At 71.5% G+C, this 41,546-nt stretch carries 31 protein-coding genes and 2 pseudogenes; 16 read left to right on the top strand and 17 right to left on the bottom strand.

Going from position 1 to position 41,546, the window contains the following annotated elements; genetic code table 11:
* Positions 1 to 144: 144 nt before the first annotated feature.
* The 4 genes and pseudogenes from ACFZDE_RS38310 to ACFZDE_RS38295 all read left to right on the top strand — a co-directional run.
* A pseudogene (locus tag ACFZDE_RS38310) lies at positions 145 to 753 on the top strand (alpha/beta fold hydrolase); the annotation flags it as partial.
* Positions 753 to 2,075 carry a SpoIIE family protein phosphatase gene (locus ACFZDE_RS38305; protein ID WP_391214216.1) on the top strand — a complete coding sequence of 441 codons (1,323 nt, stop codon included), beginning with the start codon at positions 753 to 755 and terminating at the stop codon, positions 2,073 to 2,075. The pseudogene ACFZDE_RS38310 and the gene ACFZDE_RS38305, both read left to right, overlap by 1 nt.
* Complete coding sequence (locus ACFZDE_RS38300; protein WP_391214209.1) at positions 2,072 to 2,404, top strand: anti-sigma factor antagonist; 333 nt, start codon at positions 2,072 to 2,074, stop codon at positions 2,402 to 2,404. Before ACFZDE_RS38305 ends, ACFZDE_RS38300 begins: the two co-directional genes overlap by 4 nt.
* A 446-nt stretch (positions 2,405 to 2,850) precedes the next feature.
* A complete protein-coding gene (locus tag ACFZDE_RS38295) occupies positions 2,851 to 4,665 on the top strand; it encodes an ATP-binding cassette domain-containing protein (protein ID WP_391214198.1) in 1,815 nt (604 codons plus the stop codon).
* Positions 4,666 to 4,683: 18 nt separating this feature from the next.
* On the opposite strand, the gene ACFZDE_RS38290 is transcribed toward ACFZDE_RS38295, so the two are convergent.
* Positions 4,684 to 5,373, bottom strand: a complete 690-nt coding sequence (locus ACFZDE_RS38290) for a TetR family transcriptional regulator (protein ID WP_390999583.1) — start codon at positions 5,371 to 5,373, stop codon at positions 4,684 to 4,686.
* Positions 5,374 to 5,567: 194 nt separating this feature from the next.
* Here ACFZDE_RS38290 and ACFZDE_RS38285 point away from each other — a divergent pair, with 194 nt between their 5' ends.
* The 3 genes from ACFZDE_RS38285 (at position 5,568) to ACFZDE_RS38275 (ending at position 9,549) form a co-directional block, all read left to right on the top strand.
* Positions 5,568 to 7,064 carry an amino acid permease gene (locus tag ACFZDE_RS38285; RefSeq protein WP_391214177.1) on the top strand — a complete coding sequence of 499 codons (1,497 nt, stop codon included), beginning with the start codon at positions 5,568 to 5,570 and terminating at the stop codon, positions 7,062 to 7,064.
* Between the two features lie 20 nt (positions 7,065 to 7,084).
* Complete coding sequence (locus tag ACFZDE_RS38280) at positions 7,085 to 8,746, top strand: amidohydrolase family protein (RefSeq protein WP_391214164.1); 1,662 nt, start codon at positions 7,085 to 7,087, stop codon at positions 8,744 to 8,746.
* A 77-nt stretch (positions 8,747 to 8,823) separates the two neighbouring features.
* Positions 8,824 to 9,549, top strand: a complete 726-nt coding sequence (locus ACFZDE_RS38275) for a hypothetical protein (protein WP_391214157.1) — start codon at positions 8,824 to 8,826, stop codon at positions 9,547 to 9,549.
* Positions 9,550 to 9,619: 70 nt separating this feature from the next.
* On the opposite strand, the gene ACFZDE_RS38270 is transcribed toward ACFZDE_RS38275, so the two are convergent.
* Complete coding sequence (locus ACFZDE_RS38270) at positions 9,620 to 11,134, bottom strand: MFS transporter (RefSeq protein ID WP_391214152.1); 1,515 nt, start codon at positions 11,132 to 11,134, stop codon at positions 9,620 to 9,622.
* 233 nt (positions 11,135 to 11,367) lie between these two features.
* On the opposite strand from ACFZDE_RS38270, the gene proP reads away from it, so the two are divergent.
* The 3 genes and pseudogenes from proP (at position 11,368) to ACFZDE_RS38255 (ending at position 13,697) form a co-directional block, all read left to right on the top strand.
* Positions 11,368 to 12,864, top strand: a complete 1,497-nt coding sequence (gene proP / locus ACFZDE_RS38265; protein ID WP_391214142.1) for a glycine betaine/L-proline transporter ProP — start codon at positions 11,368 to 11,370, stop codon at positions 12,862 to 12,864.
* 124 nt (positions 12,865 to 12,988) lie between these two features.
* The gene (locus ACFZDE_RS38260; protein ID WP_391214132.1) at positions 12,989 to 13,402 is read left to right on the top strand and encodes an SRPBCC family protein; all 414 of its coding nucleotides are present in this window, start codon (positions 12,989 to 12,991) and stop codon (positions 13,400 to 13,402) included.
* A 6-nt stretch (positions 13,403 to 13,408) separates the two neighbouring features.
* Positions 13,409 to 13,697 (top strand): annotated as a pseudogene (locus tag ACFZDE_RS38255) (hypothetical protein).
* On the opposite strand, the gene ACFZDE_RS38250 reads toward ACFZDE_RS38255, so the two are convergent.
* The 3 genes from ACFZDE_RS38250 to ACFZDE_RS38240 all read right to left on the bottom strand — a co-directional run bounded on the left by ACFZDE_RS38250 (position 13,694) and on the right by ACFZDE_RS38240 (position 17,883).
* Positions 13,694 to 14,884 (bottom strand): Rieske 2Fe-2S domain-containing protein, encoded by a 1,191-nt coding sequence (locus tag ACFZDE_RS38250; protein ID WP_390999605.1) that lies wholly within the window; start codon positions 14,882 to 14,884, stop codon positions 13,694 to 13,696. The pseudogene ACFZDE_RS38255 and the gene ACFZDE_RS38250 overlap by 4 nt on opposite strands.
* Before the next feature lie 220 nt (positions 14,885 to 15,104).
* Entirely contained in the window at positions 15,105 to 16,823 is a 1,719-nt protein-coding gene (locus ACFZDE_RS38245) for a SpoIIE family protein phosphatase (protein WP_391214114.1), read from the bottom strand.
* A 217-nt stretch (positions 16,824 to 17,040) separates the two neighbouring features.
* Positions 17,041 to 17,883 (bottom strand): endonuclease/exonuclease/phosphatase family protein, encoded by an 843-nt coding sequence (locus tag ACFZDE_RS38240; RefSeq protein ID WP_390999611.1) that lies wholly within the window; start codon positions 17,881 to 17,883, stop codon positions 17,041 to 17,043.
* A 155-nt stretch (positions 17,884 to 18,038) separates the two neighbouring features.
* Between ACFZDE_RS38240 and ACFZDE_RS38235 the strand changes: the two genes are divergently transcribed.
* On the top strand, positions 18,039 to 18,734 hold the full coding sequence (locus ACFZDE_RS38235) for an ANTAR domain-containing protein (RefSeq protein WP_391214095.1): 696 nt from the start codon (positions 18,039 to 18,041) through the stop codon (positions 18,732 to 18,734).
* Positions 18,735 to 18,918: 184 nt separating this feature from the next.
* Here the strand turns inward: ACFZDE_RS38235 and ACFZDE_RS38230 are convergent, their stop codons facing one another.
* Complete coding sequence (locus ACFZDE_RS38230; protein ID WP_391214230.1) at positions 18,919 to 20,340, bottom strand: cytochrome P450; 1,422 nt, start codon at positions 20,338 to 20,340, stop codon at positions 18,919 to 18,921.
* Positions 20,341 to 20,427: 87 nt separating this feature from the next.
* Between ACFZDE_RS38230 and ACFZDE_RS38225 the strand changes: the two genes are divergently transcribed.
* Positions 20,428 to 20,718 (top strand): hypothetical protein, encoded by a 291-nt coding sequence (locus ACFZDE_RS38225; protein WP_391214089.1) that lies wholly within the window; start codon positions 20,428 to 20,430, stop codon positions 20,716 to 20,718.
* On the opposite strand, the gene ACFZDE_RS38220 is transcribed toward ACFZDE_RS38225, so the two are convergent.
* Both ACFZDE_RS38220 and ACFZDE_RS38215 read right to left on the bottom strand, forming a co-directional pair.
* Positions 20,707 to 21,579: a MerR family transcriptional regulator gene (locus ACFZDE_RS38220; protein ID WP_391214086.1), complete on the bottom strand. Its 873-nt coding sequence runs from the start codon at positions 21,577 to 21,579 to the stop codon at positions 20,707 to 20,709. The two genes, ACFZDE_RS38225 and ACFZDE_RS38220, sit on opposite strands and share 12 nt — an antisense overlap.
* A 156-nt stretch (positions 21,580 to 21,735) precedes the next feature.
* Complete coding sequence (locus ACFZDE_RS38215) at positions 21,736 to 24,789, bottom strand: aminotransferase class III-fold pyridoxal phosphate-dependent enzyme (protein ID WP_391214076.1); 3,054 nt, start codon at positions 24,787 to 24,789, stop codon at positions 21,736 to 21,738.
* A gap of 468 nt (positions 24,790 to 25,257) precedes the next feature.
* Between ACFZDE_RS38215 and ACFZDE_RS38210 the strand changes: the two genes are divergently transcribed.
* From ACFZDE_RS38210 to ACFZDE_RS38195, 4 genes are all read left to right on the top strand, one after another.
* Positions 25,258 to 26,475 carry a helix-turn-helix domain-containing protein gene (locus ACFZDE_RS38210; RefSeq protein WP_391214063.1) on the top strand — a complete coding sequence of 406 codons (1,218 nt, stop codon included), beginning with the start codon at positions 25,258 to 25,260 and terminating at the stop codon, positions 26,473 to 26,475.
* Positions 26,476 to 26,754: 279 nt separating this feature from the next.
* The gene (locus ACFZDE_RS38205) at positions 26,755 to 27,438 is read left to right on the top strand and encodes a haloacid dehalogenase type II (protein WP_391214056.1); all 684 of its coding nucleotides are present in this window, start codon (positions 26,755 to 26,757) and stop codon (positions 27,436 to 27,438) included.
* A gap of 232 nt (positions 27,439 to 27,670) precedes the next feature.
* The gene (locus ACFZDE_RS38200) at positions 27,671 to 28,768 is read left to right on the top strand and encodes an extracellular solute-binding protein (RefSeq protein WP_391214048.1); all 1,098 of its coding nucleotides are present in this window, start codon (positions 27,671 to 27,673) and stop codon (positions 28,766 to 28,768) included.
* A 220-nt stretch (positions 28,769 to 28,988) separates the two neighbouring features.
* A complete protein-coding gene (locus ACFZDE_RS38195) occupies positions 28,989 to 31,685 on the top strand; it encodes a SpoIIE family protein phosphatase (protein WP_391214038.1) in 2,697 nt (898 codons plus the stop codon).
* A gap of 51 nt (positions 31,686 to 31,736) precedes the next feature.
* On the opposite strand, the gene ACFZDE_RS38190 is transcribed toward ACFZDE_RS38195, so the two are convergent.
* The 9 genes from ACFZDE_RS38190 to ACFZDE_RS38150 all read right to left on the bottom strand — a co-directional run.
* On the bottom strand, positions 31,737 to 32,471 hold the full coding sequence (locus ACFZDE_RS38190) for an SDR family oxidoreductase (RefSeq protein WP_391214028.1): 735 nt from the start codon (positions 32,469 to 32,471) through the stop codon (positions 31,737 to 31,739).
* Between the two features lie 11 nt (positions 32,472 to 32,482).
* Positions 32,483 to 33,892 carry an aspartate ammonia-lyase gene (aspA, locus tag ACFZDE_RS38185; protein WP_391214021.1) on the bottom strand — a complete coding sequence of 470 codons (1,410 nt, stop codon included), beginning with the start codon at positions 33,890 to 33,892 and terminating at the stop codon, positions 32,483 to 32,485.
* A gap of 91 nt (positions 33,893 to 33,983) precedes the next feature.
* Entirely contained in the window at positions 33,984 to 35,267 is a 1,284-nt protein-coding gene (locus ACFZDE_RS38180) for an FAD-dependent oxidoreductase (RefSeq protein WP_390999644.1), read from the bottom strand.
* Positions 35,268 to 35,315: 48 nt separating this feature from the next.
* Positions 35,316 to 35,981, bottom strand: a complete 666-nt coding sequence (locus ACFZDE_RS38175) for an HAD-IA family hydrolase (protein ID WP_390999646.1) — start codon at positions 35,979 to 35,981, stop codon at positions 35,316 to 35,318.
* 44 nt (positions 35,982 to 36,025) lie between these two features.
* Positions 36,026 to 36,964, bottom strand: coding sequence for an aldo/keto reductase (locus ACFZDE_RS38170; RefSeq protein WP_391214010.1), 939 nt, complete (start codon positions 36,962 to 36,964; stop codon positions 36,026 to 36,028).
* Positions 36,961 to 38,436: an aldehyde dehydrogenase family protein gene (locus ACFZDE_RS38165; RefSeq protein ID WP_391214003.1), complete on the bottom strand. Its 1,476-nt coding sequence runs from the start codon at positions 38,434 to 38,436 to the stop codon at positions 36,961 to 36,963. The genes ACFZDE_RS38170 and ACFZDE_RS38165 overlap by 4 nt, the downstream gene beginning before the upstream one ends.
* The gene (locus ACFZDE_RS38160) at positions 38,433 to 39,386 is read right to left on the bottom strand and encodes a succinylglutamate desuccinylase/aspartoacylase family protein (RefSeq protein WP_391213996.1); all 954 of its coding nucleotides are present in this window, start codon (positions 39,384 to 39,386) and stop codon (positions 38,433 to 38,435) included. Before ACFZDE_RS38160 ends, ACFZDE_RS38165 begins: the two co-directional genes overlap by 4 nt.
* Before the next feature lie 23 nt (positions 39,387 to 39,409).
* Positions 39,410 to 40,792 carry an aminotransferase class III-fold pyridoxal phosphate-dependent enzyme gene (locus ACFZDE_RS38155; RefSeq protein ID WP_391213987.1) on the bottom strand — a complete coding sequence of 461 codons (1,383 nt, stop codon included), beginning with the start codon at positions 40,790 to 40,792 and terminating at the stop codon, positions 39,410 to 39,412.
* Positions 40,789 to 41,546: ABC transporter permease subunit (locus ACFZDE_RS38150; RefSeq protein ID WP_391213976.1), on the bottom strand; the 758-nt coding region annotated here is incomplete at its 5' end. The genes ACFZDE_RS38155 and ACFZDE_RS38150, both read right to left, overlap by 4 nt.

The following is a 41,546-nucleotide window of genomic DNA, read 5'->3' as shown; positions in this document are numbered from 1 at the left end:
TACGACCGGAAGATTCTCCTTGGGGGTGGCGTTGGTGGGGGGCTGTATGGGGGTGCGTTGAGTGGGGGCGGGTTTGACGGCTTGGGGTTTGCGGTGGCATGGGGGGGGGCGGGGGGTGGGGTTGGCGGGGGGGGGCGGGGGGCGCGGTCCGCCGCGCCCCACGGCTACGCCGCCGACGTCGTGGACGTCTGCGAGGAGCTGGACCTTCGGCAGGCCGTGTTCGTGGGGCATTCTGTCAGCGCCATGGTCGGGGTGCTGGCGGCGCAGGCCGCGCCGGAGCGGATCGGGGCGCACGTGATGGTGACGCCCTCGCCCTGCTACATCGACGACGAGGGCTATCGCGGCGGCTTCAGCACGGAGGACATCGACGAGCTGCTCGCCTCCCTGGAGGCGAACTATCTGGGCTGGTCGTCCGCGATGGCCCCGGTGATCATGGGCAACCCGGAGCGGCCTGAGCTGGGCCAGGAGCTGACCAACAGCTTCTGCGCCACCGACCCCGACATCGCCCGCGTCTTCGCCCGCACGACCTTCCTCACCGACAGCCGCGAGGACCTCAAGGCCGTGTCGGTGCCGACGCTCGTGCTGGAGTGCGAGCAGGACGCCATCGCACCGCGCGAGGTCGGCGCCTATGTGCACGCGGCGATCCCCGCCTCCCGGCTGGTCACGCTCGACGCCACCGGCCACTGCCCGCAGCTCAGCGCGCCGCGCGCCACCGCGGAAGCGATCCTCGGCTTCCTGGAGTCACTGCGGTGATGTGCCGGACGGGTGGCGTGCCGGACCCCGCCGGGACGGGGGACGAGGCGAGCACGGACGCGATCTTCTCCGCGCTGCTGGAGGACAGCGCGGACGACCTGTACGAGTCCGCGCCCTGCGGCTACCTGTCCACGATGATGGACGGCACCATCGCCAAGATCAACAACACGCTGCTGAACTGGCTCGGGCTGGACCGTGAGGCGGTGGCGGGCCGCAAGCGCTTCACGGACCTGCTCACCGTCGGCGGGAAGCTGTACCACGAGACACACTTCGCCCCGCTGCTGCGCATGCAGGGCGAGCTGCGGGGCATCGCCCTGGACATGCGGCGCCGCAGCGGCGGCCCGCTGCCGGTGCTGGTCTCCGCCGTGATCAAGCACGGCACCGAGGGCCAGCCCCTGCTGATCCGCATCACGGTCTTCGACGCCTCGGACCGCCGCGCCTACGAGAAGGAACTCCTGCACCGGCGGCAGGAGGCCGAGCGGGCCCGCGCCGAGGCGGACGAGGCCCGGCGGCAGGCCGAGGCCGACCGGGCCAGGCTGGCCGACGCGCTCGCCGTCCTGCAGCGCTCCCTGGTGCCGGACTCGCTGCCCGACGTGCCGGGCCTGGAGACGGCCGTCCACTACCACACGGCCTCGCCGGACCAGCTCGGCGGCGACTTCTACGACCTGTTCCCCGTGGCCGGCGACCGGTGGGCGTTCTTCCTCGGCGACGTGTGCGGCAAGGGACCCGAGGCAGCCTCCCTCACCTCGCTGACCCGCTACACCCTGCGCGCCGCGGCCCACCACGACCCGGATCCGGCCTCGGCGCTGAGCACCCTGAACGCCGTCCTGCACGAGCGGTACACCGGCGACGGCAACCCCCGGTACTGCACCTGCATCTTCGGGATCGTCGAACCGGGCGGTGAGCACGGGCCGACCACCGTGCGCCTCGCCTCCGGCGGTCACCCTCCGGCGCTCGTCCTGCGCTCCGACGGCCGCGCCGAGTTCCTGCCCACCCCCGGCGGGCTGCTCATCGGCATCGTCCCCGGCGCACCGATCGGCACCGCCGAGACCGTCCTCGCGCCCGGGGACACGCTCGTGCTGTACACCGACGGCCTCACCGAGGCCCGCACCGGCCCCGGCCGCGACGACCTGTACGGCGAGGACGCCCTGCACGCCTTCGCCACCGGCCACGCCCCCGCAGCGCCGCACGCGGTGATCACCGCCCTGACCACACTGCTGGAGAGCTTCGGGGACGGTCTCGACGACGACACCGCCCTGCTGGCGCTCGGCGTGCCCGCCGCCTCCGCTCCCCCGCGCCCCGCGGCGGGTGACGCCCCGTGAACCACCTCACCGTCACCCAGCGCGACACCGCGACCGGCCCCGTTCTGCATGTGGCCGGCGACCTCGACTACGACCAGGCGCCCGAGCTCCGCGACCGGCTCGACCGGCTTGCGCTGGCCCCGGGGCAGCGTCTGGTCCTGGAGCTGTCCGGCCTCGCGTTCTGCGACTCCTCGGGCATCACCGCCCTGCTCGCCGCCCGCCAGCACGCCCTGGCCGCCGAGGCCGACGTGGTCCTGGCCGCCGTACCGGCGAACCTGCTCCGCGTCCTCACGCTCGTCGGCCTGGACCGGGTCTTCACACTGCGGCCGGACGTCGGCGCCGCGTCATGACCCGCCCCGGGCCCCGGCCCGGACGAAGACCCGCTTGAGGTGCTCCTCCGAGCGCGAGGGCATCAGGGGCGTGGGCACGGACGCCCCGGCCGCGGCCGCCGACGTCTTCGAGGAATGGGAGGGCCTGCTGACCGGGTCGCTGCGCGAGCACGGCGCGCAGAGCGAGCAGGCGGCCCGCACAGGACCTCTCCGGCCTCGCCCGAACGCACCGGCGGGGGTGCCCGCACGCCGCTCACCGGCGCGCGCCACCGTCCCACCCCGAATCCGCCCGCCGCACCCCAGGGCGCTCCCCGCACACCACCCCCCGGCCGGAAAACGCTTGGACGCCACGGCCGGCTTCGCGGGACACTTCCGGACTCGACCCGAAACCTCACACATCCGTTGCGGCGACGGCCCCTGCCCGCACGCGCGCGGGGCGGGTGGCCACAGGACGACACAGGGGTGGGATGGAAACGCCGGAAACACACAGGGTTTTACCGGGCAGGCGCTCGGTGCTTCTCGCACTTCGCTACTACGGACGGGAGTTGTCCCGGCTGCGCCGCTGGACGGCGCCCGCGATGCTGCTCTCCGCTCTGGGCAACATCGGCATCAACTACGTCGCGCCACTGATCGTCGCCAAGCTCGTCGGCGACATCGCGGGGAACAAGGACGTCACGGTCGGCGCGATGCTGCCGTACGTGGTCGCCTTCGCGGGTGTCCTGCTGATCGCGGAGGCACTGTGGCGCGTCGCCCTGCACTGCCTCAACCGTCTCGACGCCCTGGGCATCGAGCACCTGTACGTGATCGGCATGGACGAACTGTTCGCCAAGGACGCCGCGTTCTTCCATGACACCTTCGCCGGTTCGCTGACCAAGCGGGTCCTCAGCTTCGCCTCGCGCTTCGAGCAGTTCGTCGACACGCTGACGTTCCAGATCGTGGGGAGCTTCGTGCCGCTGACGTTCGGCGCGGTGGTGCTGTGGCGCTACGAGCCGCTGCTCGTCGTCGGTCTCCTGGTGATGATCGCGCTGACCGCGGTGCTGGTCGTGCCGCTCATCCGGCGGCGCCAGGCACTCGTCGACCAGCGTGAGGAGGCGATCGCCCGGGTGTCGGGCCATGTCGCCGACAGCCTGATGAACATGGACACGGTCCGGGCGTTCGCCGCGGAGGAGCGTGAGGCCGCCGAGCACCGGTCCCGGGTGGCGACGTCGCGCCGGCTCACCATGCGGTCGTGGGACTACGGCAACCTGCGCATCGACACGCTGGTCGCGCCGATGTCCGTCCTCACCAGCGCGATGGGGCTGCTGCTCGCGGTGACGCTGGGCGGCGGGGCGCACGGGGTGGAGGCGATCGTGGTCGCCTTCGCCTACTACAACAACGCGACCCGGATCATGTTCGAGTTCAACCAGATCTACCGCCGGCTGGAGAGCTCGATGACGGAGGCCGCGCAGTTCACCGAACTGCTCCTGGTGCCGCCGACCGTGCTCGACCCTCCCGCGCCGGAGCCGCTGCGGTCCCGGGCCGCAGACATCCGCTTCGAGAAGGTGACCTTCGCCCACCGGGGCGGCCGGCCGCTTTTCGAGGGGCTCGACCTGGCCGTGCCGAGCGGGGCGAAGATCGGTCTGGTGGGCCGGTCCGGCGGCGGCAAGACCTCCCTGACCCGGCTGCTGCTGCGGATGACCGACATCGACGGCGGCCGCATCCTGGTCGGCGGCCAGGACATCAGCCGGGTGCGCCAGTCGGAGCTGCGCGGGCGGATCGCGTACGTGCCGCAGGACCCGGCGATGTTCCACCGCACCCTGCGGGACAACATCGCCTTCGCCCGGCCGGGCGCCACCGACGCCGAGATCCGCCGGGCGGCCGAGGCGGCCCATGTCACCGAGTTCGCCACGGCGTTGCCGGACGGCTTCGACACCATGGTGGGCGAGCGCGGCGTCAAGCTGTCCGGCGGTCAGCGCCAGCGGGTCGCCCTCGCCCGGGCGATCCTGCGGGACGCGCCGATCCTGCTGCTCGACGAGGCCACCAGCGCCCTGGACTCCGAGAGCGAACTGCTGGTCCAGGAGGCGCTGTGGCGGCTCATGGACGGGCGGACGGCACTGGTGGTGGCGCACCGGCTGAGCACGGTCGCCGGCATGGACCAGCTCGTGGTCCTCGACCGCGGGCGGATCATCGAGCAGGGCACCCACCAGGAACTGCTCGCGAGCGGGGGCGCGTACGCCAAGCTCTGGCAGCACCAGTCGGGCGGCTTCCTGGACGACACCCCGGGGCGGGCCGAGGTCCTGTAGGAGGCGCCGCCGGGGGGGTCACCTCCGTGCCCGGGCGGCCAGGGCCTCCAGCAGCAGGTCCACCGCCGGTTCGAAGGAGCTGTCCGCCATCGCGGGCAGCTCCCGCCGCACCGCGGTCAGGGACGGGTACGCCGCCGGATCGAGGTCCTGGTAGACACCCCGCCATGAGCGGTGGTCGGCCTCGCGCTGCTGCGGGGGGAGCGCGTGGAACGCCGCCTCCGTGGCGGCGTGGCTGAGCACGGTGTCGATGAACGCCAGGTAGAGCCGCGCGGCGTCGGCCGGCGGGAAGCCCGCGGAGAGCAGCAGGCCGATACCCGTCTCGACGGCACGGATCTCGTTGGGGCGGCGGGTGACGCGGTGGGCCGCCAGGGCGGCCGCCCGGGGATGGGCGAGGTATCCCGCGCGGACCCTGAGGGCCATCTCGCGCAGCGAGGCCACCCAGTCGTCCCCGGGGGTGAAGCCGGCCATGGCGTCGCCGATGATCCGGTCGGCGATGGCGAGCACCAGGTCGTCGGTGCCGTGGAAGTAGCGGTACAGCGCGGTCGGATCGCACCCCAGGGCCGCGCCGAGCCGCCGCACGCTCAGCGCCTCGGGCCCGTGCTCGCCGATGAGCCGCAGCGCGGTCTGGACGATCAGCTCCTCCGACAGCAGGACTCCCGAACGGGTCGGCCTGCGGCGCCGGCGTTCCTGCGGGACACGGGTGGTCATGACCGGGGCTCCTCTCCTCGCGCACGAGGTCCGCGCACGCGCCGGCGGCCTCCCACCGGGCGGCGCCCTGTCGCGTAAGGCAGTGAACGGCCCATGAGCGCCTTACGTCAACAGGGTTGACCCAATGTGTCCAGCGGCGGTTCCATCACAGTCCCGCGCGGCTCTTCCCACCCCGTCCCCCGAGGAGCCAGTTCATGTCGTCCGCACCTCCCCCGCCCCGTCCCGCGCTGCGCCGTTCCCTCGGCGTCGTCGACGGTGTCGCCATCGCCGCGTCCAGCACCGCGGCCACCACCAGCATCGCCATCGGCATGGGCACGATCGCGACCATCGTGGGCCTCCAGGCCCCGGCGCTGTTGCTGCTGGCGTTCCTGCCGGTGCTGGGCATCGCCCTCGCCTACACCCGGCTCAACCGCTCCGAACCCAACTGCGGCAACGGCTACACCTGGGTCGGCAGATCGCTGGGCCCCTGGCCGGGCTTCCTCACCGGCTGGGTGACCCTGGTCGGCTCGGTCATCTTCTGCGCCTACACCAGCGCCATCATGGGCTCGGTCGTGCTGTCCTTCGCCAACAAGGCCGGTCTGCGCGGCCTGGCGGGTGTCGCTCTCGATCCGACGTCCACCGGCGTCTGCACCGCGGTCGGGCTGGTGATCCTGCTGGCCCTCACCGTCCTGGCCGTGACCGGTGTCCGCGGCGCGACCCGGTTCCAGTTCGCCCTGCTGGTCTTCGAGTACGCGGTGCTGCTCGGCTTCTGCGGCTGGGCCCTGCTCACCGGCGACCACGCCGTGTCGCTGTCCTGGTTCAACCCGTTCGCCATCTCCAGCGGCACCGCCTTCGCCCAGGGCATGGTCCTCGCGGTGTTCTTCTTCTGGGGCTGGGACGCGGCGTTCAGCGTCACCGAGGAGACGAAGGACCCGGGTGACTCGGCCCGCGGCGGACTCATCGCCCTGTTCGCGATGCTCGGCCTTTTCCTGTTCGCCTCGGTCGCCTTCCAGCGGGAGATGAGCCTGGCCGAACTCGTCCGCAACGGCCCGCAGGCCCTGCCCTACCTCGGGGAGAAGCTGGCCGCCGAACCCTGGGCCACCCTGCCCCTGATCGCCCTGATGTTCTCCGCCGTCGCCTCCGTGCAGGCCACCCTGATCCCCACCGCTCGCGGCCTGCTGGCCATGGGCCGCGACCGCACCATGGGGCCGCTGTGGACCCGGGTCCACCCGCGCTGGGGCACACCGGCCGCGGGAACGGCCGTCGTGATGTCCGTGGCCGCCGTGATCGCCGTGCTCGCCTTCGCGATTCCCAAGCTGAGCGACATGCTGCTGGCCGCGGTCAACGCCATCGGCCTGATCGTGGCGCTCTACTACGGCCTCACCGCGCTGGCCTGCGCCGTGCGGTTCCGAGCCGCGTGGCACGAGGGGGTGCGCGAGGCGCTGCCGGCCGTCGTGGTGCCGGCCCTGTCCGGGCTGGTGCTGATGGGCCTGGGCGGCTACCTCGGATACTCGTACCTCACCATGAGCGATCACTTCGAACTCAGCCCGGACAACGGCTGGTTCATGTTCTCGCTGCCCGCCGTGATCGTGCTCGCCGGCCTCGCCATGGCCGCCGTGGCCAAGTACGTGCGGCGCTCGCCCTACTTCACGACCGGGCGCGGCACCGATGCCGAGGCCCTGACCCTGCCGATGGACCGCACCGCGGTCTGACCCTCATGGAGTCCACCCCCATGTCACACCCCCCTGCCCCGGGACCCGCCGACCTCGTCCTCACCGGCGGCCCCGTGCACACCGTCGATCCGGCCCGCAGCCGCGCCACCTCGGTGGCCGTGCGCGGCGGGCGGATCGCCGCCGTCGGGCACGACGAGGTGCGCGAGCTGATCGGGCCGCGCACCGAGGTCGTCGACCTCACCGGGAAACTGCTGCTGCCGGGCTTCCAGGACGCCCACGTCCATCCGATGGGCGCGGGCCTCGAACTCGGCCAGTGCCACCTGGCCGACACCGTCGACGCGGACGCGTATTCGCGCAGGATCGCGGCGTACGCCGACGAGCACCCGGACGTCGAGTGGATCACCGGAGGCGGCTGGTCCCTGGAGGCGTTCCCCGGCGGCTCCCCCACGGCCGCCGCCCTCGACGCGATCGTCCCGGACCGCCCCGTCTTCCTGCCCAACCGCGACCACCACGGCGCCTGGGTCAACAGCGCCGCGCTGGAGCGTGCGGGCATCGACGCGCGGACCCCCGACCCCGCCGACGGCCGGATCGAGCGCGACGCCCAGGGCAACCCCACCGGGATGCTCCAGGAGGGCGCGGTCCACCTGGTGGGCCGGCTGGTGCCCGACCCCACGCCGGAGGAGCAGCTCGCCGGTCTGCTGCGTGCCCAGGCCGTGCTGCACGCACACGGCGTCACGGCCTGGCAGGACGCCATCGTCGGCACGTACGCCAATCTGACCGACCCGGCTCCGGCGTATCTGACGGCGCTGGACCGGGGGCTGCTCACCGCGCGGGTCGTGGGCGCGCTGTGGTGGGACCGGGAGCGCGGCGCCGAGCAGGTCGGCGAACTCCTCGCCAGGAGGGAGGAGTTGAGCCGGGGTCGGTTCCGGGCGGGGGCGGTGAAGATCATGCAGGACGGCATCGCCGAGAACCACACCGCGGCCATGCTGTCCCCCTATCTGAGCGGCTGCGGCTGCACCTCGGACAACAGCGGTATCAGCTTCGTGGAGCCGGGCGAGCTGCGGAAGTACGTCACCGAACTGGACGCCCACGGCTTCCAGGTGCACTTCCACGCGCTCGGCGACCGGGCGGTGCGTGAGGCGCTGGACGCGGTGGAGTCCGCCCGGGCCGCCAACGGCAACCGCGACACACGGCACCACCTGGCGCACCTCCAGGTGGTCCACCCCGCCGACCTGCCGCGGTTCCGGGAACTGGGCGCGAGCGCCAACCTTCAGATGCTGTGGGCCGCGCACGAACCGCAGATGGACGAGCTGACCCTGCCCTTCCTGGGCGCGGAACGCGGCGCCCGGCAGTACCCGTTCGGCGACCTGCTGCGCGCAGGGGCGACCCTCGCGGCCGGCAGCGACTGGCCCGTCAGCAGCCCCGACCCGCTCCAGGCCATCCACGTCGCCGTCAACCGCGTCTCCCCCGACGCCTCGGACGGCACCCCGGCGTTCTTCCCGCAGCAGCGCCTCGACCTGGGCACCGCGATCGCCGCGTACACGGCGGGCAGCGCCCATGTGAACCATCTCGACGGGATCACCGGCAGCATCACCGTCGGCAAGGCGGCCGACCTGGTCGTCCTCGACCGCGACCCGTTCGCGGGGCCGCCCGAGGAGATCGCCGCGACCCGGGTCGTGGAGACCTTCGTCGAGGGGCGGCGGGTCCACAGCGCCGTGTGAGCCGTGTTCCAATGCTCCGGGAGTCCGGATGACACGGAGGGGGATGAGGCACGGTGGGGTCGTCGGGGGACGGGATCATGCGGTCCGTGGTGTGGATACTGCTCGCCGTCGTGACGCTCGGCGTCGGTGCGGCGGCGGCCCGCGAGGTCGGCGGGGCGCTGGAGCGGGAGCGGGAGTACCGCGGCGCCCCGGCCTGTGACGCGGTTCCCGTGGAGGCGTCGGGGTGCGTGTGGGAGCAGGAGTTCACCGTACGGAGCGCCGCGATGAACCGGGGCAAGCGGGGCGAGTCGCCGGAGGCGGAGCTGGTGCTGCCGTCGGGCAAGCCGTGGGACGTGACGTTCCGGCGGACCGAGCCGGTGATGTCCGAGATGACGCCGGGCGAGAAGGTGACCGGCGTGATCTGGCACGGGCAGGTCGTCGAGGTGCGGGACGCTCAGGGGCGCCGGCAGCAGACGTCCGACGGGCCGGTGGGATGGCCGGAGGACCGTCTGGGCGGTGCGCTGGCCGGTATCTCGTTCGGCCTTGCGGCTCTCGTGGGCGGGGTCTGGCCGCTCTTCGCACGGGGCGACCGGCGTCGTGTGACCGCGGCGAAGATGGTGCGGTGGCACGGCGTCGGCCTGGGCGGGACGGCGATCCTGACGCTCTGGGCGCAGGCGGCCAACGACTGGCCGCTGTGGGCCGTCCCGGCGATCTGGGGATCGCTGGCGGTGCTGATCCTGGCGTCCATGACGGCCTTCGCCCTCGGCGCCCTGCGCGGCCAGTTGGACGACGACGCCCCTGCCCCTGAGCCGCGGGCGGCGTGAGCGCCCCTCGGGTGCGGGGCGTCGTCCGGGCACCCGGAGCACGGCGTCGCCCTGCCAGTCGCGCTGCCGCTCAGGGCTGCTTGGCGTGGACCGGGTTGTGGGCCACATCGTCCGGGCACTCCCGGTGTGGCTCGCGCGTGCGCCGGTCGCGGCGCCAGTCGTACGCCGCGAGGGCCAGGGACGCGGCCATGCCGAGGAGCCCGGCGGTCATGGCGAGGAAGAGCGCGCCGCGGTAGTCGTCACTCCGGTTGCCCAGCACCAGGTAGTAGAGGCCGGGCAGGGCGGCGGTGCCCACGGCGGCGCCGAGCCGCTGGCCGGTCTGCAGGGCGCCGCCCGCCGCTCCCGCCATGTGCACGGGCACGTCGCGCAGCGTCATGGTGATGTTCGGGGAGATCACGCACCCGCCGCCGACCCCGCCGAGGAACAGGACCGGGGCGGCGATCCAGGGCGCGATGTCCAGGGGCGCGAAGCGCAGCAGCAGCGCGGCGCCGCCCAGGCCGAGGATCACGCCGGTGAGCCCGCCCACGGTGAGCAGGCGGCCGAGCCGGTCCACGAGCCGCCCGGACACGGCGGCCGCGACGGCCGAGCCGAGGGCGAAGGGGGTCACGGCCAGGCCCGACTCCAGCGGCGAGAAGCCCAGGCCGTGCTGGTAGAAGAGGGCGAAGACCAGCCAGACCCCGCTGAAGCCGATGAAGTACAGCGTGCCGACGCCGGCGCCGACCGCGTAGCCGCGCACGGTGGTGAACAGGCGTGGATCGAGCAGCGGCTGGGCGCCTCGGTCCAGCAGCCTGCGCTGGCGGCGGATGAAGACGAGGAGCAGCGCGGCGCCCGCGAGGAACATCCACCACAGCCGGGTGAGGCCGCCGGTCTCCGCCTGGACCAGCGGGTACATGAGCGCGAGCACACCGAGGCCGAGGAGCAGGACACCGGGCAGGTCCACGTGTTCCCGCCCGGAGCGCGCGGTGCGGGGCAGCAGACGGCGGCCGAGGAGGACCGCGAGGATGCCGATGGGGACGTTGACGTAGAAGATCCAGCGCCAGCCCTGGGCGCCGTCGGCCAGGGCGAGGATCAGGCCACCGGTGAGGGGGCCGACCGCGGAGGAGATGCCGACGGTGGCGCCGAAGAACCCGAAGGCCCGGCCGCGTTCGCCGCCGCGGAACATCTGCTGGATGAGCGCGGAGTTCTGCGGGGCCATGAAGCCGGCCGCCAGGCCCTGGGCGATCCGGGCCACCACCAGCAGCGTGATGGTCGGGGCCGCTCCGCAGGCCGCGCTGAAGAGCACGAAGCCGCTGAGGGCGAGCAGGAAGATGCGGCGCCGGTCCAAGGCGTCGCCGAGGCGTCCGGCGGTGACGAGGGCGAGGCCGAAGGAGAGGGCGTAGCCGGACACCACCCACTGCACCTCGGCCGCGGAGGCGTCCAGCTGCCGCTGGACGGTGGGCAGGGCGACGGCCACGATCGACACGTCCAGCAGGCTCATGAAACCGGCGACCAGCGTGACCCACAGGGCCCGCCACCGCTTCGGGTCCGGCTCGTACCCGTCCCGCGGCTCGCCCTGGTTCCGGCCGCCCGCCGCCGACGCTGTCACTTGGGCTCCTCTCACCGGGCACCCGCCCGGCGAGTCAGGTTCCCCCGCCGGGGCACGGGCACACCCCCGTCCCGGAGATCCTCCCGGACGGTACGCCGGTCCGCCTCTCGCACCGAGCACCTCCGCATCACGCTCCGTGGTCGTCCGGATGCCGCGCGAAGGAGTTCGTTTGAGCGCGCGAGATCTGTGCAGGCGTTCTGCTTGGGAATGCGACCGGCGAAAGGAAACACGTGATGGCGGCGCCCGACAACGACGAGTCGGTGGATCCCGCGGCTGTGAGACGACACCGCGTGCTGTTCCGGGCGATCGAGAAACGGCGTCACCCGAAGCTGCGCCGCAGCGACATCACCGTGACCGACGAGGCGTCGGTCAAGCGGGCCACCAAGGCCGCCGCCCTCGGCAACGCCATGGAGTGGTACGACTTCGGCATCTACAGCTACCTGGCGTCGACGATCGGGAAGGTGTTCTTCCCCTCGGGCAGCGACACCGCCCAGTTGCTCGGCTCGTTCGCGACGTTCGCGGTGGCCTTCCTGGTGCGTCCGCTCGGCGGCATGGTCTTCGGGCCGCTCGGGGACAAGGTCGGCCGCAAGCGCATCCTCTCCCTCACCATGATCATGATGGCGGTGGGCACCTTCGCCATCGGCCTGGTCCCCTCGCACGCCGTGATCGGCCTGTGGGCCCCGGCCCTGCTGATCTTCTTCCGGCTGGTGCAGGGCTTCTCGACCGGCGGGGAGTACGGGGGTGCCTCGACGTTCATCGCCGAGTACGCGCCGGACAAGCGGCGCGGCTTCTTCGGCAGCTTCCTGGAGCTCGGCACGCTCGCCGGTTACGTCGGCGCCTCCGGCCTGGTCGTGGTGCTGCAGATGCTCCTCAGCGACGACCAGATGCTGTCGTGGGGCTGGCGCGTGCCGTTCCTGGTCGCGGCCCCGCTCGGCCTGATCGGGCTCTACCTGCGGCTCAAGCTGGACGAGACGCCCGCCTTCCAGAAGCTGGAGGGCGGTCAGGTGAAGGCGACCGAGGCCGCCGACGCCGTGGAGACCTCGGCCGCCGCCGACCTCGGCAAGATCTTCACCCGGTACTGGCGGCCGCTGCTGCTGTGCCTCGCGCTGGTCGCGGCGTACAACATCACCGACTACATGCTGCTGTCGTACATGCCGACGTACCTGTCCGACGAGCTGGGCTACGGCACCAACCACGGCCTGCTGATCCTGGTCGTGGTGATGGTGTTGCAGATGCTCCTCATCAACCAGGTCGGGCGGCTCTCGGACCGCTTCGGGCGCAAGCCGCTGCTGATGGCGGGGATGCTCGGCTTCCTGTTCCTCTCCCTGCCGTCGTTCCTGCTCATCCGGCAGGGCAACATCGTCCTTATCGCCCTGGGCCTGCTGCTGATGGGGCTGTCCCTGCTGCCGATGCTCGGCACGATGTCGGCGGCGCTCCCGGCGATATTCCCCACCCATGTGCGCTACGGGTCGCTCTCGGTGGCCTACAACCTGGCCACCTCGATCTTCGGCGGCACGACCCCGCTGGTGATCACCGCTCTGATCGGCGCGTTCGACTCGACCCTCATGCCGGCGTACTACGCCACGGGCGCCGCGGTCATCGGGGTCGTCGCGGTGCTGTGCATGCGGGAGACCGCCAACCAGCCGCTGGCCGGCTCCCCGCCGTCGGTGGAGACGGAGGCGGAGGCGGAGGAACTCGTCCAGGCGCAGTCCCCCCAGCCCAAGTTCTGAACCCCCATGAGTTGCCCCGTGCGCTGCCCCGTCCGCCGTCGCGGGCGGGGCAGCGCACGGTTGGGTCCGCTCAGGCCGGGAACGCGGTGCGCGCTACGACTGTCGAGGCGAGGCCGGTAAGGCGATGACCGAGTACGAACGTTCCCGCACGATGCCCGCACAGCCCGAGCAGGTCTTCGACCAGGCCGCGAACGTCGGCCGGCTGGACAGCTGGCTGCCGGAGGCCCTGCACGTGGAGGCGGAGGAACTGCCCGCCGTCACCGTGCACGAGGACCGCACCGACGAGGACACCTCCGCCGTGCTGCGCGCCCGGCGCGAGCAGATGCGGCTCGAGTGGGGCACCCGTGACCAGGGCGGCTACGCGGGCTGGCTCCAGGTCGCCGGTCTCGACGGCGGCGCCAGCGAGGTGACGGTGCACCTGTCCTTCTTCGACACCGGTCACGACCCGGGCGAGCGTGCGGTCGCCGATGCCCTGGACACCAGCCTGCGGCGGCTGGAGGAACAGGTGCGGCTGCACGTCGACCACCCGGCGGGCTGAGCCGCCGTGACCCGCGCGAAGCGGTACGCCCTCGCGGCGTCCGGGCAGTGGACCGACGAGGAGGAGGGCCGGCGCCGGCTGCCCTCCGGTGAGGTGCACGCCTGGGAGCCTGGCCGCAACGAGACGGTCTGCGGTCTGTCCCTCAGCCGCTCCTGGCTGGTCCGCCTCCCGCACGTGGGGCCGGCCGGACACCTTCCCGGAGTCCGGCGGCGCCGCGGACCGGGTGCGGCGCGTGTGCCCGCGCTGCGCCTCGGTGCCGGGACGCCGCGGCCCGAAGCGATCTGGAGCGGCCTAGCGGGTGCAGCCGCCGGCGCCCGCCGCGGGTGACGGCCCGCGATCCTGTCCGTCGCACAGCGAGGCGGCGCCGCACGCGCCCCGGGGGCGGAGGGGGACGCCGTTGGTGCGCAGGACCTCGCGGACGTCCAGGATCAGGGAGAACACCTCACGGTTGCGGTCCTCGCCCTGCTCGTCCCACGCCCGTTGCTCGGCCTCGACGGCCATCCGGTCCTCGGCGAAGACGCGCTCGGTGAAGCGCCGGATGAGCGGCCAGGCCAGGTGCAGGGCGCCGGGGACCCGGGGCTTCTCGATCATGAGCAGGCCGAAGGTGTGGCATCGGCGCTGCTCGGCGTCCTCGGGCACGTAGGCGACCCAGAGCCGGAAGGCCGGCCGCTCGGCGTTCTCCGGCACCAGGTCGAGGGTCTGGTACGGGTACGTGGTGCGGATCGTCATGACGTCCCGGGAGTCGTTGCCGCCGATACCCTCGGCGGCCAGCAGACTCGCACCGCGGTTGCGTTTGCCCCCGGCGTGGCTGAACAGGTACCTGGCCTCCACCGACCGCTCGTCGGTCCGGAAGTCGAGCAGTTCGGGGTGGAGTCTGCCGACCACGCCCCGGTGGAGGAACTGGTGGTTCATGTCGAGGAGGTTCTCGTGCATGAACGAGTAGTGACAGCGCACGGTACGGGAGTACGTCATCGTCTTGTACCGCGGCGATCCGAACGCCGGCAGGTCCGGCAGCGCGGTGGTGGCCGCCCTGTCCGGGTCGCCCGGGAACACGAACACCAGGCCGTACGCCTCGCGGACGGGGTAGCCGCGCACGCCGCGCGGCGGCCGGCCGTCGCCCTTGGAGAGGTACGGGATCTGCGAGATGCGCCCGTCGCCCCGGTAGGCCCAGGCGTGGTAGCAGCAGCGCAGGGCCTCGCCCTCCACGACGCCCATGCTCAGCGGCACCTGACGGTGGGCGCACCGGTCCTCCAGCGCGTACACCGTGCCGCTCTCCCCGCGGTAGAGGGCGATGCGCTCACCGGCGAAGGCCGTCGCGAACGCCCGTCTCCTGCGCACGTTCTTCGACAGGGCGACCGGGTACCAGAAGTCGGGGTTCGCCCCGACGCGCCGGAGGTCGACCATGCCGGTACTCGGGTCGCGGTGCTCCGAGGGCCACGCGGCCCCGGCAGAGATGGCCCCGGCCTCGTCGGTCTCGGTCATACCTCTCCCTCACGCGTACGGGCAGCGACAGCCGCGCGCCGCGCCGGACAGCACCGGGCTGCCGGTGCGGGCGCCCCGGCACCGTCCATGCTGGCCGTGCCCCGCCGCTCACGCCCTGGCCGGCGCGTACGAACGGGTGACACCCCGGACGGCGGGCCCGGTTCGCGCTGTCGGGCGCGCGGCGGCGCGGTGTCCCCTCCAGGGTGAAACCGGCGGCCCGTCAGGTGCCGGGGACGCGTAGGGCCAGGACGGCGACGTCGTCGTCGTTCCCGGCGGGCCGGACGCGGCGCAGGAGCTGGTCGGTGAAGGAGGCCAGCGGCCGGTGGGCGAGGGCGGCGGCGTGCTGGCGCAGTTGATTCAGCCCCTCGTCGAGGGTGCGGCGGGGCGCCTCGATGAGCCCGTCGGTGTACAGCACCAGGGTGGAACCGGGCGGGAGCTTCGCGGTGGCGTCCGGGCGCCGGGTGCCGGTCTGGGTGCCCAGCAGGATGCCGTGGCCGTCGGTGAGGTACTCGGCCAGACCGTCCCGGCTGATCAGCAGCGGCGGGGGGTGACCGGCGTTGGTCCAGGACAGTTGCCAGTGGCCGTCGTCGCCCGGTTCGACCCGGGCGAAGATCGTCGTGGCCATGGTGACGTCGGTGATGTGCTGGATCGCCTCGTCGAGCCGTTCGATGATCCGGCTGGGCGGTTCGTGCTGGGACCAGGCGTAGGCGCGGAGCATGTTGCGGACCTGCGCCATGCCGGCCGCCGCCTCCAGGTCGTGGCCGACGACGTCCCCGATGGCCAGGGCGGTGGACGCGTCGGACAGGGGGAAGGCGTCGTACCAGTCGCCGCCGACCTGTGAGGCGTCCGGTGCGGGCAGGTATCGGACCGTCATCTGCAGTCCCGCGACACCCGGCATCTGCGGCAGCAGGTGGTTCTGCATGGTCTCGGCGACCTTGCGCTGGCGCTGGTAGAGGCGGGCGTTGTCGAGGGCGAGTCCCGCCCGGCGTGCGATGTCCTCGATCAGGGGAAGGTCCACGGGGGTGAAGGGCGCCGGGTTCTCGTCGCGGCCCAGGGTGAGCGCGCCGAGGACCGCGCGGGTGCTGCGGATGGGCGCGATGGCAGCGGAGTGCATGCCCGTGGCGTCGAAGAGGCGGCGCTGCTCGACCGCGATGCCGGAGTCCGGCGGCCCTTGGTAGGTCTGCGGTCCGGCCAGATTGGAGGCGACGCCGCGCAGCGCCCTGGAGAGCGGCATCGGGGACTCCTCGGGGACCGGCGGCATCGGCCCCTGGAGGTCCTCGCGGTGCGTGAACGTCTCGCCGTCGGCGTGGACCACGACGGTCCGCCACACCTCGTCGCGCTCGGTGATCAGGTCGACGACCGCCCAGTCCGCGAGGCGGGGCAGGACCAGCGCGACCAGCCTGCGCAGCGCCTCGTCGACATCGAGGGTGGAGGTCAGCTGCGCGGTGGTCTCGGCGAGCAGCGCCAGCCGGTGCAGCTCCGAGAGCGGCTGGGCCGCCGGCTCCGGCAGCGGGTCGGGGACCCGGTCGTGGTCGGGGGTGTGGAAGACGACGAGCGTGCCGGCGTGGCGGCCGCCCACGTCGTACGGGGTGATCAGCCAGGAGATGCGCAGGACGGTGCCGTCGGCGCGGGCGAAGTAGTCCTCGTCGGCCTGGGCGGTGCGCCCGGCGTGGAAGGCCTGCCGCATGGCGCACTGGGTTCGCGGCAGGGGCTGCCCCTGCGGGCCGCGGTGCAGCAGGTCGTGCGCGTCATGCCCGGTCAGCTCGTCGGAGGACCGGCCGAGGAGCTGCTCGGCGCGGGTGTTCGCGGCGATGATGCAGCCCTGCTCGTCCACGACGTAGGCGGCGGAGCCGATGGCCTCCAGGGTGCCGGCCAGCACGACGGACGCTGTCGGCACGGACGGCCCGTGAACGGTCTCCGTGTGCTCCGGCCCCGTCATCGCGGCCTCCCTGCTGATCGGGCCGGCGTCCCTGCCGCCGGCATGCCCTGGTGCCTGCCTCCCCGTATGCCCATACGACAGAAAATTCCACGTCGCCCGGCGACGCGCGACCTGGTCCGCGGGCCGTACGGACGGCTGACCTGCGGTGCCGTGGATCCGGACGGGTCGGGCCGGGCGAGAGTGGTCGGTGTCCCGGCGCGTGCGGGGGCGCTGGGGCTCAGACCGGGTCGACGTCGGTGTGCAGCGGGTGGTGGTCCGAGTACGGCGTCGGGTGCACGCGGTGCCTGAGGGGGACGAAGCCGCGCAGGAACACGTAGTCGAATTTGCTCTGCCAGTCGGTGGTGGGCTGACAGGTGCCGACGGGCGACGGGCGGCACTGCGGGTCCGCGTCCGTGGCCAGTGCCCAGATCCCGGTCAGCTCGGGAGAGTCCGGCACGGCGTTGAAGTCGCCGAGCAGGATCGCCCGGTCGTGCCGGGCGACCTCCGCGGCGAGGACGCGCGTCTGGCCGGCCCGGACCGTCTCCTGACGCCGTTGGGCGAGATGCGTGTTGAAGACCCGGACGGACTCGTCGCCCACGGTGGTGGTGACGGCCATGTACCCGCGGTCCTCGGAGCCGCCGTCGGGATACTCCACGTTGACGGGGTCCGTCATCGGGGTCGCGGAGAGGATCGCCTGGCCGAAGGCCCCCGGATTCCACGGGGCTCCCCCGCAGCGGCCCCATTTGCGCAGCACCGACCCGTACTCGACGTGGTAGACGAGCCCGTGGAGGTTCTTCAGGTACTCCCGGATCCTCTCGACGTCGCGTACGCATGCCTCCTGCAAGCCGATGACCTGGGGCGCGGCGGCGGCGATCTCCGCGGCCCGGTCGACGTCGCTCACCTCGCAGGGGTTGCAGATGTTCCACGTCATGACCCGGTTCGGTACGACGTCCCGGGCGGATTCCGCGGTCTGGGCCCCGGCGAAGAGGGCACCGGTCGGCGCACTGGGCCCGATCAGCGCCACGCAGAGCGCCAGTACGGCACCCGCGAACAACCGCACCCCCGTGCTCCTACCGAGCACCCTCGCCTCCTCATGGTGAACCCTGTGGCCCCTGGGGCCTCCATGAACGAGGTTATGGGACAGGGCCGTCGGCGACATACGCCCTGTGTGATCTCGTGGGGGTACGAGGCTGTGCGTAGAGTGGTCGTACAGGTGATCGACGCGGGCGGTGAGGCATGGACTGGCAGAGGTTCGCCGAGGAGATGGCCCTGCTCGCGCGGAACCTGCTGAAGCAGGAGTCGCTGCAGCAGACGCTGGACGAGATCGCGGTGTCGGCCGTGAAGCTGGTGGACGGCTGTGACGCCGCCGGGATCCTCGCGGTGCGCAAGGGCCGCGCCGTGACGCTGGCCTCGCACGGCGACATGGTCGAGGAGTCCGACCGTTGGCAGGGCGAGCTGGGCGAGGGGCCGTGCTTCGACCTCGCCCGGCGCGCCGAGGGGGACCGCGTGTTCCGGATCGCCGACATGACCCGGCCCCAGCCGGACTGGCCCCGCTACGCCGAGGCCGCGCGCGAACTGGGCATCGGCAGCATGACCGGGGTCCTGCTCTACACCCACGACGAGGACTTCGGCGCGCTCAATCTGTACGCCCGCCGCCCGGGCACCTTCACCGAGGACATCGCGACCGCCGGCTGGCTCCTCGCCTCGCACGCCGCGGTCGCCCTCGCCGACGCCCGCACCATCGACCAGCTCGAACACGCCCTGAAGACCCGGCACGCCATCGGCGAGGCCATGGGCATCCTCATGGAACGCCACGGGATGAGCGACGAGGAGGCCTTCGGCGTGCTGCGGAAGATCTCCCAGCACCACAACGTCAAGTTGCGGGATGTCGCCCAGCGGGTCCGGGACAGGCGGGCCGACGATCCGGCGTGAGCGCGGGGGCGCGCGTGGATCGCGCGGGGTCGTCGGCGTCGATCGGGGCGATGCAGCCGGTTTCACCAGCCCCCGGGTCCCCTGAGCAGCCCTCGATGCGACCCGGAGATGCCCCTTGCACGTGCACCGCACAGGCGGTCGTGCGCCTGACTCAGCAGGCCCATTTCCCCTTCCGGCTCGACGGTCAGGTGCGTGCGGGTGCGGGGGTCTCGCGCGCCTGGACGGTCATCACCATCTTTCCCGGCCGCACCGTCGCCCCGCCCACCGGCCGGACCGTCCGGCCCGGGGCCAGGTCGAAGCGCCTGCGCCGCAGGATCGTGGCCACGGCCGTGATCAGCTCGGCGCGTGCGTAGAAGTCACCGATGCACTTGTGCTTGCCGTGGCCGAACGGCAGGTAGGCACCGGACGGCGGCGGCTGCTCCGTGTCCAGCCAGCGGTCGGGCTTGAACGACAGCGGGTCGGGGAAGAGGGCGGGATCGCGGTGCAGGGCGTGCTGGCAGTACGCCAGTTCGGTGCCGGCGGGCAGCGTCCACCGGCCCAGTCGGGTCTCGGTGAGGGTGCGTCGTGTCACCAGAAGACCGGTGTGGTGAAGTCTCAGCACTTCGTCGAGGACACGATGCAGATACGGCAGGCGGGCCTCGCCCTTGGCCCTGACGACGTCTTCGAAGGTCACGGGGCGGTCGGCAAGGACATGGTCGAGCTCGGCGAGGACGCGGGCCTCGATGCCGGGGTGCCGGGTGAGCTCGTAGAGGGTCCAGGAGAGTACGGAGGCGGTGGTCTCGGTACCGGCCACGGCCAGGGTGAGGATCTCGGAGCAGATCTGGTGCCTGGTCATGTTCGCCCGCAGGAGCATGGACAGCATGTCGTCGGCGCCGTTGTCACCGGAGGCGCGGCGCTCAGCCTGCAACGTGTCGACGGCGTCCTCGATGGTGGCGCGTACGGCGTCCCGGGCCCTGTTGAAGCGGCGGTTGGCGGGCAGGGGCAGGCTCTCGACCCAGTCGGGCATCATGACGCGGGCGCCGACGCCGGCCATGACGACCGACAGATCCTCGCGCACGCGGCGGAAGGCGCTGTCGTCGAGACTGTCGGACAGGACGGTCTTCGCGAGCATGTCGAGGGAGAGTTTGACCATGGCCTCCCGTACGTCGAAGGCCTGGCCTGGCGTCCAGCTGTCGACGGCGGCGGTGACCTCGTCGCGCATCTTGTCGACGTAGCGGGCGATCTCGTCGCGGGCGAAGGCGGGCTGCAGTTGATGGCGTTTGTCGCGGTGCACCCGCCCTGCGGCGGTGACCACGGAGTCGCCGAGGAGCTGTCCCATCTTCTCGAAGAACCGGCCCTTGTCGAGGTGGGGCCCGAGGTCCTTGAGCATGACCTGGATGAGGTCCGGGTCCTGGACGATGACGGTTCGGGTGCCGGGCTGCAAGGTGATCTCGACGAGGGGCCCGTAGTCCCGGCGAAGGGAGGCGATGAATCCGAGGTTGTCGCGGATGAGCGGAATCATGTGACCCAGGAACGGCAGGGAACCCGCGGCCCTGGGTATGGGGGGAGACTCAGCGGTCACGACGGTCCTTCCACGAGGTTGACTCCGGATCACTGCCCACCGCATGACCGGCGCCATGCCCGCTGCCGGCGTGGTGCCGGTCACGCGGTGGGGGCGAATGCCGGGGGTCGTTCCCGGTGGCACTCTTGAGCGATGCGACCTGAAACCCCTGCCATCGAGAACGACCTGCGGCACCTGCTCAATGAGTGGGACCCGATCGGTGTAGCCGACGATGTGCGGGACGAGTACGACTGCTTGCTCGCCCCTTTGCTCCAGCGGCTCCGTGGGCGCGCCGACCGGACGGAGATCGGTGCCTTCCTGCGGCACGAACTGGAGGATCACTTCGGCCTGGACCCTCTGGCCGCCCAGCCGGAAGCGATGGCAGCCCGAGTGATCGCCTGGTGGACGGCTGCCGTTGGTGCATCGACCGCCTCAAGTGCCTGATCGGACCGAGGGAGCGGGCGAGTCCTGGGCGGAGAGTTCTTCCGCCAGTTCCATACAGCGCAGGCGGGCCGGGGAGAAGTCGTAGGGCATCTTGCCGACGGCCGCGAACGCGCTCATGGAGTCGGCTTCCCGCGTGTCCCAGGCGTCGAAGAGGGCATCGTCGTCCTCGTCCAGGCCGGACTGCTCGATGACGGCGTGCAGGGCGCTTTCGAAGGCGTGCCGCTCGGCGGCCACTTGAGCCACGCGTGGATCGTCGACGGCGACACTGTCATCGAGTGCCTCCTCGGCGTCATCGAGGCGGTCGGACTCCGCGCGCAGAGCGGGATGCGTGGCCAGGGCGACGAAGCGGGTGGCCTGGACGGCCGCGCCGAGCGGGCCGAAGATCCGCTCGGTGACCAGCAGACTGTCCAGGTCCGCCTGGCGCAGCGAGCCCTCGGGCAGGCTCTTGAGGCGGTCGGTCACGAAGTCGGAGAGCAGACCCGTCCGGCTGCCTTCGGCACGCATCCGCTGCACGGCGGCCCGCTGCCGCCGCACTTCCGCCTCCCGCTCGGCGAGGCTTTCCGCCAACCGCTCCAGGAGGCCCGCGATGGCGTCTTGGCTGTCCGCACCGTCGGAAGCCGGGCCGGTGGTGAAGGCGTCACGGATGTCGTCCAGGGCGATCCCGGCGTCGGCCATCCTGCGGATCCACAGCAAGCGGATCATGTCCTCGTACCCGTAACGCCGGCGGTCATCGCCGCCCCGCTCAGGCTCGGGGAGCAGCCCGATCTCGTGGTAATGGCGAATCGCCCGCGGCGTGCTGCCGACGAAGGCCGCCGCGTCACCGATCCTGACCTGACGGGGCGGCACGAAGGACGAATGCATGAGCGGGGACCTTCCTCAAGACATCGGGGCGCGGGTCCACAGGACCACATGCCGCTACGGAAGGTGCAACGGCCACTGGACGGATTCCGCCCTCTTGGATCCCAGCGGCGGCCGGCGCTGGGATCGCGTACGACGAGGCAGGGCGCCCTGCCCGGCTCAGGACTGAACGGCCGAGCGCAGCTCGGGCAGGGACAGGACCTCGTCCAGCGCGTCGACGTAGAGGTCCACGTGTTCGCGGCGGAAGGTCATGGGCGGCTTGATCTTCAGTACGTTGTCGTGCACACCGTTGGGGAAGACGATGACGCCGCGCTCCTTCATGAGCTCGGTGACCATGAAGGCCTGCTCGGTGGCCGGCGTCTTGGTGGTGCGGTTGCGGACCAGTTCGACGCCGAGGTAGAGCCCTTCCGCCCGTACGTCACCGATGAGCGGTTGGCGTCGCTGGAGTTCGCGCAGCGACTGGGCGAAGTACCCGCCCACGCTCACGGCGTTCTCCCTCAACCCGTCCTGCTCGACGATGTCGAGCACGGCCTCGCCGATCGCGCAGGAGACCGGGTTGCCGCCGAAGGTGTTGAAGTACTTCATGCCCGTGTCGAACGCGTCGGCGATCTCCCGAGTCGTGACCACCGCCGCGAGCGGATGCCCGTTCCCCAGCGGCTTGCCCATCGTGACGATGTCCGGGACCACCCCCTGGAGCTCGAAGCCCCACCAGGGCCCCAGCCGTCCGACGCCGACTTGGACCTCGTCGGAGATGCACAGGGCACCCGCCCGCCTGGCAGCGGCGAACACGCCGTCGAGGTAGCCGTCGGGGAACACGATGTTCCCACCCGATCCCATCAGGGACTCGGCGATGAAGGCGGCGGGGGGCCGGCCGTCGGCCGTGATCCGCTCGATGACGGCCGCGGCGTCGCGCGCGTACTTGACTCCGGCGTTCGCGTCGTCGTACCCGTAAGTACTGCGGTAGCGGTCCGGGATGACTACCTCGTGGGTGGTCGCGGGCGCCCCGGCGCCGCCGGGGCCCTTGTAGCGATTCGGGCTGATCCCGGTCACCACACCGGTGTTTCCGTGGTACGCGCCGTCGATGTTGACGATGTGCTGACGACCCGTCACCTGGCGGGCGATCCGCAGCGCCAGGTCGTTCGCCTCGCTGCCGCTGCACACGAGGAAGACGACCTCGAGCGGGTCGGGCAGCGTGGCCACCAGCTTCTGCACGTAACTGGCGATCTGCGGGTAGACGAAACGGCTGTTGGTGTTGAGCTTGCGCAGCTGCCGGGTGGCGGCGGCCGTCACCCGTGGCTCGGCATGGCCGACGTGGGTGACGTTGTTCAGCGAGTCCAGATAGGCCAGGCCGTCCTCGTCGTGGAACCACACGTCCCGCCCGCGCACGAGGTTCATCGGGGTGCGGTAGTAGTTGCGCTGGGAGCGAGCGATGTGGCGACGGCGCACGGAGACGACGTCGTCGATGGTGGGCACCGCGGCGGGGGCTTCGGTGAACCCGAGGAGCCGGGCGGGGTCGGGTGACAGGTGGCTCCACACCTGCCGTGCGGAGGGCGGCACGACACGGGGCGGCGGCCATGTGGCCATCCGCGCGGTGCGGTGGACCTGTACCTGGACGCAGGGCCCGAGCGGATCCGTTTCCCCGCTCGCGCGGGCGCGTCCCAACAGCGCCCCGGCCGGGACCGTCGCCGCGACGGGCGGCGTGTCGTCGAGTCCCCACCAGCACGTCCAGAACTCCAGCCCCTCGACCGCGTGTCGCAGCACCAACGGCGTCCCGGCGCCACCGCGGGCTTCGACGACGCCAGACAGCGGGCTGCGAACCTCCTCGGCGTCGGCCACGATCAGCGAGCCGCCGACCTGGACCGTCGCGGGCTCGTCGGCTCCCGGGCGGCGCCGGTCCCCCAGGAGCAGCGACGCGCTGAGGTGGGGCACGTAGCCTCGTCGCCGTCGTCCGTCGAGGACGTCGTCGATGCGCGCGCGCACCGCCCTCGCGTCGTGCCAGTCGACTTCGTCGTAGAGGTCGCTTGCGGGTCGCAGGTCGACCAGCCGCGGGGCCGGTGCGTGCGGGGCACCGGCCAGGGCCGTCCCCTCCCCCAGGACTTCTTCCAGACCCCGCTGTTCCCTTGTCGGCGGAAGCCCGCACGCGACCCGGAACGTCGCCTCGGCGACGTCGGGGCAGACCTCGGCCACCCGCGCGATCGCCGGCCAGGTGTGTCGCATGCGGGCCCGCCCGTACGGCGTGTCGCTCTCGGCGACCCGGCGCGTCCACGTCACGGCGTTCATACACAACCGGGCGGCCGCCAAGGGATGGACCGCCGCCAGTTCCTCGGCCGTGAGGGGGAGCACCGAGTGGAAGCCGGCCACGACCTCGGCCGCCGCGGCGAGCGGGTCGGCCTTGCGGACCATGGCGTAGCCCGCCGCGATCGCCACCTCGGCCACGCGCACGCCGTAGAGCGAGTCGCCCAGGTCGACGATGCCCGAGATCCGCGGCACCCCGTCCTCGTCGGCGTCGGCCAGGACGTTGGCGTCATTGAGATCCTGGTGTACGACGCTGCGCGGCAGTCGGTCCAATGCCGGCAGGAGCTCGTCGTACCAGCCCATGATCGTGCGCACCGACTCGACCCGCTCGGCGTCCTGTACGGCGTGCAGCGACGCCTCGACGATCTCGGCGGCTCGGCGCATGTCCCAGTCGTGCGGTTCCAGGCCCACCGGTGGCTCCATGCTGGAGAGTCCGAGGCTCAGCCGCCCGGCGGCCTCTCCCAGCTGACGCAGAAGCGCCGGGGGGTGGTCGTCGAGTTCCGCCAGGACCCGGCCATCGAGCCAGCTCATCACGCGGACCACGTGCGTTCGGCCGTCGTGGACGACGGTGGCGAGGAACTCCCCCTCGCGTGTCGGGACCAGCCGTGGCACCGGAAGGCCGGGAACAGTGGCGGCCAGATGCTGGAAGAGCGCGTTCTGCCAGAGGACGTCGGCCGAGTCAGGATCCGCGCGGGTGACCCGTACGAAGTAGCGCAGGCCGTCGTCGCCGGTGATCCGGACGTTCTGGTCGACCTCCCCTCCCAGTGGGTGCTGGACATATCCCTCCAGTCCGAAGGACTGCCGCAGCACATGGTCGAGGAGCGAGGACGGCAGTGGGCCGGGGTGCCCGGGGACGGTCGTTCCGTTCTGGCCGGTGGTGGTCGCTGAGGTCTGGCCGGTGGTGGTCGCTGAGGTCATCGGTGCGTTCTCTTTCTCGTCGTCAGGTCGCCCGTCCGTCACAGGCCGGGCGCTCATCGAGACGGGGCATCAGCTCAGGCGGCGGCGGTCATGGCGTCCCAGGTGACATGGGCGGCCGGCACGCCGCGCAGCGCCTCGGCCGGTTCCAACGGTGTCCTCGCGGTCCTCGCCCCTCGCCTTGAGCTCGGCGTACTCTCCAGGGGTGTCCTCGGTGATCTCGATCCCGTTCTCCCTGGCGAACCGCTGACACTGACCCGAGGTGATGCGTCAGATGAAACACCGCGGTGAATCCGGCAACAAGGGACGCGAGGCCGCGACCTCGACCCCGTATTTTGTGCCTGTGCACAATCTCTGCCAGAGAGCCCCAGCGGCATATCAGCGGCATCACCCGGAGACGGCGCCTGAGACGGCCCCGCTGTCGGTCCCGGACCCGTCCGGTGACGGCTGCGCTCGGGAGAGGCGGTCCTCATGAACGGCCCGGGACGCCGTCAGGGCGAGGCCCGTCACGACGCCGTGCAGGCCATCGCGCGCCGGCTCCTCGAAGAACGGCTCGACGAACTGACCTCTCGTGCTCTCCAGCAACTGGAAGCCGAGGAGCCCGCCTACGCGTCGGCGGACTGGGACCCCGTCCAGAAACGGGAGGGGATGCGACGAACCCTCGAACTCGCCCTGACCCGGCTGGCCGGCGGTCCCGTGCCCCCGGCGGTCTCGCGCGCCACCGAGGACGTGGGACGCGAGCGAGCGGAGCGGGCGTTCCCCCTGACCGCTCTGATGCACTCCTTCCAGCTGGACCTCAGGACCCTGTGGGAGGCCGTGCTCGCGGAGGGGCGAGTACGCGGCATCAGCGCCGATCCCGACTTCCTCGACGGGCTGATCCGCGTCTGGGAGGCGACGGACGCCAACAGCGTCGAGGTCGTCGACGCCTACCGCCGCACCGAGCGCGATCTGGCGAGCCGGCGTACGGAGGTGCGCAACCGCGCCTTCAGCCGCCTGGTCCTGGAAGGGGAGCAGGACCCCGCCACCGTGGCCGAGGCCTCGACGTTGCTGGGCTTCTCCGAGAACGTCGCCCTGACCGTGGTCGTGGTCGAATCCGTTCCTACCGGTGACCCTGCCGTGTCCCAGGTCGACGATGCGCTGCGACGGGGCGGCCTGGTACGTCACTTCGGATGGATGGGTGATGAACTCCTCGGCATCATCGGTCACGGACGGCGCGATGAGGAGGCCATGCTCGCCATGCTCCGGCCCTTCGCCCCGTGGCGCTGCGGCGTCGCGGAAGTCCCCGGCCTCGCGCTGACGGCGCGGGGCATCCGGTTCGCACGTGCCGCGATCCGCAGCTCCGCACAGCCCGGAGTGCGGCACGTGGAGGGCCACTGGGTCGGGGCGATCATGTCGGCGCAGGAGGAGCTCACCGGTGCGATGGCCACCGGTGTGCTGCGCCCACTGCTCCAGCTGCGCGACAGCGACAGCATCGTCGAGACCCTGCGCTGGTACCTCGACCTGGGCTCCGTCGCCGAGGTGGCGGCACGCACCTACCGTCACCGGAACACGGTGGGCAATCGCCTGCAGGCCGCGGAAGAGGCGACCGGGCTGAAGCTGTCCCGACCGAACGAGGCCGCCCGGCTGGTCCTCGCCCTGGCCTGGCTGGAGACGGACGCGGGCGCCCGCTTCCGGGCGACGATGACCTGATCCACCGCTCGCTGGGCTGGTCGAGGCAGCCGACCAGGGCCGTGACCGAGCAGGAAATTGTGCACAGGCACAAAATGGGCGGTCGATCTCGCGGCCTCGCGTCCCTTGTTGCCGGATTCTCCACGGTGCTTCACTGACGCAACACCTGGAGCCGGAGCGAGGCTCATCGCATCGGAGCAGTGGTCATCCTGCCGCCGACCACCTGATCAGTGTTCGCCGTCCCCGGCCCTCACACCCCCACGCGACATGCCCCTTACGCCTGGAAAGAAGTTGAACATCATGCGCCAGATCGTCACCTTCGATGCCTACGGCACCCTGGTCGACTTCCAGCTCGGCCCCACCACCCTGAAGGTGCTGGCCGACCGGCTGGACCTGGACCGTCTGAATGTCGACGAGTTCCTCGACGACTTCCGCATCATGCGGTTCCACGCCGTCCTGGAGGCCTACCGCCCCTTCCGCGAGCTGCTGCCCGTCAGCCTGGAAACAGCGATGCGTCTGCACGGCCTGGACTACCGGCAGTCCGACGGCGAGGCCCTGGTCGCGGCCGTGCCCACCTTCGGCCCCCACCCCGAGGTCCCGGCCGCCCTGGAGGCGCTGAAGTCCCGGTACGAGATCGCCATCATCTCCAACACCGACGACGACCTCATCGCCCAGAACCTGGCCAACATGGGCGTCGAGTTCGACCATGTCATCACCGCCCAGCAGGCCAAGGCGTACAAGCCGTCCCGGCAGGCCTTCGAGTACGCTTTCCAGGCCATGGACATCGACCCCGCCCAGGTCATCCACGTCGCCCAGGGCTGGGAGTACGACCTCATCCCCACCCGCGACCTCGGCCTCGCCCGCCGCGTGTGGATCAACCGCTACGGCCACAACGGCTCCATGGGCGCCCGCGGCAGCGCCGACTACCAGCCCTTCGACGAGCTGCCCGACCTGTCCGGCCTGCCGGCCCTGCTCGGCTGCTGAAGCCGGGGAGATCCGGCGCGCAAGCGGGTGGACTCTCACCTGCCGAGATCGCGGTTCGCTGCGAGAGATCCACGCCTTGCGCGATCGAATCGCCTTACCATGGCGGGACCGGGCTCACCCTCGCCCCGGCTGGCCCATGACCGGCTTCCGTCCACTCCGGCGAGCGTGGGCGGCGCCCCGTGAACAGCCCCGTCGGTGGGCACCGCAACCCCGGCTTCGCGGGAGGCACACGGTGACGGACGCCAGAATCGGCCGCAGGACGTTCCTACGCGCGGTCGGCGGAGTCGCGGCGGGCGCCGCCGCAACCTCCGTCGCCGCATGCGGCGACCGCGCCCAGCCGAAGGGGAACGCACCCGAGAGCAGCAAGACCCTCGTCGTCCGTGACATCGGCGGTGCCTACGGCGAGGCGAACCGCAAGGCGGTCTACGAGCCGTTCGGCAAGGAGACCGGTATCCAGGTCGATGTGGTCAACATCCCGCGTTACGCGCAGATGCTCGCGCAGATCGAGGAAGGCCGTCCGCAGTTCGACCTCATCGACATCGACATGATCGCGCTGGCTCGTTTCAAGGAGGCCGGCGCCACGCAGGAGATCGACTACGACCGGCTGGAGAACGCGAGGAACGCGGGCATCGCCGACTCCCTGCTCGCCTCGCACGGCGTCGGCAAGAACTACTGGGCCAGCCTCATGGCCTACCGCACCGACCGGTTCGGCGGGAGAGCGCCCCGGTCATGGGCCGACTTCTGGGACACGGGCGCCTTCCCGGGCGGCCGTGCCCTGCAGAGCCCGGACACGGGCCCTCCGGAGCTGGAGTTCGCCCTCCTCGCCGACGGCGTCCCGCTCGACCGGCTCTACCCCCTCGACGTCGACCGGGCCTTCCGGGTCCTCGACGCCCTCAAGGACGACGTACGGGAATTCTGGGCCGACGGTGCCACGCCGGGACGCCTGCTGGAACGCGGCGAGGTCGTCCTCTCCAGCGTCTGGCACGGCCGCCCGAGCGCGCTCATCGAGCGGGGCGTACCGCTCGCGTACCAGTGGAACGGCGCCCGCCGCCAGAGCAGCGGCTTCGGCATCCCCGACGGCGCACGGAACGTCGACGCCGCCTACCGGCTCATCGACTTCGCCCTGCGGCCCGAGGTACAGTCCGGCTTCGCTGAGATCTACCCCATGGGTCCGGTCGTGCCCGCCGCCTACAAGAACCTGCCCAGAGAGGCCGCGGACCTGGCCAGCTCCCCGGAGCACCTCTACACCGGTTTCGACCTCGACGTCGACTGGTGGCTGAAGAACAAGGAAGCTGTGACCGAGCGCTGGCAGGAATGGGCGCGGTCCTGACACGGCAGGAGAGGGCCTGGTCCGGGTGGCCTCGCCCTCCCGATGCCGCCCCTGTGTGCCGTGCCGGGAGGTACGCCCCGTGAAGAGGAAAAGCATCACTGATCGGGTGTCCGGTCTCTTCGGCCGCCGGAGCCGGCGGCCGGCATTCCCCTCCGCGGGGCGCGAGCGCGGGGATCATCGTCGAGAACCCGCCGCGCCGCCCAGACCTCCGGTGCGTTCCATGCTGAGTCCGCGCAGCGTGGCGGGGCAGGTGTTCCTGTGGCAGTTGGCGCTGGTCGTCCTGTTCGCCGCCGCGGCGGGCGTGGCGCTCGTCCTGCAGGCCCGGTACTCGGGCACCCAGGAGGCCCGCCAGCTCTCGCTGGGGGTCGCCCAGACCTTCGCGCGTGCCCCCGGGACGGTCGAGGCGATGAAGTCGGCCGACCCGACCGCCGTACTCCAGCCCCGGGCGGAGGAGACGCGCACCCTGACGGGCGTCGACTTCGTCGTCACGATCGATCCGCGGGGATATCGCTGGACCCACCCGGACCCGGAACGGATCGGGGAGCATGTCTTCGGCCTTCGCGAGGGGGCGGCTGCCGGGCGGCCCATCACCCAGGACTTCGAGGGGAGCCTCGGCCTGGCTGTGGAATCCGTGGTGCCGGTCTTCGACACCGACGGGGAGAAGATCATCGGCTTTGTGTCGGTCGGGGTCACCGTCAAGAGCGTGAACGCCGTCGTGCGGCACCAGATGCCGATCCTGCTCGGTTCCGTCGGCGGCGCACTGGCGCTGGTCATGGGCGGTACCGCCCTGGTGTCGCGGCGGCTGCGCCGCCAGACCCACGGTCTGGACCCTGCCGAGATGACCCGGATGTACGAACACCACGACGCGGTGCTGCACTCGGTGCGGGAAGGGGTCCTGATCATCGGCGGCGACGGACGCCTGCTGCTGGCCAACGACGAGGCGCGGCGGCTGCTGGCGCTGCCCGCGGACGCCGATCGGCGCCCGGTCACGGACCTGGGCCTGGAGGCGGGGATCGCGGACCTGCTCCGCTCGGGCCGGACCGTCACCGACGAGGTCCATCTGGCCGGTGACCGGCTGCTCGCGCTCAATGTCCGGCCCGTCGACGGGCACGGCGGCGGACGCGGCAGTGTGGCCACGTTGCGCGACACCACGGAGTTGCAGGCACTGGCGGGCCGGGCGGCCGTGACCGGAGAACGGCTCCGCCTGCTCTACGAAGCCGGGGTGCGCATCGGCACCACCCTGGACGTGACGCGTACCGCCGAGGAACTGGCCGCGGTGGCGGTCCCCCGGTTCGCCGAGGTCGTCACGGTGGACCTGCGGGATCCGGTCCTGGAGGGTGACGAGCCGGTCGGGCCGAGCCCCGAGATGCGCCGCACTGCGGTACACGGTGTCAAGGGGCCCTGGCCGCTCTCCCCGGTGGGCGAGCTCATCCGCTTCCTGCCCGGTAATCCCGTGGCCGTCAGCGTCCAGGACGGCCGGCCCGTCCTGGTCGCCGACCTGACCGCCTCGCAGGGCTGGGGGGCGAAGGCACCCGAGCGCGCGCGGCGCATCCTGGACTCCGGTCTGCATTCCCTGATCGCCGTGCCGCTCCAGGCCCGCGGCGTGCTGCTGGGGATGGTCAACTTCTGGCGCGTGGAGCAGGAGGCCTACGGCGAGGAGGACCTGGCGTTCGCCGAGGAGCTGGTCGCCCGTGCCGCGGTGGCGATCGACAACGCCCGCCGCTACACGCGCGAGCACGCCCTCGCCGTGACCCTGCAGCGCAGCCTGCTGCCGCGCTCCGTGCCCGACCAGTCCGCCGTCGAGGTCGCCCACCGCTATCTGCCCGCCCGGGCCGGGGTGGGCGGGGACTGGTTCGACGTCATTCCGCTGCCCGGGGCCAGGGTCGCGCTGGTGGTGGGTGACGTCGTCGGACACGGCCTGCACGCCGCCGCCACCATGGGCCGGCTCCGCACGGCGGTGCGCACCTTCTCCTCCCTCGATCTGTCGCCGGACGAATTGATCAGGCATCTGGACGAGCTGGTCACCCGGGTCGACGGCGAGGGTGACGGCGGTGAGGGCGACGACAGCGAAGGAATCACGGGAGCGACCTGCCTGTACGCCGTCTACGACCCGGTGGCCGGTGTGTGCTCGCTCGCCAGGTCCGGGCACCCGGAACCGGCCCTGGTGCGTCCGGACGGCACGGTCGAGCACATGCCGGTGCCGGTCTCCCCACCACTGGGGCTGGGCGGCGGCATGCCCTTCGAGAGCGCCGAGTTCACCCTGCCCGAGGGCTCCCAGCTGGTTCTGTACACCGACGGTCTCGTCGAGGACCGCAACCGGGACTTCGACGCCGGTATCGACAAGCTGCGTGACGCCCTGGCAGGCCCCGGCCGGACCCCGGACGAAACATGCCAGGCGATCCTCGACGCCCTGTTGCCGGCCCGCCCCAGCGACGACATCGCCCTGGTCGTCGCCCGGACTCGTCTGCTGGACCCCTCCCTGGTCGCCGAGTGGGAGGTGCCCGAGGATCCCGCGGCCGTCGCCGGGATCCGCTCCGGTGTCGCCCGCCGCCTGACGGAGTGGGGCCTGGAGGACCTCTCCTTCTCGACCGAACTCGTGATCAGCGAGCTGGTCACCAATTCGATCCGCTACGGCACCGAGCCGAGACGGCTGCGGGTGCTCCGGGACGGCAGCAGCCTGATCTGTGAGGTCGCCGACGGCAGCAGCACCTCTCCGCACCTGCGCCGGGCAGCCGACACCGATGAGGGTGGGCGGGGCCTGTTCCTCGTAGCCCAGTTCACCCAGCGCTGGGGCACCCGCTACCTGGCCCGCGGCAAGGTGATCTGGACCGAGCAGTCACTTCTCGGCACGTCCGCCGAGCCCGGCGCGGACATGACCGAAGCACTGCTGGAGCAGTGGAGCGACGCGGACTGGTGAGCGTCGTCCACGGGTGGGTTCCCTTCGGTCGCGCCCGTGCCGGGCCGGGGCTCAGAACGCCGTGTAACCGCCGTCCACGGGCAGTACGGCACCGGTGACGTACGACGACTCCGGACAGGCGAGGAAGAGAACCGCGTCGGCGACCTCGTCGGGCGTGGCGAGTCTGCGCAGCGGGATGGAGTCCTCCCTGAGGCGCTGGTAGGCGGCGGGGTCGGGCCGGCGCTGGAACGCGGCCTCGATGAGCGGTGTCATCGTCAGACCCGGCGCGACCACGTTGACGCGGATGTTGCGGGGCGCCCATTCGATGGCGGCGCCGCGGGCGAGTGCGATGAGGCCGCCCTTGGCGGCGGAGTACAGGGTCTGGTCCGGCATGCCGACCATGCCGAGTCGCGAGCTGACGCACACCATCGACGCTCCCCGCTCGGGAGCCAGTGGCATCAGGTGCTTCATGACCAGGAACGAACTCAGCAGGTTGCTGTGGAGCACGTCGCGTGCGGCGTCGTAGGTCATGTCCGTGAGCGGGCCGGACGCCTGGAGCCCATGGCACAGGACGACCACTGCGACGTCCCCGAGGTGGTCCGCCGCTCGGGTGGCGAGCCGGGCGACGAAGTCCTCGTCGTTCAGGTCTCCCGCGAGGTAGAGGTCGTCCGGATGCTCTTCGGGCGGCTCGGACCGCCGCCCGGTCAGCAGGAGGTTGGCACCCTCGCGACGGAAGTGGGACGCGACCGCCTGGCCGATCCCGCTCGACGCTCCGGTGATGACGGCATTGACGTTCTCGAGTCTCATGTTCATTCCCGTCAGACCACTACCTGGCCGCTGCCCGCGACGGCCTCCGGGCGCAGGAGGCCGGCGAGTCGCTCGGCGGGCAACAGGCCCTTCTCCAGTACGAGTTCGGCCACACCCCGGCCGGTGGCCAGGGCTTCCTTGGCAATATCGGTGGCCGCCGTGTACCCGATGTGCGGGTTCAGGGCGGTGACCAGCCCGATGGAGTTCTCCACGCTGCGGCGCAGTGCCTCGGTGTTGGCGGTGATGCCGTCCACGCAGCGTTCGGCGAGCGTCAGGCACGCGGCCCGCAGGTGCGTGATGGACTCCGACAGACTGTGCAGGATGACCGGCTCGAAGGCGTTGAGCTGGAGTTGCCCGGCCTCGGCGGCCATGGTGATGGCGACGTCGTTGCCGATCACCTCGAAGGCGACCTGGTTGACGACCTCGGGAATCACCGGGTTCACCTTGCCCGGCATGATCGACGAACCGGCCTGCACCGGCGGCAGATTGATCTCTCCCAGCCCCGCCCGCGGCCCCGACGACAGCAGCCGCAGGTCGTTGCAGCTCTTGGACAGCTTCACCGCGATCCGCTTCAGCACACCCGACATCTGCACGAACGCGCCGCAGTCCTGGGTCGCCTCCACCAGGTTCGCCGCGGTGACCAACGGCAGACCGGTGATGCCGGACAGGTGACGGCGGGCCGATTCGGCATACCCTGCGGGGGCGTTCAGACCCGTGCCGATCGCCGTGGCACCCAGGTTGATCTCATGGATCAACTCCACCGCCTCGGCAAGCCGGGACCGGTCCTCGTCGATCATGACGGCGTACGCGGAGAACTCCTGGCCGAGGGTCATGGGCACCGCGTCCTGCAACTGCGTACGGCCCATCTTGAGCACGCCGCGGAACTCGACCGCCTTGCGGGCGAACGCGTTCTGGAGCACCGTCATCGCCTTGAGCAGGCCGTGCACCGCGAACACCGTGGCGATCTTCACCGCGGTCGGGTAGACGTCGTTCGTCGACTGGCCGAGGTTGACGTCCTCGTTGGGGTGCAGGTACCGGTACTCGCCCTTGGCACGGCCCAGCAGCTCCAGCGCCCGGTTCGCGATGACCTCGTTGGCGTTCATGTTGGTCGACGTACCGGCACCGCCCTGGATGACATCCACGACGAACTGGTCGTGCAGCTTGCCGGAGCGGATCTCCCGGCACGCGCCGACGATCGCCGCCGCCTTCGCCGGCTCCAGCAGCCCGAGCTCCTCGTTCGCGAGAGCGGCGGCCTCCTTCACGGCCGCGAGGGCGTCGATCAGGTGCGGGTGGGCGGAGATGGGCGTACCGGTGATGGGGAAGTTCTCCGTCGCGCGCAGGGTGTGGACACCCCAGTACGCGTCGCCGGGAACGTCCCGGTCACCGAGCAGATCGTGCTCGATGCGGGTCACGCTGTTCATGAGGCTGGAGACCTTGTCTCGGGAGGGGGGTGGGGGCCTTCCGCGTCACCGCGCGCAAGGCCCCCGTGGTGTCACCGGTGTCGGTACCTGCTCAGAGCAGACGGTCCTTCGCCTTGTAGTAGGCGCCGCCGAACGGCAGGAACCAGGGAGTGCCGTTGTAGAGGGGGACGGGCACCTTCGGGAAGCCGAAGCCGCGCATCGGGTTCGCCTCGGGGTTGCCGTCCATCATCTCGGCGACCGCGCGGCCCATGTACGTGGCCATCTGCACGCCGTGACCGCAGTAACCCATGGAGTAGTACAGGCCGTTCACCTCGCCCGCGTGCGGAATGCGGTCCCAGGAGAAGCCGACCATGCCGCCCCACACGTAGTCGATGCGCACCCCCGCCAGCTGCGGGAAGATCTCCGTCATCTCCCGCTTGAGGATGTCCCCGCTCTTGACGTCGGACGCCGGGTTGGACGGGGCGAACCGGGCCCGGCCGCCGAAGGCGAGGCGGTTGTCGGGGGTGAGACGGATGTAGTTGCCGACGTTCTTGTGGGCGACCAGCAGGCGGCCGTTGGGGATGAGCTCCTTGGCGCGCGCCTCCCCCAGCGGCTCGGTGACGATGACGAAGCTGCCGACGTTGATCAGCCGCTTGCGGAACCACGGCATCGACTGGTCGGTGTAGGCGTCCGTCGCCGCCATGACCTGCTTGGCACGAATGGTGCCGCGCATGGTCTCCACCACGAAGCCGCCGCCAGGCAGGCGCGTGAGGCCGGTGGCGGCGTTGCGCTCGTGGATCTCGGCACCGGCACGCTCGGCGGCGTCCGCCAGGCCGACGACGAACTTGCCCACGTGCAGGGCTGCGCCGAGCGGGTCGAGCAGGGCGCCGTGGTAGTAGTCCGAGCCCAGCTCGGCGCGCAGCTCGCTCTTGCTCAGGACGACCGTCTCGTGGCCGAAGTTCTCGGCCAGGTCGCGCTGCTTGGCGTGCATGCCCTCAAGGTGCTTGGGCTTGCAGACCAAGCCGAGGCGGCCGGCACGATGGAAGTCGCAGTCGATCTTCTCCTTGACCGCGATCTCCTCGACGAGGTCCACAGCGACGCGGAACGCGTCATAGAGCTCGCGGGCGCGCTCCTGCCCGTAGCGCTGGCGGGCCTGGGCCGGGCTGATGGTGATGCCGGGGTTGCAGTGGCTGCCGTTGCGCCCGGAGGCGCCCGAACCGACCTGGTCCTTCTCGACCAGGACGACCCGGGCACCCTTACGGGCGGCGTGGTAGGCGGTGGACAGGCCGGTGAGGCCGCCGCCGATCACCACCACATCCGCCTCGTCGGGCAGGTCCTTCCCGGAACGGTCGGGCAGGGCGGGGGCTGTGTCCATCCAGTAGGGGATCTGCTTCATGGCGTGCGTCCTCTGTGTTCTCGGTCTGTTTCGCCGGTGCGCCGTCGGTCAGCAGCCGAGCAGCTTCGGCAGGCCCGACAGGTCGGGCAGCTCGTCGTAGGGCTGGTAGTCGGCGCTGCCCTTGCGTCCGTAGCGGTTGATCCACACCCGGCGCTTCAGGCCCAGGTCGCGGGTCGGGATGTGGTCGTACTCCCAGCCCTGGGCGACGTGGATGACCTGCGAGGGCTCGACACCCATGGTCCGGTAGGCGTGCTTGAAGGTCTGGCGGTCGGGCTTGTAGGCGCCGGCCTGCTGGGCGGTGATGACGTAGTCGAAATCGACGCCGATGTTCTCGACGTTCCGCGCGATCAGGTTGTCGTCGGTGTTGGAGATGATGGCGATCTCGTACTTGGTCTTCAGCTTCCGCAGGGCGTCGGGGACTTCGGGGAAGGGCCCGAAGGTGGGGACGGCGTCCACGAGGGCATCGCCGTCGGAGTCGCGGTACTCCAGGCCGTGCAGGCGCATGGCGTTGCGCAGGCTGGAGGGCAGGATCTCGTGGTAGGGGCGGTAGGCCTCCAGGACGGCCTGGAAGCGCATGACGCGGAAGTCGTCGAGGAACTCGTCGACGTCCAGGTTGTCCAGATCGAGCCGGTCCTCGAGGACCTTCAGGGTCGTGGGGCCGAGCTCGAAGTTGATCAGGGTCGCATAGGCGTCGAAGGTGACGATCTCTCGCATGGTGTCCAGCCTTGGTCTCTAGCGGTGTGTGCGGGGTGGGGGCTTCAGACGACGCGTTCGCCGGGGGCGACGATCGCGTCCAGTGCGGCCAGGTCGGCCGGGCTCGGTGTCCAGTCGGCCGCCGCCGCGTTGGCGGCGACCTGTTCGGGGGTCATGGCTCCGCAGATGACGGAGCCGACGGCGGGGAGGGCCGCCAGTGCGCCGACCGCGACCTGGAGGAGGGTCAGGCCGCGTTCGGCGCCGTACTCGGTGAGCGCCTCGACCGTGTCGAGGGCCGCATCGGTGAGCCAGCCCTGCCGCCAGGACAGCCGGCTGCCGGGCGGGGGCTGCTCGCCGCGCCGGTACTTGCCGCTGAGCAGGCCGTTGGCCAGCGGGTAGTACGGCAGCAGACCTACGCCGTGGCGCAGGCAGGCGGGGATCAGGTCCTGCTCCACGCCTCGGTCGAGCAGGTGGTAGCGGTTCTGGGTGGACACGAAGGCGTCCGTGATGTGCTCGGCGGGGAGGTTGGAGCAGCCGATGTACCGGATCTTGCCCTCGTGGACCAGCTCCTGGAGCGCGGCGAGCGTCTCCTCCAGCGGCGTGACGCCGTCCGGCTCGTGGTACTGGTACAGGTCGATGCGGTCGGTGCCGAGCCGGCGCAGGGACGCCTCCACCGCGTACCGCAGGTAGGCGCGGGATCCGCGCGGGCCGTACAGGTCGGCGTCCCGGCTCATCTCCATGCCGAACTTGGTGGCCAGCACCACGTGGTCACGGCTGCCCTTGAGCGCGGCGCCGAGGAGCCGTTCGCCGTCGCCGCGGGAGCCGCCCCGTTCGCCGGCCCCGCCGTACATGTCGGCGGTGTCGAACAGGGTGATCCCCGCGTCGAGCGCGGCGTGGACGACGGCCTTGGTGCCCTCCTCGTCGAGGCGGGCGCCGAAGTTGTTGCCGCCGACGCCGACCGCGGAGACGGTCGGGCCGCGCTCGCCGAGCCGCCGGTATCTCATGACCGGTTCCCGAACCCGATGCAGACGTTCTTGGTCTGCAGGTAGCTGGCCAGTCCTTCGAGACCCTTCTCCCGGCCCCAGCCGCTGTGCTTGTAGCCGCCGAAGGGCAGTTCGACGCCGGTGCCGACGCCGGTGGCGTTGACATAGACCTGGCCGGCCCGGATGCCCTCGGCCATCCGCATCGCCTTGTCGATGTCACGCGTCCACACGTACGAGGCCAGGCCGTACGGGCTGTCGTTGGCGATCTCCAGGGCCTCGGCCGGGTCGTCGAACTCGATGACGGTGACGACGGGGCCGAAGATCTCCTCGCGGGCGCACCGGGCCTGGTTGTCGAGGCCGGTGAGGACCGTCGGCTGGACGAAGTAGCCGTCGGCCAGTTCGGGGTCGGCGGGGGCGCCACCGCCGGCCCGTGCCACGGCGCCTTCCTCGCGGGCCAGCTCCAGGTAGTCGAGGACCCGGTCCCGCTGCCGTGCGGCGACGAGAGGGCCGACGTCCGGGTCACTGAGACCGGGGCCGATGCTGAGGGAGGCGGCGTGCGCGACGAGCTTGTCCAGGAACTCCTCGGCGCCGCGCTGGAGGAGCAGCCGGGTGCCGGCCGAGCAGGTCTGCCCGGCGTTGCCGAACGCGGAGGCGGCGACCGCGCCGAGCGCCAGGTCGAAGTCGGCGTCGGCGAAGACGACGACCGGGGACTTGCCGCCCAGTTCGGTGACGGAGGGCACCACGTTGGCGGCGGCGGCCTGGGCGACCTTGATGCCGGTCGGTACCGAGCCGGTGAAGGTGACCTGGTCGATGTCCGGGTGGCCGGCGAGGGCCGCGCCGGTCTCGCCGTCACCGGGGACGACGTTCAGCACGCCCGGCGGAAGACCGCATTCCAGGGCGATCCTGCCGATCTCCAGCGGGGTGAGCGGCGCCTCGGGGGACGGCTTGAGGACGACCGTGCAGCCTGCGGCGAGCGCCGGGGCGGAGCCCCGCGCGGTGTTCTGGAGTGGGTAGTTGAACGGGATGATGTGGCCGGAGACGCCGATCGGCTCACGGACGGTGTAGTCGATCAGGCCGGGGCCGAGCGGGATCGTCGAGCCGCCGAGCTTGTCGGCGACGCCCGCGTAGAACTCGAAGTAGCGGGCGGCCGCTTCGACGTCGTTCTTGGCCTGGCGCAGCGGCTTGCCGACGTCCTGGCTCTCGATGCGGGCGAGCCGTTCGCCCTGGTAGCGGATGGCCTCCGCGATGCGGAACAGGATCCTGCCCCGGTCGGCGGCCCGCATCCGGGCCCAGTCGGGAGCGGTGAAGGCCGCGCGGGCGGCGGCCACCGCCTGGTCCACGTCCGCCTTGCCGGCCAGCGCCACCTGGGCGATGGCCGTGTCGTTCGACGGGTCGAGGACGGTGAAGGTGCGTCCGTCGGCGGCGGGGACGTGCTTGCCGTCGATCAGCAGCTCGGTCAGTTGCAGCTCGGTCGGTTGCGGTGCGCCGCTCATGGCTGGATCTCCCCGAGCACCTCGCCGAAGATGACGACCTCGTCGCCCGGGCGGACCGTGCGGATCCGGCGGACCCAGAGCACGATGCCGTCCTGCGGCGCGGTGACCTCTTCCAGCGTGGTGCCGTAGTGGTCGGTGATGGTGGCGATCAGGTCGCCTTCCTTGCAGGTCTCCCCCGGCTCGGCGCGGGCGACGAAGAAGCCGCCGGAGGCGGACCGGGCGAAGGTGCCGGAGACCGTGGTGTAGGTGTCCCGCAGCTGGGCCGCGCCGTCGATCAGGCCGAGGCTGCGCAGGATGTTGCGGATCGAGTTCATGTGGTGCTCGACGTTGGTCTCGCGGTAGGTGGCGCCGCCGCACTCGATGGTGATGGCGGGCTTGCCGGCCTCCAGGACGGGGTGGCGGACCGTACCGCCCCACTTGCCGCCCTTCCAGACCAGCTCGTGTCCGGCGGCGAGCGCCAGGTCCGTCGCCAGCTCCTCGTAGCCGCCCTGGAGGATGACCAGCGGGGCGATCTCGCCGTAGGCGCCGCCGGTGTGCAGGTCGACCACGGCGTCGACGGCCGGCACGACCTGCTCGACGAAGGTGGCGGCCAGCCGCTGCGAGTACGAGCCCTCCGCGTCACCCGGGAAGATCCGGTTGAGGTTGAGGTGGTCGATGCCGCTGGCGCGGGCGGCCGCCTCGAACGCCGGGGTGTTCAGGCAGGGGATGCCGACGACGGTACCGCGCAGCGTGGCCGGGTCGAGCTCGGCGAGCACACGGCGGATGGCCTCCTGGCCGTCGTACTCGTCGCCGTGCACGCCCGCGTCCACGCACAGGACGGGGCCGTCCTGGACGCCGTTGACGACGATCAGCGGAATGCCGAGCTCCACGCCGTAGCTGCTGGTGCCGACGGGGATGAGGCCGTGGGCACGCTCACCCGGAGCGACGGTCAGCGGACCGATGGAGTACATGTGGTTCCTTCCCAATACGTGGATCAGATGCGGGACGAGGCCTCGGCGAGGACGCCCGCGATGATCGCGGCGATACGGTCGAGGACGGCGCGGTCGCTGATCAGCGGGGGCGCGATCTGGACCAGTGGCGCGGAGCGGTTGTAGACGCGGGCCAGCAGTCCGGCCTCGCGCAGTCGGCGCGGGATCAGGTCGACGATCAGCTCGGCGCGGGCCTTGGCGCTGAAAGCGCCGTCGTCGAGGTCGCCGACGAGTTCGCAGGAGTAGAAGTACCCGGTGCCACGGACGTCGCCGACGAGGGGCAGGTCCTTGAGGGCCGTCATCCGCCTGGCCAGGTCGCCCTGGAGACCGCGGACGTTGTCCAGGACGCGGTCCCGCTCCATGATCTCCAGGTTGCGCAGGGCGATGGCCGTGCTCAGCGGGTGTCCGGCGAAGGTGTACCCGTGGTTGAGGACCGTGCCGGGCCGGTTGATGACCTCGGTGATCCTGGTGCCGACCAGGGTCGCGCCCAGGGGGGCGTACCCGGCGGTGATGCCCTTGGCGACGGTGACCATGTCCGGGCGGGCCCCGTAGAGGTCGCCGCCGAACCACTCCCCCACCCGGCCGAAGGCCGTGATGACCTCGTCGGCGACGAGCAGGAAGCCGTACCGGTCGGCCAGCGCCCGCAACCCCTGCCAGTAACCCCGGGGCGGGGTGATGCAGCCGCCCCGGTTCTGCACCGGCTCGGCGATGAGCATCGCGACGGTCTCGGGCCCCTCGGTCAGGATCGCGGCCTCCAACTCCGCGAGCAGCCAGGCCGTGTACACCTCGTCGTCCGCGAACTCCGGTGCGAGACCGAAGCGGTTGGTGTTCGACACGAACCGGGTGTCGATCGCCGGCGGACCGTACGGCTCCGTCAGACCGGGGTCGTCGGTGAGCGAGAGCGCGCCGAGGGTCAGCCCGTGGTAGGCGCCGCGCCGGGCGATCGCCTTGGTGCGGCCGGGCTCGCCGCGCAGGGCGTGGTAGCGGCGGGCTATCTTCCAGGCGGTCTCGACGGCTTCGGCGCCGCCGCTCGAGAAAAAGGTGTGCTCGATGTCGACGGGGGCGATCCTGGACAGCCGCTCGGCGAGTTCGATGGCCGAGGGGTGCGCGGATCCGGTCCACAGCGGGCTGTAGCACAGCTCGCGCAGTTGCCGTCCGGCGGCCTCGGCGAACTCGGGGCCGTAGGAGTAACCGAGCTGGCAGCAGTAGAGCCCCGACAGGCCGTCGATATAACGCCTGCCGTCCGCGTCGTCGACGTACGGGCCCTCCCCTCGCTGGACGACGAGGAGGTCCTCGCCTTCGTCGCCGAGCGATCCGTTGGCGGTCATGTGCAGCAGCAGGTGCCGCTGCGCGGTGGCCGCGGTCAGCTGAGCGGCGACGGTGGTCATACGGCCTCGCCTCCGGGGTTGGCGACGCCGACGGTGTTCTCGACCGAGAGCAGGGAGTCCTGCCGTCCGGAGCCGAGCCAGCGCACCAGGGCCACCAGACCCAGGGCGAGGATGGCGAAGGCGATGAGGATCGCGCTGACCGCGGTCACGCTGGGATCGATCTCGAAGGTCAGCGAGTTGTAGACCTGCACGGGCAGGGTGACGGTGTCGACGGAGGACAGGAACTGGGAGATGTAGAACTCGTCGAAACTGGTGATGAAGGAGAAGATCGCCGCCGCGATCATGCCCGGCGCCGCGAGCGGGAAAGTGATCTTCCGGGCGATCGTCAGGCGCCCCGCGCCCATGCTGGCGGCGGCGTCCTCCAGGCGTTCGTCGATGCCGCGCAGGGTCGCGATCAGGATCAGCACCGCGATCGGCGCGGCGAGCACCGTGTGACCCAGCGCGATCGCGATCGGGCTGCCCAGCATCGCGGCCGGCTCGAACAGCAGGAACAGCCCGAGCGCGGTGACGATCTGCGGAATCACCAGCGGTCCGAGGACCAGGGCGAACACCGCTGAGCGCAGGGGGAGTTCGCTGCGGACCAGGGCGGTGGCCGCGGTGACTCCGATGATCAGGGAGAACACGGTGCTCAGGGCCGCGACCAGAGCGGACAGGGACAATGCGGCGGGCCATTTGCTGCCGTCGGCGAACAGGGCCTTGTACCAGTTCAGCGTCCATGCCTCGGGAGGAAACGAGGCGAAGGCGTTGTTGCTGA

The organism is Streptomyces sp. NPDC007929, assembly GCF_042959065.1.
GTDB lineage: Bacteria > Actinomycetota > Actinomycetes > Streptomycetales > Streptomycetaceae > Streptomyces.
Note: the sequence above shows the minus strand (reverse complement) of the source record. Positions and strands in the feature narration are given on the sequence as shown.

What these genes read in the sequence shown, in the direction of transcription:
- ACFZDE_RS38170 (WP_391214010.1), bottom strand. Translation starts at nt 36,964, where the DNA reads ATGAGATACCGGCGGCTCGGCGAGCGCGGCCCGACCGTCTCCGCGGTC.
- ACFZDE_RS38190 (WP_391214028.1), bottom strand. Translation starts at nt 32,471, where the DNA reads ATGAGACTCGAGAACGTCAATGCCGTCATCACCGGAGCGTCGAGCGGG.
- ACFZDE_RS38210 (WP_391214063.1), top strand. Translation starts at nt 25,258, where the DNA reads ATGAACGGCCCGGGACGCCGTCAGGGCGAGGCCCGTCACGACGCCGTG.
- ACFZDE_RS38305 (WP_391214216.1), top strand. Translation starts at nt 753, where the DNA reads ATGTGCCGGACGGGTGGCGTGCCGGACCCCGCCGGGACGGGGGACGAG.
- ACFZDE_RS38280 (WP_391214164.1), top strand. Translation starts at nt 7,085, where the DNA reads ATGTCACACCCCCCTGCCCCGGGACCCGCCGACCTCGTCCTCACCGGC.
- ACFZDE_RS38160 (WP_391213996.1), bottom strand. Translation starts at nt 39,386, where the DNA reads ATGTACTCCATCGGTCCGCTGACCGTCGCTCCGGGTGAGCGTGCCCAC.
- proP (WP_391214142.1), top strand. Translation starts at nt 11,368, where the DNA reads ATGGCGGCGCCCGACAACGACGAGTCGGTGGATCCCGCGGCTGTGAGA.
- ACFZDE_RS38175 (WP_390999646.1), bottom strand. Translation starts at nt 35,981, where the DNA reads ATGCGAGAGATCGTCACCTTCGACGCCTATGCGACCCTGATCAACTTC.
- ACFZDE_RS38275 (WP_391214157.1), top strand. Translation starts at nt 8,824, where the DNA reads ATGCGGTCCGTGGTGTGGATACTGCTCGCCGTCGTGACGCTCGGCGTC.
- ACFZDE_RS38285 (WP_391214177.1), top strand. Translation starts at nt 5,568, where the DNA reads ATGTCGTCCGCACCTCCCCCGCCCCGTCCCGCGCTGCGCCGTTCCCTC.
- ACFZDE_RS38165 (WP_391214003.1), bottom strand. Translation starts at nt 38,436, where the DNA reads ATGAGCGGCGCACCGCAACCGACCGAGCTGCAACTGACCGAGCTGCTG.
- ACFZDE_RS38215 (WP_391214076.1), bottom strand. Translation starts at nt 24,789, where the DNA reads ATGACCTCAGCGACCACCACCGGCCAGACCTCAGCGACCACCACCGGC.
- ACFZDE_RS38260 (WP_391214132.1), top strand. Translation starts at nt 12,989, where the DNA reads ATGACCGAGTACGAACGTTCCCGCACGATGCCCGCACAGCCCGAGCAG.
- ACFZDE_RS38230 (WP_391214230.1), bottom strand. Translation starts at nt 20,340, where the DNA reads ATGCGGTGGGCAGTGATCCGGAGTCAACCTCGTGGAAGGACCGTCGTG.
- ACFZDE_RS38195 (WP_391214038.1), top strand. Translation starts at nt 28,989, where the DNA reads ATGCTGAGTCCGCGCAGCGTGGCGGGGCAGGTGTTCCTGTGGCAGTTG.
- ACFZDE_RS38235 (WP_391214095.1), top strand. Translation starts at nt 18,039, where the DNA reads ATGGACTGGCAGAGGTTCGCCGAGGAGATGGCCCTGCTCGCGCGGAAC.
- ACFZDE_RS38295 (WP_391214198.1), top strand. Translation starts at nt 2,851, where the DNA reads ATGGAAACGCCGGAAACACACAGGGTTTTACCGGGCAGGCGCTCGGTG.
- ACFZDE_RS38180 (WP_390999644.1), bottom strand. Translation starts at nt 35,267, where the DNA reads ATGAAGCAGATCCCCTACTGGATGGACACAGCCCCCGCCCTGCCCGAC.
- ACFZDE_RS38155 (WP_391213987.1), bottom strand. Translation starts at nt 40,792, where the DNA reads ATGACCACCGTCGCCGCTCAGCTGACCGCGGCCACCGCGCAGCGGCAC.
- ACFZDE_RS38290 (WP_390999583.1), bottom strand. Translation starts at nt 5,373, where the DNA reads ATGACCACCCGTGTCCCGCAGGAACGCCGGCGCCGCAGGCCGACCCGT.
- aspA (WP_391214021.1), bottom strand. Translation starts at nt 33,892, where the DNA reads ATGAACAGCGTGACCCGCATCGAGCACGATCTGCTCGGTGACCGGGAC.
- ACFZDE_RS38225 (WP_391214089.1), top strand. Translation starts at nt 20,428, where the DNA reads ATGCGACCTGAAACCCCTGCCATCGAGAACGACCTGCGGCACCTGCTC.
- ACFZDE_RS38220 (WP_391214086.1), bottom strand. Translation starts at nt 21,579, where the DNA reads ATGCATTCGTCCTTCGTGCCGCCCCGTCAGGTCAGGATCGGTGACGCG.
- ACFZDE_RS38245 (WP_391214114.1), bottom strand. Translation starts at nt 16,823, where the DNA reads ATGACGGGGCCGGAGCACACGGAGACCGTTCACGGGCCGTCCGTGCCG.
- ACFZDE_RS38205 (WP_391214056.1), top strand. Translation starts at nt 26,755, where the DNA reads ATGCGCCAGATCGTCACCTTCGATGCCTACGGCACCCTGGTCGACTTC.
- ACFZDE_RS38250 (WP_390999605.1), bottom strand. Translation starts at nt 14,884, where the DNA reads ATGACCGAGACCGACGAGGCCGGGGCCATCTCTGCCGGGGCCGCGTGG.